The sequence below is a fragment of the Bifidobacterium xylocopae genome (assembly GCF_003315615.1).
Lineage (GTDB): Bacteria > Actinomycetota > Actinomycetes > Actinomycetales > Bifidobacteriaceae > Bombiscardovia > Bombiscardovia xylocopae.
Map to the genome: position 1 here is coordinate 1 of NZ_PDCH01000002.1, position 57,413 is coordinate 57,413.

At 64.9% G+C, this 57,413-nt stretch carries 50 protein-coding genes (1 of these 50 running past the window's edge); 31 read left to right on the forward strand and 19 right to left on the reverse strand.

What is annotated here, in order from left to right; all coding sequences use genetic code 11:
- Positions 1-343: 343 nt before the first annotated feature.
- A complete protein-coding gene (locus tag CRD59_RS01335) occupies positions 344-1,312 on the reverse strand; it encodes a polyprenyl synthetase family protein (protein WP_113852815.1) in 969 nt (322 codons plus the stop codon).
- 359 nt (positions 1,313-1,671) lie between these two features.
- Here CRD59_RS01335 and CRD59_RS01345 point away from each other — a divergent pair, with 359 nt between their 5' ends.
- The 4 genes from CRD59_RS01345 (at position 1,672) to CRD59_RS01360 (ending at position 6,839) form a co-directional block, all read left to right on the forward strand.
- Positions 1,672-3,309, forward strand: coding sequence for an MFS transporter (locus CRD59_RS01345; protein WP_113852817.1), 1,638 nt, complete (start codon positions 1,672-1,674; stop codon positions 3,307-3,309).
- Positions 3,310-3,333: 24 nt separating this feature from the next.
- Positions 3,334-4,656, forward strand: a complete 1,323-nt coding sequence (locus CRD59_RS01350) for a sensor histidine kinase (RefSeq protein WP_113852818.1) — start codon at positions 3,334-3,336, stop codon at positions 4,654-4,656.
- Positions 4,653-5,264 (forward strand): response regulator, encoded by a 612-nt coding sequence (locus CRD59_RS01355; protein WP_113852819.1) that lies wholly within the window; start codon positions 4,653-4,655, stop codon positions 5,262-5,264. Before CRD59_RS01350 ends, CRD59_RS01355 begins: the two co-directional genes overlap by 4 nt.
- A gap of 129 nt (positions 5,265-5,393) precedes the next feature.
- Positions 5,394-6,839 carry a metallophosphoesterase family protein gene (locus CRD59_RS01360; protein WP_113852820.1) on the forward strand — a complete coding sequence of 482 codons (1,446 nt, stop codon included), beginning with the start codon at positions 5,394-5,396 and terminating at the stop codon, positions 6,837-6,839.
- A 43-nt stretch (positions 6,840-6,882) separates the two neighbouring features.
- Here the strand turns inward: CRD59_RS01360 and CRD59_RS01365 are convergent, their stop codons facing one another.
- Positions 6,883-7,713 carry an IclR family transcriptional regulator gene (locus tag CRD59_RS01365; RefSeq protein ID WP_113852821.1) on the reverse strand — a complete coding sequence of 277 codons (831 nt, stop codon included), beginning with the start codon at positions 7,711-7,713 and terminating at the stop codon, positions 6,883-6,885.
- Between the two features lie 207 nt (positions 7,714-7,920).
- On the opposite strand from CRD59_RS01365, the gene CRD59_RS01370 reads away from it, so the two are divergent.
- The 6 genes from CRD59_RS01370 (at position 7,921) to CRD59_RS01395 (ending at position 15,404) form a co-directional block, all read left to right on the forward strand.
- Positions 7,921-9,006: a CPBP family intramembrane glutamic endopeptidase gene (locus CRD59_RS01370; RefSeq protein ID WP_161522246.1), complete on the forward strand. Its 1,086-nt coding sequence runs from the start codon at positions 7,921-7,923 to the stop codon at positions 9,004-9,006.
- A gap of 177 nt (positions 9,007-9,183) precedes the next feature.
- A complete protein-coding gene (locus tag CRD59_RS01375; protein ID WP_161522247.1) occupies positions 9,184-10,278 on the forward strand; it encodes a CPBP family intramembrane glutamic endopeptidase in 1,095 nt (364 codons plus the stop codon).
- A 147-nt stretch (positions 10,279-10,425) separates the two neighbouring features.
- Positions 10,426-11,757 (forward strand): UDP-N-acetylglucosamine 1-carboxyvinyltransferase, encoded by a 1,332-nt coding sequence (murA, locus tag CRD59_RS01380; RefSeq protein ID WP_113852824.1) that lies wholly within the window; start codon positions 10,426-10,428, stop codon positions 11,755-11,757.
- Positions 11,758-11,939: 182 nt separating this feature from the next.
- Positions 11,940-12,881, forward strand: coding sequence for a lysophospholipid acyltransferase family protein (locus tag CRD59_RS01385; RefSeq protein WP_113852825.1), 942 nt, complete (start codon positions 11,940-11,942; stop codon positions 12,879-12,881).
- Between the two features lie 132 nt (positions 12,882-13,013).
- The gene (locus CRD59_RS01390) at positions 13,014-14,012 is read left to right on the forward strand and encodes an NAD(P)H-dependent glycerol-3-phosphate dehydrogenase (RefSeq protein WP_113852826.1); all 999 of its coding nucleotides are present in this window, start codon (positions 13,014-13,016) and stop codon (positions 14,010-14,012) included.
- Between the two features lie 195 nt (positions 14,013-14,207).
- On the forward strand, positions 14,208-15,404 hold the full coding sequence (locus CRD59_RS01395; protein WP_113852827.1) for a D-alanine--D-alanine ligase family protein: 1,197 nt from the start codon (positions 14,208-14,210) through the stop codon (positions 15,402-15,404).
- A gap of 73 nt (positions 15,405-15,477) precedes the next feature.
- Here the strand turns inward: CRD59_RS01395 and CRD59_RS01400 are convergent, their stop codons facing one another.
- The 3 genes from CRD59_RS01400 to CRD59_RS01410 are packed head-to-tail and all read right to left on the reverse strand — an operon-like array spanning position 15,478 to position 19,057.
- On the reverse strand, positions 15,478-16,851 hold the full coding sequence (locus CRD59_RS01400) for an ABC transporter permease (RefSeq protein WP_113852828.1): 1,374 nt from the start codon (positions 16,849-16,851) through the stop codon (positions 15,478-15,480).
- A complete protein-coding gene (locus CRD59_RS01405) occupies positions 16,838-18,061 on the reverse strand; it encodes an ABC transporter permease (protein WP_113852829.1) in 1,224 nt (407 codons plus the stop codon). Before CRD59_RS01405 ends, CRD59_RS01400 begins: the two co-directional genes overlap by 14 nt.
- A 39-nt stretch (positions 18,062-18,100) precedes the next feature.
- A complete protein-coding gene (locus CRD59_RS01410) occupies positions 18,101-19,057 on the reverse strand; it encodes an ABC transporter ATP-binding protein (protein ID WP_113852830.1) in 957 nt (318 codons plus the stop codon).
- Positions 19,058-19,200: 143 nt separating this feature from the next.
- On the opposite strand from CRD59_RS01410, the gene CRD59_RS01415 reads away from it, so the two are divergent.
- The 5 genes from CRD59_RS01415 to CRD59_RS01435 all read left to right on the forward strand — a co-directional run bounded on the left by CRD59_RS01415 (position 19,201) and on the right by CRD59_RS01435 (position 24,014).
- On the forward strand, positions 19,201-20,643 hold the full coding sequence (locus CRD59_RS01415; RefSeq protein WP_236632655.1) for a sensor histidine kinase: 1,443 nt from the start codon (positions 19,201-19,203) through the stop codon (positions 20,641-20,643).
- The gene (locus CRD59_RS01420) at positions 20,640-21,407 is read left to right on the forward strand and encodes a response regulator transcription factor (protein ID WP_113852831.1); all 768 of its coding nucleotides are present in this window, start codon (positions 20,640-20,642) and stop codon (positions 21,405-21,407) included. Before CRD59_RS01415 ends, CRD59_RS01420 begins: the two co-directional genes overlap by 4 nt.
- A 258-nt stretch (positions 21,408-21,665) precedes the next feature.
- Entirely contained in the window at positions 21,666-21,887 is a 222-nt protein-coding gene (locus CRD59_RS01425) for a substrate-binding domain-containing protein (protein WP_236632656.1), read from the forward strand.
- A gap of 255 nt (positions 21,888-22,142) precedes the next feature.
- Positions 22,143-22,634, forward strand: coding sequence for a hypothetical protein (locus CRD59_RS01430; RefSeq protein WP_113852833.1), 492 nt, complete (start codon positions 22,143-22,145; stop codon positions 22,632-22,634).
- A gap of 126 nt (positions 22,635-22,760) precedes the next feature.
- Positions 22,761-24,014: a Fic family protein gene (locus CRD59_RS01435; protein WP_113852977.1), complete on the forward strand. Its 1,254-nt coding sequence runs from the start codon at positions 22,761-22,763 to the stop codon at positions 24,012-24,014.
- Between the two features lie 5 nt (positions 24,015-24,019).
- Here the strand turns inward: CRD59_RS01435 and CRD59_RS01440 are convergent, their stop codons facing one another.
- Positions 24,020-24,802 (reverse strand): mechanosensitive ion channel family protein, encoded by a 783-nt coding sequence (locus CRD59_RS01440; protein WP_113852978.1) that lies wholly within the window; start codon positions 24,800-24,802, stop codon positions 24,020-24,022.
- 117 nt (positions 24,803-24,919) lie between these two features.
- On the reverse strand, positions 24,920-25,393 hold the full coding sequence (locus CRD59_RS01445; protein WP_161522248.1) for a GNAT family N-acetyltransferase: 474 nt from the start codon (positions 25,391-25,393) through the stop codon (positions 24,920-24,922).
- A gap of 151 nt (positions 25,394-25,544) precedes the next feature.
- Here CRD59_RS01445 and CRD59_RS01450 point away from each other — a divergent pair, with 151 nt between their 5' ends.
- The 11 genes from CRD59_RS01450 (at position 25,545) to rsmD (ending at position 40,772) form a co-directional block, all read left to right on the forward strand.
- Positions 25,545-26,219, forward strand: a complete 675-nt coding sequence (locus tag CRD59_RS01450) for a sugar O-acetyltransferase (RefSeq protein WP_236632657.1) — start codon at positions 25,545-25,547, stop codon at positions 26,217-26,219.
- Between the two features lie 203 nt (positions 26,220-26,422).
- Positions 26,423-27,631 carry a helix-turn-helix transcriptional regulator gene (locus CRD59_RS08335; protein WP_236632658.1) on the forward strand — a complete coding sequence of 403 codons (1,209 nt, stop codon included), beginning with the start codon at positions 26,423-26,425 and terminating at the stop codon, positions 27,629-27,631.
- Positions 27,632-27,805: 174 nt separating this feature from the next.
- Positions 27,806-28,264, forward strand: a complete 459-nt coding sequence (locus CRD59_RS01460) for a MarR family winged helix-turn-helix transcriptional regulator (RefSeq protein ID WP_113852835.1) — start codon at positions 27,806-27,808, stop codon at positions 28,262-28,264.
- Positions 28,265-28,526: 262 nt separating this feature from the next.
- A complete protein-coding gene (locus CRD59_RS01465) occupies positions 28,527-30,296 on the forward strand; it encodes an ABC transporter ATP-binding protein (RefSeq protein WP_113852836.1) in 1,770 nt (589 codons plus the stop codon).
- 124 nt (positions 30,297-30,420) lie between these two features.
- Positions 30,421-32,238: an ABC transporter ATP-binding protein gene (locus CRD59_RS01470; RefSeq protein ID WP_113852980.1), complete on the forward strand. Its 1,818-nt coding sequence runs from the start codon at positions 30,421-30,423 to the stop codon at positions 32,236-32,238.
- A 131-nt stretch (positions 32,239-32,369) separates the two neighbouring features.
- A complete protein-coding gene (locus CRD59_RS01475; RefSeq protein WP_113852837.1) occupies positions 32,370-33,377 on the forward strand; it encodes a LacI family DNA-binding transcriptional regulator in 1,008 nt (335 codons plus the stop codon).
- Positions 33,378-33,549: 172 nt separating this feature from the next.
- Positions 33,550-35,700, forward strand: a complete 2,151-nt coding sequence (locus tag CRD59_RS01480) for a beta-galactosidase (RefSeq protein WP_113852838.1) — start codon at positions 33,550-33,552, stop codon at positions 35,698-35,700.
- On the forward strand, positions 35,697-37,007 hold the full coding sequence (locus CRD59_RS01485; protein WP_113852839.1) for an MFS transporter: 1,311 nt from the start codon (positions 35,697-35,699) through the stop codon (positions 37,005-37,007). The genes CRD59_RS01480 and CRD59_RS01485 overlap by 4 nt, the downstream gene beginning before the upstream one ends.
- A gap of 242 nt (positions 37,008-37,249) precedes the next feature.
- Positions 37,250-37,444, forward strand: coding sequence for a 50S ribosomal protein L28 (gene rpmB / locus CRD59_RS01490; protein WP_113852840.1), 195 nt, complete (start codon positions 37,250-37,252; stop codon positions 37,442-37,444).
- Between the two features lie 117 nt (positions 37,445-37,561).
- A complete protein-coding gene (locus CRD59_RS01495) occupies positions 37,562-40,090 on the forward strand; it encodes an ATP-dependent DNA helicase RecG (RefSeq protein WP_113852841.1) in 2,529 nt (842 codons plus the stop codon).
- A 73-nt stretch (positions 40,091-40,163) separates the two neighbouring features.
- Positions 40,164-40,772: a 16S rRNA (guanine(966)-N(2))-methyltransferase RsmD gene (gene rsmD / locus CRD59_RS01500; RefSeq protein ID WP_113852842.1), complete on the forward strand. Its 609-nt coding sequence runs from the start codon at positions 40,164-40,166 to the stop codon at positions 40,770-40,772.
- Positions 40,773-40,810: 38 nt separating this feature from the next.
- Here rsmD and trmD read toward each other — a convergent pair whose 3' ends face one another.
- On the reverse strand, positions 40,811-41,740 hold the full coding sequence (gene trmD, locus CRD59_RS01505) for a tRNA (guanosine(37)-N1)-methyltransferase TrmD (RefSeq protein WP_113852843.1): 930 nt from the start codon (positions 41,738-41,740) through the stop codon (positions 40,811-40,813).
- A 318-nt stretch (positions 41,741-42,058) separates the two neighbouring features.
- Between trmD and CRD59_RS01510 the strand changes: the two genes are divergently transcribed.
- From CRD59_RS01510 to CRD59_RS01520, 3 genes are read left to right on the forward strand one after another with little or no spacing between them, the layout of a single operon-like run.
- Entirely contained in the window at positions 42,059-42,838 is a 780-nt protein-coding gene (locus CRD59_RS01510; protein ID WP_113852844.1) for a (Fe-S)-binding protein, read from the forward strand.
- The gene (locus tag CRD59_RS01515; protein WP_201736514.1) at positions 42,835-44,595 is read left to right on the forward strand and encodes a LutB/LldF family L-lactate oxidation iron-sulfur protein; all 1,761 of its coding nucleotides are present in this window, start codon (positions 42,835-42,837) and stop codon (positions 44,593-44,595) included. Before CRD59_RS01510 ends, CRD59_RS01515 begins: the two co-directional genes overlap by 4 nt.
- Positions 44,588-45,325, forward strand: coding sequence for a LutC/YkgG family protein (locus CRD59_RS01520; RefSeq protein WP_113852845.1), 738 nt, complete (start codon positions 44,588-44,590; stop codon positions 45,323-45,325). The genes CRD59_RS01515 and CRD59_RS01520 overlap by 8 nt, the downstream gene beginning before the upstream one ends.
- A 98-nt stretch (positions 45,326-45,423) precedes the next feature.
- Here CRD59_RS01520 and rimM read toward each other — a convergent pair whose 3' ends face one another.
- From rimM to radA, 8 genes are all read right to left on the reverse strand, one after another.
- Positions 45,424-46,014 (reverse strand): ribosome maturation factor RimM, encoded by a 591-nt coding sequence (rimM, locus tag CRD59_RS01525; protein WP_113852982.1) that lies wholly within the window; start codon positions 46,012-46,014, stop codon positions 45,424-45,426.
- A 23-nt stretch (positions 46,015-46,037) separates the two neighbouring features.
- Complete coding sequence (locus CRD59_RS01530) at positions 46,038-46,271, reverse strand: RNA-binding protein (RefSeq protein ID WP_113852846.1); 234 nt, start codon at positions 46,269-46,271, stop codon at positions 46,038-46,040.
- A gap of 41 nt (positions 46,272-46,312) precedes the next feature.
- Entirely contained in the window at positions 46,313-46,810 is a 498-nt protein-coding gene (gene rpsP / locus CRD59_RS01535; protein ID WP_113852847.1) for a 30S ribosomal protein S16, read from the reverse strand.
- A 267-nt stretch (positions 46,811-47,077) separates the two neighbouring features.
- On the reverse strand, positions 47,078-48,145 hold the full coding sequence (locus CRD59_RS01540) for an endonuclease/exonuclease/phosphatase family protein (RefSeq protein ID WP_127920923.1): 1,068 nt from the start codon (positions 48,143-48,145) through the stop codon (positions 47,078-47,080).
- Between the two features lie 9 nt (positions 48,146-48,154).
- Positions 48,155-49,774 carry a signal recognition particle protein gene (gene ffh / locus CRD59_RS01545; RefSeq protein ID WP_113852849.1) on the reverse strand — a complete coding sequence of 540 codons (1,620 nt, stop codon included), beginning with the start codon at positions 49,772-49,774 and terminating at the stop codon, positions 48,155-48,157.
- 53 nt (positions 49,775-49,827) lie between these two features.
- A complete protein-coding gene (cysS, locus tag CRD59_RS01550; protein WP_113852850.1) occupies positions 49,828-51,423 on the reverse strand; it encodes a cysteine--tRNA ligase in 1,596 nt (531 codons plus the stop codon).
- Positions 51,424-51,608: 185 nt separating this feature from the next.
- Positions 51,609-52,088 carry a cupin domain-containing protein gene (locus tag CRD59_RS01555; protein WP_113852851.1) on the reverse strand — a complete coding sequence of 160 codons (480 nt, stop codon included), beginning with the start codon at positions 52,086-52,088 and terminating at the stop codon, positions 51,609-51,611.
- Between the two features lie 135 nt (positions 52,089-52,223).
- Positions 52,224-53,630, reverse strand: coding sequence for a DNA repair protein RadA (gene radA, locus CRD59_RS01560; protein ID WP_113852852.1), 1,407 nt, complete (start codon positions 53,628-53,630; stop codon positions 52,224-52,226).
- A 161-nt stretch (positions 53,631-53,791) separates the two neighbouring features.
- Here radA and CRD59_RS01565 point away from each other — a divergent pair, with 161 nt between their 5' ends.
- Together CRD59_RS01565 and CRD59_RS01570 are read left to right on the forward strand one after the other, a co-directional pair.
- Complete coding sequence (locus CRD59_RS01565) at positions 53,792-54,460, forward strand: hypothetical protein (protein ID WP_407923097.1); 669 nt, start codon at positions 53,792-53,794, stop codon at positions 54,458-54,460.
- A gap of 74 nt (positions 54,461-54,534) precedes the next feature.
- Positions 54,535-54,624, forward strand: coding sequence for a 30S ribosomal protein bS22 (locus CRD59_RS01570; protein ID WP_003817716.1), 90 nt, complete (start codon positions 54,535-54,537; stop codon positions 54,622-54,624).
- A 202-nt stretch (positions 54,625-54,826) separates the two neighbouring features.
- Here the strand turns inward: CRD59_RS01570 and rpiA are convergent, their stop codons facing one another.
- From rpiA to pgm, 3 genes are all read right to left on the reverse strand, one after another.
- The gene (gene rpiA, locus CRD59_RS01575; protein WP_113852853.1) at positions 54,827-55,525 is read right to left on the reverse strand and encodes a ribose-5-phosphate isomerase RpiA; all 699 of its coding nucleotides are present in this window, start codon (positions 55,523-55,525) and stop codon (positions 54,827-54,829) included.
- 65 nt (positions 55,526-55,590) lie between these two features.
- Positions 55,591-56,772, reverse strand: a complete 1,182-nt coding sequence (locus CRD59_RS01580) for a ribonuclease H family protein (protein WP_113852854.1) — start codon at positions 56,770-56,772, stop codon at positions 55,591-55,593.
- Positions 56,773-56,854: 82 nt separating this feature from the next.
- Positions 56,855-57,413, reverse strand: the final stretch of a protein-coding gene (gene pgm / locus CRD59_RS01585) for a phosphoglucomutase (alpha-D-glucose-1,6-bisphosphate-dependent) (RefSeq protein WP_113852855.1). The gene runs 1,118 nt beyond the window's last position; 559 of the gene's 1,677 nt are visible here — the last part of the coding sequence; its start codon lies beyond the right edge, outside the window; its stop codon occupies positions 56,855-56,857.

Genomic DNA, 57,413 nt, shown 5'->3' on the forward strand with positions numbered 1-57,413 from the left:
TTGGCGTGCGCCTGCCGGGCTGCCCCCCCCCCCCCGATGGTGGCGATGGCTAGGGTCATGGCCAGTGCGGTGGCGGTGGTGCGGCGTGTGCGGGTGTGGCGCATGGTGGTGTCGGCTCCTCGAAGATGCGAGAACGGGAGGCGGGCTCGCCCGGCCTGTGCCGTGGCGTGCGCTTCCGTTGTGGTTCCCCTGGTGCGCGCCGGCGGATCCGGTTCCCCAACCGTGGCCGTGGGCGCGATATGCTGCCAGTATAGCAGCGTGGCCGACCCGGGGCCGAAGGCGCCGGCCTGGACGGCCCGCGGGCCAGACGCCGGGGGGGTGTCGGTCGCCGGCGGCGGAAGGCTCAGACCTGGGCGCTGAGGCGGGCGGCCAGCCGGTCCAGGAGCCTGCTGACACCCGGGGCGATGGGGGCGCCATCCAGGGCCTGGCGGGCCTGGCTCAACTGGCTGCGTGCCCCGTCCTTGGCGCCGTCCACCAGGGACGGATGCGCCTGCAGGTAGGCCAGGACCTCCGCCGGGTCGTCTGATTCGAGGACCTGCGCGAAGGCCGGGTCGGACTCCAGGCCCAGGATGACGGGGAGGGTGTAGATGCGCTCCCGGATGTCCTCCAGCTTGGGTTTGCCGGACTCGTGGGCCACGTCGAAGTCGCCGATGTCGTCGATGATCTGGAAGGCCATGCCCAGGTGCTCGCCGAAGTCGTGGGCGGCGGCCAGAAGGTCGGGGGAGGGGTCGGACGTGCCCAGCTTGACGCCGGTCGTGGCCGCCAGGCGGAAGAGGGCGGCGGTCTTGCCGCGGATGGCGCGCTCGTAGTAGGCGCGGGTGACGGCCGTGTCGCCCCGGGCGGACTCCTGCAGGAGCTCGCCGCCCACGATCTCGCAGACCGTGCCGGCCTGCTCGCGGATGAAGGCCGTGTCCGGAGCGATGGAGGCCATGATCTCCATATAGCGCGAGAGGATCAGATCGCCCAGGTAGATGGCGGCCTTGTTGCCCCTGGTGGTGTGGACCGTGGGCCGGCCCCGGCGGGTGTCCGCGTCGTCGAGCACGTCGTCGTGGACCAGGGTGGCCAGGTGGAGCATCTCGATGGCCGCGGCCCCGGTGACCAGGGGGCTGTCGGGACCCAGCGGACCGGAGGCGGCCGGCGCCCCGGCCCGCCCGAACAGCAGCAGCAGGGCGGCGCGGATCATCTTGCCATGGTTGTCCAGCAGCCGCCGGTAGTCCTCCCGGTAGGGGGCCACCGAGGTCTCCTCGCGCCGCAGCCGGCCGACCACCTGCTCCATGTCCCCCCTGAGCAGGGCGCGCTGCCTGTCTGTCATGTGCGACTCAACCTCTCGAAAGTGCCGATGCTCCCAATATAGCAAGGGGAACGGGCCTTGGACCGCCAAATTCCCGTCCCTGGGGGTGGCGGTTGCCCCAAGTGTCTTCCGGTTCACAGTAGGGCGGGCCACGCGAGGTTCCGACCCTTCAGGGCCGCTGGGCTTCGTCCGGGTTCGCGTCGGCGACGGGGCGGTGTCGTCCGAATGGGGGACAGGGCTCGGGCGGGCCGGACGACAGGTCGGCGCGGGCCAAGCCCATAGGCTCGGAATCGTTGCAGGGCCTCACCGTCCCATGGACGGCCGCCCTGGATTCGAGGCGGTCATCGGCTACGGTGCCGCAGGAGGAAGGCGCGACGATTATGTCCATGCGGATAGGGACCACACAGACCGGCCCAGGGGAGGCCAGGATGGCCGGGGCCGGCGGCGGGACAGCCGGTGCCATGCCCGGCAGGAAGCTCGGCCTGATTCTGACCGGCCTCATCATCGCCGTGTCGATGACCAATATAGATTCCACGATCGTCTCCCTGTCCAGCCAGGCCGTGCAGACCGGGCTGGGGTTCACAGCCGGCGGCATCCAGTGGGTGGTCAACGCCTACATGCTGGCATCAGCGGCGGCCTTCCCCATCTGCGGCCACCTGTCCGACCGGGTGGGGTACAAGCGGATCATGCTCATGGGCACGTTCCTGTTCGGGCTGGGCTCCCTGGGATGCGGCATGGTGCCAGGCGGATCGTCCGCCCTCGCGCTCATGCTCGCTGCGCGCGCTCTGCAAGGCATCGGCCAGTCCATGATGTTCCCGGCCGCCATCGGAATCCTCTTCTCGTATTCAGCGCCCGTCAGCCGGGCGAAGAACATGGCGCTGTTCTTCGCGGTCACCGGTGCGATGACCTGCCTGGGGCCGATTCTGGGCTCCTGGCTGGTCACCTACTCCTGGCGTGCCATCTTTTTCATCAACCTGCCCCTGGCCCTCGCCGCCATCGCCATGATCGCCCTGATGATCCCCACCGACTTGCGTTCGGGCGGGGATGGGCATCGGATCGACTGGCTTGGCGGGCTGATCGCGGGCGCGGCCATGGTGGCCCTGATCGTGCCCCTGCAGCAGGGACGGTCGGTGGGCTGGTCCGACTGGCGGATCGTGACCGGGCTGACCGCCTCCATCCTGCTGTTCGCCTTCTTCATCATCTGGGAGCGGCGGCAGGAGCACCCGGTCATCAAGCTCAGGGTCTTTGCAAACGGCCCCTTCGACATCTCCCAGTTCGCCATGTTGGTCGCGGCCGTCATCTTCCAGCCGATCATGTACTTCCTGAGCGTCTACGGTCTTCTGGCCCTGGACCGCTCCACGTTGATGACCAGCCTGTTCATCCTCTACTTCTTCTTCGGCTACCTGGTCTCCGCCATGTTCGGCGCCCGCGTCTTCAGCCGGGGCGGGATGAAGCCCGTCCTGCTGATCGCCGGCCTGGTGGCGGCGGCGGGTTTCGGGTGGATGTCCGTCAGTGCCGGATCATTGGACAAGGGGTTGCCGGGCAACACGCTCTGGCTCTCACTGGCCATGGTGGTCGCCGGCGCCGGCATCGGCTTCATGTTCTCGCCGTCCTCGACCGACACCGTGGACCGGGCCATAGGCGCCTCATACGGCGAGGTGTCGGCCATCAACCAGATGTTCAAGAACTTCGGGGGTGCCCTGGGCATGGCCGTTCTGGGCCCCCTGTGCACGCACTATTTCGCCCGGGACATCCACAGGGGGTTGGGCAAGTACGGGGTGAGCATGGACCAGGCGCGGGCCATCGCCGATTCGGTGGGCTCGGGCTCCGGCTCTTCAGGCGCTGCGGGCTCCCGGCTGGCCGGCATGTCCGAAGTCATGCGTCGGAGCGTCATGGATGTGGTGCGTGCCTCGTATGCGACCGGTTCAGGCAAGGTCTTCGCCGCCATGGCCGTCCTCTCGTTGGGGTTCGTGCTATTGGCGCTGGCCTACCCCCGCAAGCGCACGGACCGAAGATAAGCTAAAGGCAGGGAGGAGGCGCCTATGTCGGATAGCACGGTTGGGGGGATTCCCCAGGCGGGCAGTGCCAGGACACTGACTCAGCGGCGGCGGGTATACACCACCTGGAATTGGTACTTTCTGATCGAGCTGGCCTGCGTGATTGCCGTCGATCTCGCCTTCTCGCGCGCACCGTTGGGGCAGCGGCTGATCTCCGCGCTGCTGCTGGCCCTGCCCTGCCTCTTCTTCGTCCGCTCAATTCTGGGTCGAATCTACGAGAGGGAACCGGCAGCCCAGCGCGAGCCGGTCAGCAAGACAGGTCTGCGCGGATGGATCTTCGCGCTGGCGGTGGTGGTCTGCACCCTGCTCGCCAGCTGGATGGACCGTACGGCGATCCTGGCGCAGATATACGTCATCCCCGCGCTGTTCATCGCCTTTTCCTATCTGCCGGCCCTGGGCATCGTCGCCGCCATGAACTGCGGGTTCGCCGTACAGGCGCTCGCTGGGCTGAGGGTCATAGGGTCCGATTTGGGCGACTCGCTCGTGATGTTCGCCATCACGGTGGTCTTTTCGGCCATGATCGGCGAATCATTCGATGTGCTGGCCCGGACCAACGCCCGCAACCAGCGGCTGCTGGACCAGCTGGAACGGCAGCAGGAGACCATCAGACGACTGAGCAGGCAGGAGGGGGCCCTGGCCGAACGGGAGCGGGTGGCCCGGGAGATGCACGATACGATCGCCCAGTCCCTGGCCTCGATCCTGGCCCTGAGCCGAGCGGTCAGGGCGGAGATGGACACCGACGGCGACCAGGCCGACCGGCACCTGGGCATGATCGGCGAACTGGCCAAGTCCAGCCTGGACGACACACGCCGCATGATCGCCGACTCGGAACCCGCCGATTTGGAGGGCAAGGACCTGGCCGCCGCCATCCGCCGGACTGCCGGGAAAGCGGCCGAACGCTCCGGCCTGAGCGTCGAATGCACGGTTCGTGAACCATTGCCCATCCTGGGGCGCAGGCGGGAAGTGGCCATCCTGCGGATAGCCCAGGAGGCCCTGGCCAATACAATCAAACACGCACAGGCCAGTCGGGTTCGCCTGGACCTGGGAGTGGAGACGGGGAAGACGGGCCGGCGGCTCACGCTGACCGTAAGCGATGACGGCTGCGGTTTCGACCCTGGCCAGGCCAGGCGGCAGGCGGCAGCCCGGCCCGGACACGGCTACGGGCTGGAGGATATGCGCCAGCGGGCGGCCGAATCCGGGGGCAGGCTCACGCTGGATTCACGGCCGGGCTGCGGGACCGAACTGGGCGTGGTCTTCGAGCTGACGCCCCGTCGTGAGGTGGAACATGCAGGGAAAGGGGTGTCATGATACGTATCGTCATGGCGGACGACCACCCGATGGTGCGCGAGGGCATCCGCTCCATGCTGGCCAGGCACGCCGAACTGGAAATAGTGGCGGAGGCAGGTGATGGCGGCGAGGCGCTCGCGGCCGTGGAGGAGCGGCGGCCCGACCTGCTCCTGCTCGATCTGCGGATGCCGGATATGGACGGTCCCGAAGTCACGCGGAAGGCCCTGTCCGTGGATCCGGAACTCAAGATACTGATCCTGACCACCTACGACTCGGATTCGGACATCCTCACCGCCATCGAGGCAGGCGCCCACGGCTATCTGCTCAAGGACGTGGAACCCGACGTACTGGCTCAGGCCATCCGGGACACCGTGGCTGGCCGCACCGTCCTGGACCCCCAGGCCGCAGGGGCGGTGGCCAGGGGTCTCAAGCCCGACCCCCGGCCCACCCTGTCCGAGCGGGAGCTGGCCGTGCTCCGCCTGGCCGCCGATGGTCTGACCAACAGGCAGATAGCCGCCCGCCTCTACCTGGGTGAGACGACTGTCAAGACCTACTTTTCCCGCATCTTCGCCAAGCTGGGTGTCAACGACCGGACCGCAGCCGTCGCCGAAGCCTACGACATGCTCTGAGCGAAGGCGCCTTCGTCCGGTGACTCCTTGAAGGGCCTGGCGGCTGCCGGGGGGCCGCTGCCCGCCAGGTCGTGCTTTTGGGGGAAGGCAGAGGCTGTATTCTCGGGTCTGGTGAAGTAGGGTAATGGTATGAGCGATGCACAGGATTTAATGGCCGCGAGGCGGGGCGGCGCCATTGAGGACGACCGCCCCCTGTCCGTCTCGGCGCGGCTGGGGCGGCTGCAGTTCCACCGCTCGGGCAAGTTCCGCGTCCTGCAGTTTGCGGACGCCCAGGAGGGACCCAAGGTCTCGGCTGACACCGTGCGTCTGATCGCGGCGGCCTGCGACGCGGCCCGGCCCGATCTGGTGGTCTTCTCCGGCAACCAGATCGCCGGCTACGACAGCGCCTATGAGAAGACCTTCCGTAAACGCCGCTGGTCCACCCGCCTGGACCCCGTCTACTCGGCGGGTCTCACCATGAGCCGATGGGTGGGCGACGCCATCCAGGGATTCATGAAGCCCGATCACAGCGAAGGCCAGGAGGACGCCCAGGGGGGCAAGGACGACGCCGCCGGTCGCAGGGAGCGGGAGCTGGGCGACAGTGAGGAGCTGGTCCGGCGGACCATATCCCAACTGGTCGCGCCTCTGGTGGAGCGGGGCATACCCTTCGCCGTGACATACGGCAACCACGACTTCCAATGCGGGCTGGACACCGACCGACTGGATGCCATCTACCGGGAATTCCCCGGCTGCCTGAACCCTGAATCGACCGCCTCGGCCGGTTACGGGCGGCCCCGGCCACTGCCGGCATCCGGTTTGGGCGACCAGCGCGGCTACGCCTGCGAGCCGGGCACGTTCGCACTGCCTGTCGCCGACGAGTACGGGCGGCAGTCCGTCCTGGGCCTGGTGCTGCTGGATTCGGGCGACTACGACCGCAGGGGTGGCTACGGGTCGCCCTCCAAGCGGGCGCTGGACTTCCTGGGACGGGTGCCGGGGCTCGTGGGCCAGCGGTCCATGGTCTTCCAGCACATGCCCCTGCCCCAGTTCTACCGCCTGCTCAAACCGGTCCCCGCCACGACCGCCAACGCCATCCAGGGCTATCGCTCCTTCGATTCGGCCTGCTACACGCTCGATGAGTCCAAGGCCCTGCCCGGTTCCTTCCTGGGCGAGGGGGTCTCCTGCCCGGACCACGACAGCGGGGAGTTCGCGATTCTGCGCAAGTCCGGGTATTTCGCGCTCTTCGCAGGGCATGACCACCGCAACGGATTCGTTGGCGATGTGGACGGGGTGACCTTGGGCGTGACCCCCACCTGCGGGTTCGGCTCCTACGGGCCGGCACCGGCCAAAAGGGCGGCACGGCTGTTCGAGTTCGACATCCGCCACCCCTACCGGCCGCGCACGCAACTGCTTGAATTCGGCCGTTTGGTAGGGCGGTCCAGCTCCCACAAGGCATACACCTTCGCACTCAGCCACATGCCGGTGTCCAAGGGCGACGCCTTCGACCTGCTGCGCAAGCCAGGCCTGCTGGCTGGCGGGCTGGCCACGCTGCTGGCCGGCTTCCTGGCCTCCCACGGTTCGTCCAAGCGCCGGCGCTGAACGCTTCCGGTGCCCAGCTGGGGCCAGGGGGGTACCGGAGGGGTCAGACGCCCAGGCGGCCGCCGACGCGCTGGAGGTTGTCGGTAAGGTATTTGCCGGCTGCCATGACCAGCGGGGCGTAATGGCGGCCGGGGGCCCGGCTCATGCGTTCCACCGGCCCGGAGATGGAGATGGCCGCCATGACCTGCCCGGCGGGGTTGCGGATGGGGGCCGAGATGGAGCAGACGCCCTGCTCGTGTTCGTTGATGGACTCGGCCCAGCCGCGCTTGCGCACGTCGGCCAGGCGGGCGGCGCTGAATGTGGCCCGCATGAGGATCTGGTGGATGCGCTCGGGTGCGTCCCAGGCCAGGAGGATCTGCGAGGCCGCGCCCGCCTGCATGGGCAGGACCGCGCCGACCGGGATTGAATCGCGCAGGCCCGAGGGCCGGTCCAGGGCGGCGATGCATACCCGGTGCTCGCCCTGCCGACGGAAGATCTGGGCGGATTCGCCGGTACGGCTGAGCAGGGTGCGCAGGATGGGGCCGGCTGCGGTCAGGAGCCGGTCCTCACCGGCGGCCGCGGCAAGTTCGGCGAAGCGCGAGCCCAGGGTGAACCGGCCATGCTCGTCCCGGCAGACGAAGCGGTGCCGCTCCAAGGCCGTGGCGAGTCGGTGGGCCGTGGGCCGGGCCAGGCCGGTGGCGGCGACCAGCTGTCCGAGCGTGCTGGGGCCTGCTTCCAGGGCGTCCAGGATTTTGACGGTTTTGTCGAGCACGCCCACGCCGGAGTGGGTGTCGCCCTCGTCATGGGAGGTCTCGTCGGTGCTGCCGAGCCGTGCTTGGTGTATGGCATCATCGAACCAGGTATGGTCTGCTGCTGTGTGTGAAGATTGTGCCATACCCTATAACGGTACATCTCAGTATGTGAACGCAAAGAGTCCGTATTGTTTCTGAAAGCTTACGCGGCCCCGGCCGTCGCCCTTTCGCCGGAAGGCCCGGGGCCGATGGGTTGTGACCCGGTTATCGGCCCCCATGGGGTGTATCTTAAGAGAGGGGTATGGCAGGCTGCGGGGCAGTTATGCCCGGGCTTCGGCATGAGGGGACGCATGAAGGGCAGACACGCGATCGGCGGCGGGGGCCATCCCCGCAGCGGTCCCCGTCATGCGCCGGTGCCGGTTGCGTCAGGGCCTTGGGGGCGGCGCCAGGCGCTGTCCCGGCAGGCGCTGTCCGGACTGCGGGAAGCGGTCGGCACCCAGTCGGTCTTCATTTTCCTCTACATGGTCGCCATGCAGCTGGTCGGATACTCGGTGGGGGTCATCCTCATCGCCGTGCAGGGGCTTCCGGCCGGCGGGGGCATCTCATTCGAACGCACCGTGGCCAACCTGGATGGCTGGCGCATGGCCGAGCTCTACCTGCTGTCCACGACCGTCGCGTTCGTCTTCATGATCCTCTACCGGCGCCGGCAGATCGCCGATCCCGGTCCAGGCGGCGTCTTCCGCCGTTCCAGCCGGCCTATGACCTTTCCTGTCCTGCTGACCGCCCTGCTGCTGGTTTTGGCCGCCCAATCGCTCTCCAAGCTCTATGACTTCGGGCTGATCCGCACCGTCGGCCGCCTGGGTGAGACCGTCGGCGAGGGCGGCGATATGAGCCTGCTCTGGCCGACCTCCGCGGCCCTGCCCATGCTCCTGTACAGCTGCCTGTGGGGGCCGGTCGTGGAGGAGACCGTCTTCCGAGGCGCGGTGCTGGGGGCGCTCAAGCGATACGGTCGCGGGTTCGCGATTGTGACGACATCCTTCCTGTTCGCCCTCCTGCACGGCAACCTATCCCAATCGGTCTTCGCCTTCGGTCTGGGACTGGTCCTGGGATTCGTGGGCTGCGAGTACAGCCTGATCTGGCCCATCGGCCTGCACGTAGCCTCCAACCTGGCCGCCTTCTACCTGCCCAACCTGGTCCGCCAGTCCCTTGCCGGTTACGGGCTCAGGGGGGCGGCCCTGCAGACCGGTGCCGTCTGCTTCTGGGCACTGATCGCCGTACTGGGTGCACTGGTCCTGGTCTGCTGGAGGCACCGTCTGGCGGCATTTCTCAGGGCCGACCGGTCCGCGCCCAACATCTACGCCTCCTGGGGAGGTTTCTGGTTCCTGCTCGTCAGCGGGGTTCAGGCGGTGTTGATCGTATGGCGGCTGGTCCACTGACGCCGGCAGCCGGATCTCGCCCGTCAGCCGGAGAAGCGCCCGCTGCCCGCCACCCACGGCATCAAGAAGGGGTGGCGCTAGACTGGTAGCCGATTGCATCCCGGTCGCGCCCGCGGGCCTGCGTATGTTCGTGTGGCTGGAGGGGCCGGGACGATGGAAGAAGGAAAGAGGGTGGCTATGAGACGGTCTCGGCGTGCGTCGGAGGGGCAGGGGCCCACGGAGGAGGCCGCGCTTGCGGCCCAGGGCACCAGGACGGCCGGCGGCCCTGCTCCGGCCCGTGCGTCTGCTGACCATGGCGACCGGCGGCATCCTCCGGTCAAGCAGGTAAGGATCGCTCTCAACGAGCAATCCGGCGCCTTGATCCTCTACCTGGTGGTCATGCAGCTCATCGGACCGGCTGTGGCCATAGCCTTCATCGTCATGATGGAGAGCGCGCGCCATCAGCCGGTTTCGGTTGATACGGCCCTGGCACAGATGGACACCCGTTTCGCCGGGGTGCTGAACCTGGTCTGCGTGGTCAGCGCCTTCGTCTTCTGGATCCTGACCCACAAGCGTCAGATCGCCGATCCCGGCAGCACCGGCGTCTTCCACCGACGTGAGCACCGCATGACCCCATTGGTCTTCCTGGGCGCGGTGGCCCTGCTCCTGACGGGACAGGCCGTCAGCAGCGTCTACGACCTGGGCTTCAACTGGGTCGTCGAGCATCTCCAACTCAAGGTATCCACCTCGTCCGAGGCCATTCAGGCGGCTTCCGGATCCGCCGTCATGTTCTTCTATGTCTCCTTCTTCGGGCCGGTCGTGGAGGAGATCGTCTTCCGTGGAGTGATTATGAACGCCCTCAAGCGCTACGGCAAGGTCTTCGCGATCATAACCTCCGCAGCCATGTTCGGGTTCTTCCACTCCGACCTGTCCCAGGGCCTCTTCGCCTTCCTCGTCGGGCTCGTCCTGGGCTATGTGGCCTGCGAGTATTCGATTTTCTGGTCCATGCTCCTGCACATCGTCAACAATCTGCTCATCTCGAACCTGGGTTCGCTGGTCATCTCCCGCCTGCCTTCGCAAGCGCAGGACCAGGCCAATCTGGGTCTGTTGGTCTTCGGAGCGCTGTTGGGTGTCCTGGTCCTCTACCTGGCCAGGGAGCGCATCCGTGGTTTCATCCTGGCCAACCGCGCGTTCAAGGGGATCTACGCCTCCTGGGCTGGTCTGTGGTTCCTGGTCTATCTGGTCCTGCAGGTCCTGTTGACCACCCAGGAATTCACACCGTTGCCGGCCTGACCCGGCCGGGCCCCGGTGGATTCGGCTCCGCGCGCATTTTCACGGGGCGCTTACAGTCCCTGTGGCACACTGATGCTTAAGTGGTGAGGTAAACGATCGAACGGCGCGCCGACCGATGTGGGCGAGGGTGCGCACAGAGGAGCTGGAATGGTGGGAGTGAACCCTGAGGAGGATGTCCTGCACGTGGTGGGCGGCAAGCCGCTGGCGGGCAGCATCCAGGTGCGCGGTGCCAAGAACTTCGTCTCCAAGGCCATGGTCGCGGCGTTGCTGGCGCCCGGTATCTCGGTGCTGAAGAACGTCCCCGAGATCCGCGACGTGCAAGTGGTCTCCGACCTGCTGCGCCTGCATGGGGTCAAGGTGGATGTGGAGCCCAGGGAGGGTGTGGTCACGATAGACGCCTCCCATGTGGAGCTTGCGGATGTGGCCGATGTGGACACGCTCTCCGGTTCCTCCCGCATACCCATCCTGTTCTCGGGCCCGCTCCTGCACCGGCTGGGCGAGGCGTTCATCCCCGCCCTGGGAGGCTGCAAGATCGGTTCGCGCCCCATCGACTTCCACCTGGAGACCTTGCGCAAGCTGGGCGCGAAGGTGGACAAGGAACACGAGGCGGGCATCCATATCACCGCCCCTGACGGCCTGCATGGCGCCAAGATCCACCTGCCCTACCCGTCCGTGGGCGCCACCGAGCAGACCCTGCTGGCAGCCGTTCTGGCCGATGGCAAGACCGAGCTGTCGGGGGCCGCCACCGAACCCGAGATCATGGACCTGGTCGCCGTTCTGCAGAAGATGGGCGCGCAGATCTCCGTGGATGTGGACCGCACCATACGTGTGGAGGGCGTCAAGGCGCTGAAAGGCTACCGGCACACGGCCCTGCCGGACCGGATCGAAGCCGCCTCCTGGGCCTCGGCCGCCCTGGCCACGCACGGCGACATCTTCGTGCGCGGCGCCCAGCAGCCGGACATGATGACCTTCCTGAATGTGTTTCGCAAGATCGGCGGCGAGTTCGACGTGCGCGACGACGGCATCCGCTTCTGGCATCCGGGTGGCGACCTGAAGCCCGTGGCGATCGAGACCGACGTGCACCCCGGTTTCATGACCGACTGGCAGCAGCCGCTGGTGGTGGCGCTGACCCAGGCCAAGGGCCTGTCGATCGTGCACGAGACCGTCTATGAGAACCGTTTCGGCTTCACCAAGCCCCTGGTGCAGATGGGCGCCACCATACAGCTGTACAAGGAGTGCCTGGGCTCCCTGCCCTGCCGTTTCCAGCAGCGCAATTTCGAGCACTCGGCGGTCATTTTCGGGCCCACCCCCCTGAGCGGGCAGGACATCGACGTGCCCGACCTGCGCGGTGGCTTCAGCCACCTGATCGCGGCCCTGACGGCCTCCGGCCCCTCAGAGGTGCACGGCATCTCCCTGATCGACCGCGGTTACGAGGACTTCCGCGACAAGCTGGTGGCGCTGGGCGCCGACATCGACTGACGACGGCGACCGTTCCGCCGTTGCATGCGGCAGGGCGAAAGGGCGACCCTCGTTCGGGTGGGGCGCCCCTGCCTTTTGGGGATGCCCGGGTCGCCGGTCGTCCCGCCTGCCGCAACCATGCGAAAAGTCCATGATCCGCCCGTAGGTGGCCGCCTGGGGCACCCATGAGGCACAATAGTGGCATGGTATCGAAAGGCAGACCTTCTCCACGTTCGGCGGTCAGCCCCCTGCCCAGCGGACAGGTGGCCAAACTGGCCCGGGCCCACAGGCTGGCGGACCCGACCCGCTACTATCCGACCGGGCCGCGCACGCCCAACCAGGCGGAGGTCGACGAGCAGAACCCGAAGGCCACGGCCCGCCTCCTGGCCGGCACCTCCCGGGTGATTCGCGCCTCCTGCAAAACATACGCCTGGGGACTGGAGCGGGTACCCGAATCCGGCACCTTCATAACCGCAGCCACCCATGTGACCCAGTTCGATGTGTTCATCCCCATGATGGCGCTCTTCCACATGGGCCGCCGGCCACGGTACATGGCCAAGGCGGAGATGGCCCGCTGGCCCCTGATCGGCCGCTGGTTCCGCTTGGTGGGCATGCAGCCGGTGCCGCGCCGCAGCGGGCAGGCCGAGCAGATCGAGCGTGAATCCATCGATATCGTGACCTCCGGGCGGCCGTTGACCATCTGGCCGGAAGGCACCGTCACACGCGACCCGCTCAAGTGGCCTATGTCCCTGAAGCCGGGCGTGGGTGTGATCGCCCTGAAATCATCGCGGATCCTGGGACGGCAGGTGCCGCTCTTCCCCTGTGTGACCTGGGGGGCGGCCTCCATCAACCACTGGTGGCCCTGGCCACGCAAGAACGTGGTGATGTGCTATGACCGGGCACTGGATTACGCCGACCTGCTGGAAGGCATGGAGGACTGGGGCGAGGAGCCGCCGCGCGAGGCCGTGGATGAGCTCTGCCGGCGGCTGCGGGAGCGGATGGAAGCCATCATGGCCGAGATCCGGGGCGAGGAGCCGCCGGCAGATGGGTACTTCGACTACAGGACGATGACCCGCAAACCCCGCAGGCCCGAGGCCAGGCCGCCGGCCGGTCGGGAGGTCCGGGAGGCGCCAGCAGCGGCCTGAAACGCAACAGCGGGACGACACGGCTTGAAGAGCACCGGCCGGAGTCCTAGGATGGTCATATTTGCAATGCCCGGAGCGGCAGGCCGTCGGCATGATGGCATCGGTGCCAGTCAAAGCCAGTCAAGGAGCAGCATGACGAAGATCGCAGTCCTCGGAGCGGGAGCGTGGGGCACCACCTTCGGACAGGTGCTTGCGGACGCGGGCAACCAGGTGGTCATGTGGGCCATCGAGCCGCAAGTGGTGGATGCCATCAACGGCGACCACCGCAACCCGAAACGCGCCCCTACGATCGAGAGGCTGCCGGATGCCATGACCGCCAGCCTGGACCGCCGCGAAGCCGTGGAGGGCGCTGCAATCGTCGTCGTCGCCATAGCGGCGCAGCATGCGCGCGAAGCCCTGGAACCGTTCCGCCAGCTGATCGATCCTGAATCCGTAGTGGTCTCGCTGATGAAGGGCATCGAGCGAGACAGCGGCAAACGCATGGACCAGGTGGTCACCGAGGCCCTGGGGCTGCCCCAAGAGCGGTTCGCTGCGGTCTCCGGGCCCAACCTGAGCAAAGAAGTGGGGGCGCGCGAGCCGTCGGCCGCCGTCGTGGCCTGCACTGATGGGGAGGTGGCGCGGAAGGTGGCCGATGCCTGCGAGGCCCCCTACTTCAAGCCATTCGTCTCCACGGATGTGATCGGCCTGGAGATGTGCGGGTCGCTCAAGAACGTGACCGCGCTCGCGGTCGGCATGTCGCGTGGAGCCGGATACGGGGAGAACACCGCCGCCATGATCCAGGCCCGGGGGCTGGCCGAGATGACCGCCCTGGGCGAGGCGGCCGGCGCCCAGGCGAGGACCTTCGCCGGACTTGCCGGGGTGGGCGACCTGATCGCCACCTGCGCCTCCTCCCTGAGCCGCAATTACACCTTCGGCTTTAATCTCGGCCGGGGGATGAGCATAGAGGCAGCCACCCAGGCCAGCCAAGGCGTGGCCGAGGGCGTGCCGACCACGGACGCGGTGGTCGGCCTGGGCCGGCGGCTGGGTGTCCCGACGCCCCTGGCCTGCGCCATGAGCCACGTATTGGATCAGGGCTTGGATTGCGCGGGGATGATCGACGAACTCTTCGGCGGGCCGATCGGCGCCGAATAGGGCCGGCCCCCGCAATCGCAGGGTTGCCCGTGCGGCCCCTGAATCGGCGGGCGAAACCGTGGGTGGGGCGCCAACCCGCCGGTGGGCCATGCCCGGGCCTATCCTATCTGGTAAGTGAATGCCCCTGGGTAAGTGGTAAGCGGTAAAGGCGCATGTGCGCCGCCTGGGGCCCTGGGACAAGGAGCGGCGATCATCATGGTGAAGCAGCGGGTTGCGGTACTGTACGGGGGCCGGGCGGACGAGCACCCCATCTCCTGCGTCTCCGCGGCCGGGGTCCTGAACGCCATGGACCGGGACCGCTTCGACCCGCTGCCCATCGGCATCACCCGCGAAGGTCTCTGGATCGTCGGCGGCGATGATCCGCGTGGCTGGGACCTGGGCGGGTCGGATCTGCCGGAAGTGACCGTGACCGAGGCCAGTCGTCCGGTCTTGCTTGACATCGCCGAAGGGGCCGATGGCTTCTACGCAGGCGACCATGCTGACCTGGACAAGGGCCAATCCGGGCCATCCCGTCCGCCGTTGGTGGGTTCGGCGGCCGGCCGGGGCCAGTCCCTGGAATCCTTGGGGCACATCGATGCCGTCTTCCCCGTCCTACATGGGCCCTTCGGCGAGGATGGCACTGTCCAGGGCCTCCTGGAGATGATGGGCGTGCCTTACATCGGTTGCGGGGTGTTCGCCTCGGCGGTCTGCATGGACAAGCATTTCACGAAGATCGTGCTGCAGGCGGCCGGTATTCCCGTGGCGCCCGGCATCACCGTGGACGCCCGCACCCTGGCAGGCGGCGAATCCATAGAGGCTTCGGGCGACGAGTTGGTAGGGCTGGTGCGTGAGGCCGGTTTGCGTTACCCGGTCTTCGTCAAACCCTCCAGGGCCGGCTCCTCCTTCGGCGTGACCAAGGTGGAGGCGGAGAACGCGAAGGACCTTGCCCGTGCGCTCTTCGAGGCCTCCCGGCATGACTGGCGTGTACTGATTGAAGAGGGCATCCAGGCGCGTGAAATTGAATGCGCGGTCTTCGACCCGGTGGAGGGGGAGGGGCCGCAGACAGCCTGGCCTGGCGAAATCGTCCTCGACAGGCCGGCCGACGATGCCTTCTACGACTTCGACAGCAAGTACATGGACGCGGCGGCCTCCCATGTAGAGGTGCCCGCCAAGCTTCCCGAGGCGACGCTTGAGACTGTGCGCCAGACCGCCGCCCGCGCCTTCCGGGCGGTTGACGGCCGGGGTCTGAGCCGGGTGGACTGCTTTGTGCTGCCCGATGGACGGGTCATGGTCAACGAAATCAACACCATGCCCGGATTCACTCCCATCTCCATGTATCCCAAGGCCTGGGAGGCCACCGGCCTGTCGTACTCCGACCTCATCACCCAGCTGATCACCGGCATCCTGCGATAGGGCGTCCGCTCGCGGATTCGGGCCTGCCGCCGCACGCCCCGAGCTTTGTAAACGGGCCTGTACTGCGGCTTCCCTACCCGACCATGGTGGGGTCGGAGCTGGTGGCGGACACCAGGCTGGAACGGGTGCGGGTCAGGCGGGAGACGGCCAGTCCGATGCAGACGTAGGCCAGGGCAAAGAGGACAAGCAAGACCAGGGACGGCAGCCAGGAGTTGACCCGGTCAGGCCTCGCCGGCAGGCTCTGGCCGGGTGAGGGCACCCCCATGATGGCCGTGACCGCGCTGTTGTACCACCAGCCGGGGGTGAGCTTGCCGATGATCCGCATGGCAGGGGGGAGGGCCCCGGCGCCCGAAGCGCCGGAAGTGAACATGATCACCAGGCCGAAGATGATGCCGATCGTGTTGATGACCGATGGGGTCGGGTTGAACTGGGCGAGCATGAAGCCGAAGGCCGCTGCCGTACAGGTAAAGAGCAGCATGGCGGCGAAGCCAAGGGATACGCGCCCCCAACCGAAGGAGGCCAGCGGGGCGCCGACCGACTGCATGCTGGCCGCTATGACGGCAACATAATAGGCCCAGGAGATGAGGGCGAGAATCAGTCCGGCCAGGAGCTCCTGCCTGTTCAGGCTGCTGGTGGGCAAGGGCGAGGTCAGGATGCGCCGGTGGCGGTCGGGTGAGTTGAAGGCCGCGAAAAGGACGGCCACACAGACCGTGAGCGCCATCGTGAGCGGGTATGAGGCCAGGCCGAGCGTTACGGCGAACCCGGAGCCCAGCTGCCTGTCCTTGCGCTTGGGGTTGGCGTGAACCTTGATGCCGGGCTGATTGCTGTCATAGTGGGAGACCGCATAGGCCGCAGCGCGTTTGAGGGTGGCCGGGCCGACGGTGGCTGCGGCTGTGTCGGGCGGCTGCCGGCTTGGCCCCCCGGCAGTGAGGCCGGTCAGGGAGGCGGTGCGGACGGCGTCGAAGTAGGCATCCACCTGGAGCTGGGCCAGGCTGCCCCGGCTGGAGTTGAAGGAGGCGGTGGTTTCCACCTTGGGCAAGGTGGCAGTCCTGGTATGTTGGATGGTTTCGTTGAGATTTCCTATAAATTGTTGCCCGTAGCCTGCGGGGATTATGATCAACAAATCACTTTTTCCGGAGATATTCGCGTCTTGCAGGGCTCGGGGGTTGTCGTCAACCGACACCAATGCAGATGACTTTTGCAAGTATTTTTCCAGGCCCTGGCCCAGCTCGCGCCCTGCCTGGCTGCCACGGTCCCGGTTGATGACCGCTATATTCGCTTGGGCGGGCTCGAAGCGGCCCACTGAGCTGGAAGACTCGGCCTGTACGGCGGACTGCATATTCGCTGAGCCGGCGATGATCATGATGGCGCTCATGCCGACCAGGTAGACCAGGAAGTAGAATTTGTGCGCCCAGATGATGCGCAAGGCTGTTTTACAAGTACTCATAGCGTTGTTTCCTTAGGAGCAGGGCGGCTACGGCCAGGAAAACGGCGGACATGAGAGCCACGATGCCGCAGGTTGAGGCGAAGGGGGCGAGGCTGTCGTAGTAGACGATGTCGTAGAAGAGGTTGGACACCTGCTTGACCGGATTGACCAGATGCAGGATCGGCGCGTGCTCCTGGATGGCGTTGTTGAGGTCCATCGTGGAGCTGCCATAGAGGCCGATGAGGGTGCTCAGAGTGCAATCGATGCCCACGACAAGGCCAACCTTGGTTTCGGTGGGGATTTTGGGGATTGCACCCATCATAGTGCCGAACGAGGTGGTCATGAAGGTGCCCGCTGCGATGGCGAGGAGGGCTAGCGGGTCGCGGCCGCCGGTTTCCACGCCGCAGACGGTGCGAATGAAGATATAGGCGACCAGGAGGCTGACGGCGGAGAAGAGCCAGGAGGCCATGAAAGCGCCTGCGGCCTGCCGCCACTTGGGACTGGGCGAGCTGGCCCGCCGGGCACCCAGCGCGGAAAGGTTGGGCTGGGTCATGGTGATCATCGATGCCGCGGTGCTGGCTCCGATGAGACAGGCCATGCCCAATAGCGCGAAGAAGTAAGGGGCGGTCATCGAAGGATGGATGTGGGTCAGACTGATCCGCCGGGTGTATGTCTGCCCTCCTGAGCGGACCAGGGTCTGGAAGCCGGAGGAGGTCAGCAGCCGAGGGTCCTGCCGTGCCAGTGCGGCCGCAGTGGAGGAGGTCTGGTTGAAACGGCCGATGCCGGCCGACAGGATGGAGACCGCGATGCCTTCGGAGGCTGTGTTGTCGGCTTGGATGGCGGCTGCATCACGGTCGGATAGGACCATGTTGACCAGGCCATCTGAATCGGCGTAGAGGTAGCCGATGGCCTGGTCGTCGTCCAGTCGTCGGGCGGCTTCGGCCGTGGATGTCACACGCTTCGGCTTGAGCAGCTGCGGCGCGTCGTCGTTGGTGCCGGAGCTCGGTGCCCTCGATAGGGCGCAGACCAACCGGCCGGCGGCGGGGTTGGCCTGCCAGTTGGCATCCTCGACTATGGCGAAAGGCTGCGGAACGGCTGCGCGAGTGTCATCCAAATTGCCCAGGAGGCCCAGCATCAGAGAGGATAGGATGACCGGGAAGGCCAGGACCCAGAAGACATTCGAAGGATTGCGGATCGAGCCTTTGACGTTGATGAAGAATGAGTTCCACATGTGTGCTCCTTGGTAGAGGCTGAGCCCAGGGGGCTGCGCTCAATCGCGCAGTTCCTTGCCGGTCAGTTCGAGGAACACGTCGTTGAGGGACGGCGGTCGACTGGTCAGGTGGCCGTAATTGCTTCCGGAGGCTTCCAGGGTGGCCAGTACGTCCTGGAGGTTGTGTTCGCCCTGCCGGCAGCGCACCACCAGGTTCAGGCCGTCGTAGTCGGCGGACTGGGCCTGGGGGAGGGCGCGGATGCGGGCCAGTGTGTCTTCGCCAAGGTCCAGGGTCTCCACCGAGATGCGCTCGCCGGCCTCGACCATGCCCTTGAGTTCGTCTGCCGAGCCCAGTGCGATTCTGCGGCCGTGGTCCATGATCATAATCTGTGTGCAGATCTGCTCGACCTCCTCCATGTAGTGGCTGGTGTAGACCACGGTCGCGCCTTGGGCGTTCAGTCGTTCGATGCCCTCCAGGATGGCATTGCGGCTCTGGGGGTCCACAGCGACCGTGGGCTCGTCGAAGAAGATCAGATCGGGTTGGTGGGCGATGCCGCAGGCGATGTTGAGCCGGCGCAGGAGGCCGCCCGAGAGCTTGCCGGGGCGGAACCTGCGGAAGTCGGCCAGTCCCACGAAGTCAATCGCCTGTTCGACCATGTCCTTGCGGTCGGCTTTCCTCGGTACGTAGAGGGAGCAGAAGTAGTCGATGTTCTCCTGCACGCTCAGTTCGTTGAACACGGCCACGTTCTGCGGCACCACCCCGATCCGCCGCTTCAGGTCGTAGGCCGTGGGGCCCATCTCCTTGCCGAAGATGCGCACCGTGCCCGAGTCGAAGCTCAACAGGGCCAGGATGCAGTTGATGGTGGTGGTCTTGCCCGAGCCGTTCGGCCCCAGCAGACCGAAGACCTCCCCACGTTTGACCTCCAGGTCGAAGTGGTCCAGGGCCAGCATGTCCCCATACCGCTTGACCAAGCCGGTTACCGTAAGCGCTGATTCGAGAGTCCGTGCATCGTTCATGCCTCCATCATCCCAACCCTTTTTCCGCCGACACGGTGACCCCAGTCACCACTAGCCTTCCGACCCGGCCCCGACCGTTACATTTGTCACTGGAAGGGGCGGACTTGCGTGATTGCGCCTGATATGGCGTACAAATGATACAGATGGTCCGAACGAATCCATGGGTCTGGAAGGAGGTGGGGATGGAGCGGGTTGTGGGGCGTATGGGGCTGACCGGTGTCGGGGTCCTGTGTGGCGTTTGGGCAATCGGTGGTTTGGATGAAACGCTGGTGGCCGGGTTGCTGGCGGCGCTGGCGGCCGGCGCGTTGTGCGTATGGCTGTTCCCCCGTTGGTGGGCGATTGCGGGCGATGCCGCCATGGCGGTGGTCACCTTGTTCCTGCCTGCCTGGATGGTGTTTCTGCCTGCGGTCGCCTTCGACGCCGGTCTGGCGGCCGTCGACTTTTGCCGGCTGTCTGTGCGCTGGAGCCCCCGACCTCGGGTTGCCGACTCCGCCCCGCGCCGGGCCTGGTCGGTCCCCGCTCAGGGGGCGCGCGGTCCTGAGGGGCACCTGCCTCCTGCTCTTGCCCTGGCTGCCGCCCCGTCATTGGCCTGGCTCCTGCCCGCTTGCGCCGACTTGGTTCGCTTCACTGGTCTCTGGCGACGCTACGCCCTACTTGCCCTGCTCGCCTCGGCGCTGGCCGCCTACTCTGGCCTGGTCTACCGGCGCCTGGACCGTGCCCGCTCCCAGCTGTTGCATTCCGTCGGCCCCCATCGTTACACCGTGCGACAGTTGCGCAGCCGAATCAGCGAATTGGACGAGGAGCAGGCCCGGTCCGTGCGCACAGCCCGGCTGAGTGAGCGTACCCGCATCGCCCGCGAGATACATGACAATGTCGGTCATCTCTTGACCCGGGCTATCATGCAGGCCCAGGCCTTCCAGGTGGTGGCCCAGGCCCAGGGGGAGGAACGCGCCGCCGGCGATTTCGCTGATTTGGGTGCCACCTTGGACGAGGCCATGACCACCATCCGCCGGTCGGTCCACGATTTGGAGGACGAAGGCACGGATTTCTCCGCCCAGATCGAGGCTGCGGCCACCGTCCCTTCCGGCATGGCCTCCGGGGACTTGCGTGTGTCCGTGACGAACGACATCACCGCCGCGCCCGCGCCCGTGGCTCGCTGCTTCGCCACCGTCATCCGCGAGGCTCTGAGCAACACCATCAGGCACAGCGATGCCTCGACGGCCTCGGTGGTTTTACGTGACCATCCGGCCTTCTGGCAGTTGGTGGTCCAGGATGACGGCTCTGCCATCACCGACCAGGCCGGCACCGCCCGCGTTGGGAACGCAGGAACAGACGAGCGGCGGGCGCATGGGTTCCGTGCATTCGCAGGGGTGGTGGCTATGCCCTCCGATCCCGCCGAACGCTGGCGGGGGATGGGCCTGGCTGACATCGAGGCGCGGGCCAAGGCCCTGGGTGGCAGTGCCTTGACCGGGCCCTACGGGCGAGGCTGGCGGGTCTTCGTCTCCCTGCCAAAGGGGCCCTGGCGGGATAAACTGGCGGGCGAGGGTGCAGCCGAAGGCGAATCCAGTAAGGAGGCCGGCCGATGAAGGTCGCCATTGCCGATGATGATCCGATCGTCCGCTCCTCCCTGTCCACCATTCTTACGGCCACCGGGGCCGCCAGCGTACTGTGGACCGCCGGCGATGGCCAGGAGGCTCTGGATTGCTACCGGGCGGCGGACGGCAGGCCCGATGTGCTGCTGATCGATGTGCAGATGCCCGGCATGGACGGTCTTGCCGCCGCTGAGCGCATCATCGCGGCCGACCGGGATGCCCGCATCCTCTTTCTGACCACCTTCGCCGATCGGGGCTACATCTCGCACGCACTGAAACTGGGGGCGAAGGGCTATCTGATCAAGCAGGACGTCGCTTCGGTGGCTCCCGCCCTCCAGGCTGTGATGGCCGGCCAGGTGGTTCTGGGCTCCGAGGCACTGGCCCGGCTCCCCCTTGGCGGGCCGGATGGCGGGGGAGCCGTCGGGCCCGCGTCCGTAGGCGCTGGTTTGGGAGCTACAGGGGCCGGGGATGGAGCGGCCCGGGAGCCTGGATCCGGGATGCAGGCGAATTCGCCCAGGGAAACGCCCGCAGGGAAGTCGGTGGATACGGCCAAACGTGTCCCAGCCCGTTTCGCCGGTCTGACCGTCCGCGACCGCCAGATCGCCGCGCTGGTGGCCGACGGTTTGGATAACCGGGCCATAGCCGCCGAACTCCACCTGAGCGAAGGCACCGTGCGCAACCGCGTCTCGGCCATCCTCTCCAAGACGAACCTGTCCAACCGCACCCAATTGGCCGTGGAGTGGTTGGCGATTCAGTGACCGTTCAGTAGGCGCCCTGGTTGGAGAAAGTATTTTCTTACTATTTTTTTCATAATTTTCCCACATTGTTCCCAGGCTCGTTTCCTATCCTGACACTGGTGGCGGAATCGGGGGAATTCGCCACCCTTTCCATATCCAGGCCCCTGCGCTTGTGTCTCTTTCGTGTATGATGCATGCGCTGCCTGATGCATGTCTTTTTCGTTGCCGGGACTCATGGCGTATAACCCTATAGGTGGAATGCGAGGGGGGGGGGCGAGCATGCCCAGAACCGACAGAAGCAAGGCTGCATCCATCAAGGATGTGTCTGTGGCTGGTTTCAACGACCATCCGATCGCCAAGGTCTGGAACCCTCCTTTGACCACCATCGAGCAGGATTTCGACTCCGCCGGCCAGGAGGCCTTCGCCCTTTTGCCGGCCAAGATCGACGACCTGGTGGAGGGCTGCGGTCGCACCCCCCCCCCCCAGGACAGTCATGGTTAGCGCTAGCGTAAGCGCACTGGCAGTACGGAAACTACGCATTATCCTTCCAAACGGGTGTATTCGGCGCCCCAAGGGTGGCCGGTCCGCGAATAAAATCCTCGAATGGCTTGCGATGGGGCGGTGGGCGGCGGATTCGGTTCCCCAACCGGTCCGGGCGCGCCAGGGCCCACTTCTGCTCACCAACTCCAGCACCCGCCCGGAGCCCAGGTCGGCACCGGGCCGGGGATGTCCGCCAAACCCGGCTAGGCTTGAGGCATGGCAGAGCGGGAGCAGATGGGCAGCGGCAGCCGGCGTAGGCGGCGGCGGTGGGCGGCTGGACTGGCATTGTTTGCTGTGCTGCTGCTGGTGGGGTGGAGCGTGGCTTACTTGCCGCCGCCGCTCAACACCTGGGGGATGCGAGAGGAGTTCTCCGCCTCGCGCAAGTTCACACCGGAGCAGTTGCAGGGGGCGCGCGACGCCATTGTCAAGCAGGTGGACCACTACACCGGCTGCAGGATTACCCGCATCGTGTATGACGAGCAGATGTCGAATACCATGATCGCCTCGGAGCTTGAGATGGGGCCGAACAACAATATCTTCTATGACTACCCCCAGGCCAAGCCCAGTCAGCTGCTGGTCGCCACCGTCTACACCTACTGCAACGACTTCTCCGACGGTTCCATGGTGGGCGATTACAGCATGGCCCACTACCTGGCCTGCACTGACCGCTGCACCACCTGGCACTGGGTCACCGCCGGCAACGGCTGAGGGGCCCGGCTGGAAGCTGGCTATATCAGCATTGCTATACATAGCTGGCATCACTGTGGCCTGTTTGGGTACTCTTATTGGTATATTATATAAAAAAGAGCGTCGATTGAGGGAAGGAGGGTGGTGGTGAGTGATGATTATTGGGACTTGGCGCGGGTGTTTCATGCCGATCGGTCCGGGGACGCGCGGGCGCGGCATGAAGGAGAGGCCCGGCGGCGGGTGGAGGCAGATTCGAGCTTTCGGACCGGGGTGGTTACGGCCCTGGGGGAGCTCTTTACTGCCACACCACGGGTATTGAGCCTGAAACTGGGTGATTTGGCGCGGGCCGAGCGGCGGATTGCCGTGCTCTGGGAGGTCCTGCCCCAGACGGCGCGGGAGGAGTATCTGGCGCAGGCCGTGTCCCAGGAGCTGCTGGTGACCAACGCCATGGAAGGGGTCAAGAGCACCCGCAAGGAGACCGACCGGGCCGTGGAGTCCGTGCGGAACGGAGCGCTTCCCGGGGGAGGTACTGCTGGCAGCGCGAAACCGGTGCGTTTTGGCGAGTTCGCCCGGCTCTACCTGGCGCTGACCGACGGCACGGCGGCCCTGCCTCAATCCCTGGAGGACATCCGGCGGATCTACGATGCCGTCGCTGGCGGGGAAGTGGCGGAGGCTGACCGGCCGGACGGCGAGCTCTTCCGGGCGCACGCGGTCAGCGTCGAAGGACCGCGGGGGCCGGAGCACCAAGGCATGAGCGGGGAGTTGCGGATCGGGCAGGCCCTGACCCAGATGATGGCCATGGTCGCCAACCCCGGCATCCCCGGCCTGCAGTCGGCCATCATGGCCCACTTCGTGTTTGAGTACGTGCACCCCTTCTACGACGGCAACGGGCGGACCGGGCGCTACCTGCTGGCCCTGTACCTTAAGGACGAACTGACCCTGCCTACGATCCTGTCGCTCTCCCGGGTGATTGCCGAGTGTAAGAACAAGTACTACAAGGCCTTCCGGCAGGCGGAAGGCAAGCTCAACTGCGGGGAGCTGACCAGCTTCGTGCTCACCCTCCTGGACTTCATCGGCCAGGCTCAGGCCGAACTGATCGACCGCTTCGAGGCCCAGGCCGGCCAAATGGACCGGGCGGTTGGGCTGGGCCGGCAACTGGGGGAGGAGCATGGTCTGGCCAGACAGGCAGTCTCACTCCTGGAATTCCTGATGGAGGATTATGTGGCCGGTGGCCGCCGGGGGTTGACCCTGGACGATGCCTCGGCTCGGCTGGGGCTGGGCAAGCAGAGCGCCCGGGCCTACCTGGGCCAACTGGCTGACTCGGGCCTGGCCGAATACGCCGCCCGCAGGCCCCTGAGGGTCAGCCTTTCGGCGGACCTGGCCGAACGCCTGGACGAGTAGCTGACTCAGGCGGCCTGGCTGCCGGCGGTCAGCGCCGGATCCTGGACCAGGTAGGGCTCGCCGGAGAGGGCTCGGGTGGCGGCGTCCTGCATGGTGGCTGCGACCACACCCTTCTTGGCGAACATGATCACCTGACCGGATATGCCATAGGGTGAGAAGCCCTGGAACTGCACGATGGGCGGGTTGCCGGCCATCATCATGTGCCCGGTTGCGGCCTGCACGGCCTTGGTGATGGCCTTGGCGCAGCGGTCAAGGTCCTCGCCGCCTTTGACGGTGAACGCCACTGTCGCTACGGCCTCGCCGGCCGCCGGGATTTTCTCCAGGGCCGTGGTGTTCAGGACCGAATTCGGGATCCACATGGCGTTGCCGGCCCGGTCCTGCACGATCGTATGCCTCCAGGTGATGTCGGTGACTGTGCCGGTGATGCCCTGGATGGAGATGATGTCGCCTGGCTGGATCACTTTGCTCAGCATCAGGCCGAATCCGCCCACGATGTTGGCGATCGTGTCCTTGAGACCCAGGGATAGGGCCAGGCCGGATACGCCAAGGGCCGTGGCCACCGTGGTCGGGTTGATGCCGAAGACCGGTTGCAGCACGCAGGCGGCCGCGAAGATCCAGATGACCGCCTTGACGATGTTGACGAAAATGGACGCCGACGGAATCACCGTGCGCTCCAAGGTCCGTCGCATGATGACCGACACGAAACGGGAGGCCACCGCCGCGCACAGGACCACCACAATCAGCAGGAAAATGCGCCCCGAATTGTGCCGCAACCAGATTTCCGCCATATCGCCGACTTCTTCGGCCTTGCGGCCTGGGTCCGAACCCGCCGCCAGCAACCAATCCATCGCCACTCCCATCCCTACGCACGCCAACAGTCTCACCGATACACCGACACCAAGGCCTTATCCGGCGGCCACGGCCGGCAGGTCCTTGCCCATCCACACATGTGGGCAACCTTCATCCAGGCCGCGCTCACCGCACACTTCGTAGCCCTGCTTGCGGTAAAAACCCTCGGCCTGCTCCTGGGCGTGCAGGATGGCCCTGTGCCCGCCCAAGCGGACTATGGCCTCCTCGGTCGCTCGCAGGACAGCGGCGCCGACATGATGCCCCCGCCAGGCGCGCTCCACAGCCACCCTGCCAATCGTGTAGGTGCCGGCGGGGCCCGTCCGACCCTGGGACAGAGGCTCGCCGACCGGCCCGGAGGGGAAGAAGCGGGAGGCCGCAATGGCCTCGTCGGTCCCGGCGAAGGCCAGCAGGTGCCAGCTGAGCTGGTCGATGTCGTCGAACTCGTCGTGGAAACCCTGCTCGTCCACAAAAACGCGCTCGCGTACCCGGCGGGTCTGGTCGGGCAGGTGGTCGTAGGTGGTGAACCGCATGCTGCCTTCTCTCCGGCCCTCATAGGGCGCTCGTTCGTCGGGCCAACTGCTGCCGCTTATTCTAATCGGACCCCGGTCCGGCGGGCAGTGGACCGGACGGGCCCCGAGGCTAGGCTGGTGGGGGAAGGCACCGACCGACGAAGGAGCGCACATGCAGACCGACGCACAACCCACTCAGACCGGCGACGAGGGCGTGGACCGGCGCAGCGAGCGCGAGCGGATGCTGGCCGGCGAACTCTACAACGCCGCCGATCCGGAGTTGGGCGCCATGCGTGGCAAGGCCCACGAGCTCTGCCGTCGCTACAACGCCCTGCCCGAGTCCGCGGCCGACGAGCGCGAAGCCATCATGCGCGAGCTGGTGCCACAGATAGGCCAGGACAGCGAGATCCTGGGTCCTGTCTTCTTCGACTACGGCGTCTTCACCAGCTTCGGCGACCGGGTCTTCGCCAACTTCAACTTCACCGTACTTGACGTGTGCCCGGTCACCATTGGGGATGACGTGATGATTGGCCCCAACGTCTCCCTGATGACGCCCCTGCACCCCCTGCGCTTCCAGGAGCGCAACATGCGCCGGGCCGCCGACGGTTCCCTCTTCGATTACGAGTACGGCGCCCCCATCACCATCGGTTCGGGCTGCTGGCTGGCCGCCGGCGTGACCGTGACCGGCGGCGTCACGATCGGTGAGGGCAGTGTGATCGGCGCCGGTTCGGTCGTGACCCACGACATCCCGGCCCACTCCCTGGCCTTCGGAACACCCTGTAAGGTCATCCGGCCCATCACCGAATCCGACGCCATGGACCTGCCTCACCGCGTGCCGGAGCGGTAAGAGCAGTGCGTTTGCCGGTTGGGCATACCCGGAAAACGGCTGAAGGCCGCGGATGCAACCCCCGGTTGCGTTGGCGTGCGGTTGCGTTTTGGCCTTGCAACCGAAAGCTGGTGGCGGGCGGGTTCGCGCCCGGCGCACAATGGGCACGTCCTCGGTGGACAGCCGGGGGCCGATGACCGTTTCCAGGAATGAAATGAGGAAGCATGAGCTTCAGAACGAATCTGCACTGCCTACGCTCGCAGCGGCACATGACCCAGGAGCAGCTGGCCATGCTCGTGGGCGTCTCCCGCCAGGCGGTCTCCAAGTGGGAGTCGGAGAAGGCCTACCCGGAAATGGACAAGCTCTTGGCCATCTGCGACCTGTTTGGCTGCACCTTGGACGATCTGGTCCTGGGTGATGTGCGGGTGCCGGGATCGGGTGCCAAGAGCCAGGCCCAGGCCTGCCCGTCTGTGAATGCGACGGCTAGCGAGAAGGATGCCCGGCCTTCTGCCGGCGGTCAACCTATGCCGCCTGCGCAGTCCAATCGTCAGGCGGCTTCTCCCGCGGCGGCAGTTGCAGGGGCAGCCGTTGGACCAGCTGCCGGGCCTGAACCCGCTTCGATTGGCGGTGCGGCGGCGAGTCCTGCTTTCGGTTCCGGCCCAACCGTGGATGCCGCAGTGGCAGGCCCTGCTTTCGGGCACGACGTCACCGGATACGACGAGCTGAGGCGTTCGTATTCCTGGCATATTGGCGCGGGGTGTGCCGCGATTCTTCTGGGCGTTGCTGCGAATGTGGCGCTGGCTGGCAATGCTGCCGTGCCGGGCAGAATGACTGCCGCAACGGCTTGGGGGCTGTGCTGCCTGATGGTCGGCATCACGGCAGGACTGGCGCTTATCATCCCTGCGAACCTGCGCCATGCGGATTTTCGCAGGCAGCATCCATTTATCGAGGACTTCTACAGCCCCCAGGATCGCTCGGCTGCTACCCGCCAATTGGGCATAGGTTTGGCCGTGGGTATTGGTCTTATATTGCTGGGCGTGGCGCTTGGGGTGACGGGTCAAGAAGTCTGGCGGTGGTCCGGCGCTACGACAGGAGCCGCCATCGTAGCTGCCGTTGCCTGCGGCGTGTTGTTCATCGTAACCTGCGGCCTGCGGGCGAGCATGATCAAAATCGACGCTTATAACAGGGGGGCCGAGTTCGATGACAATGACGGCAAGGAGCCCCTGCCGGGCAAGTGGAAGGAGCTGGACCACGCGATTACCGGCACCATCATGAGCTTGGCCACCATTATCGCCTTCCTTATGCTCTTTACGGGCAACGCCACGAACTTCTTCGGGTTGCCCATCCCCTTCTGGCTCTTCTGGGTCATCGGGGGAGTGATTAGCGCAATCGTGAATTCAGTGCTGCGCGCCTGCATAGCGGTCCATCGCTGAAGCTTCAAACGATTGATGTCCTGATAGGCGCGGTGAGCGCAAGATCCGTCTCGGATGTGAAGAGAACGTGAAAGAATATCTTCTACCCAAAATAGTTTTGGGTAGAAGATATTCTGCTTATACAGCAGTTTGCAAGTAAGTGGACGAAAGCAGGAACGAAGGGGAGGTGCGCCGATGGGGTATGCGGACGAGGCGTTCGAGGAGCTCTCCCGACTGGCGGTGGAGCGCAGGAAGGTCTTGCCCGATCAGGTGGACCGATCCACCAGGGGAGAGGCGGGCGTCCTGCGTTCCCTGGAGAAATTCGGCGACCTGACCCCTTCCCAGCTGGCGCGGATGGCCCGGCTGAGTTCGGGCCGGGTCTCCTCCCTCCTGCGATCCCTGGAGGAAAAGGGGTTCATCTCCCGCCAGGCCGATGAACACGACCGCCGCAACGTGCATGTCTCCATTACCCCCGCCGGCTCGGCGCACAACCGCAAGGCCCGGAAGATGATGAAAGAGGACGTGTGCTGGGTCTTCGAGCAGATGGGGGAGGAGCAGACGCGCGAATTCATCCGCCTGTGCTGCCTCTTCGGGCGTTACGTGGCCCTGCGCTGTGAGGAGAGGATGGGGACCGGCAGCACGGTTTCCCCATAGAATACGGGCTCGGTGCACAGCCGGAAGCCATATGCCATGTATCGCATGAATGGGTGGATGGCCGTCGCTCTTCCCGGTCAGTGACAATGCCCGGAACCACTGCCGACGGCCTATCGAACCGCTTCGAGGCGCCAGGGCATCCGGGTTCGCAAAAACAGACTTCCGGCGGTAGCCATGGCCCCAGGGCCGGGCCATGCAGTCGGTCGAGCAAGAACGGGCGGTCCGCCGCCCACCAGCAGATAGCACAGAAGGAAAAGACGAGATGATACGAATCTGTCGATACCTGTCCAAGACGGAGCTGGCCCAGCTGGTGCTGGTCGTCGCCTTCGTCGTCGCGCAGGTGTGGCTGGACCTCAAACTGCCGGACTATATGGCCGACATCACCCGCCAGGTGGAGACGCCGGGCAGCCAGATGGGCGAGATCTGGAAGGCCGGCGGCAAGATGCTCCTGGTATCCTTCCTCTCCCTGCTGTGCGCGGTGCTCACCTCCTACTTCGCGGTGCGCGTGGCCTCGTCATTCTCCCGGCATCTGCGCTCGCTGGAGTTCGCCAAGGTGGAATCCTTCTCCACCGCCGAGCTGGGCCGCTTCTCCACGGCCTCGCTGATCACGCGCTCCACCAACGACGTGACCCAGGTGCAGATGTTCATCGTGATGGGCCTGATGATGCTGATCAAGGCTCCGATCATGGCCGTCTGGGCTGTCTGCAAGATCGCGGGCAAGGGCTTCGACTGGACCCTGGCCACCGGCATCGCCGTCGCCATCCTGCTGGTCGTCGTCGGCCTGCTCATGCTCTACGTCATGCCCAAGTTCAAGCGCATGCAGACCTTGACCGACAACATCAACCAGGTGGCCCGTGAGAACCTGACCGGCCTGCGGGTCGTGCGCGCCTACAACGCCGAAGACTACCAGGAGGACAAGTTCACCGCCGCCAACGACGAGCTGACCGGCACCCAGCTGTCCACCACCCGCGCCATGGCCGTGATGATGCCGATGATGAACACGATCATGAACGGCCTGATGCTGGCCGTCTACTGGATCGGCGCCTACCTGATCTCGGCCGCCGGCTTCCGCGACCGCATCACCCTGTTCGGCAACATGGTGGTCTTCTCCTCGTACGCGGTGCAGGTCATCATGAGCTTCCTGCTGATGAGCATGGTCTTCGTCCTGTGGCCCCGCGCCGACGTCTCCGCCCACCGCATCATGGAGGTCCTGGACACCAAGCCCTCCGTCACCGACGGCAAGGAAAGCGCCGGCAAGCCGGGCGAGGTCGGCGAGGTCGCTTTCCGCGATGTCTCCTTCACCTACCCCGGCGCCGCGGCCCCCATCCTGGAGCACGTGGACTTCTCGGTTGGGCGCGGCCAGACCGTGGCCTTCATCGGCTCCACCGGCTCCGGCAAATCCACCCTGATCAACCTGGTGCCCCGATTCGCCGACGTGTCCGCCGGGCAGGTGCTGGTGGACGGCGTGGACGTGCGCGACTACCAGGTGAAGGCCCTGCGCGACAAGATCGGCTATGTGCCCCAGCGGTCCTTCATGTTCCGCGGCACGGTCGAGTCGAACGTGGCTTACGGCGACCTGGCCGAGGGCATGCCGGAGGAGGAGAAGCTGGAGCGGGTGGAGCAGGCCGCGACCGTGGCCCAGGCGGACGAGTTCGTCTCCGGTATGCCCGACACCTACCGGGCGGCCATCTCCCAGGGCGGCTCCAACGTGTCCGGCGGGCAGAAGCAGCGCCTCTCCATCGCCCGGGCCCTGTGGCGCAAGCCCGAGATCCTGATCTTCGACGACTCCTTCTCCGCGCTCGACTTCAAGACCGACCGCCAGGTGCGCGACGCCATCAAGCGGGAAATGAAGGGCACCACCACCATGATCGTGGCCCAGCGCATCGGCACCATCATGGACGCCGACCAGATCATCGTGCTCGACCAGGGCAAGGTGGTCGGCAAGGGCAGCCACCGGGAGCTGCTCAAGTCCTGCGAGGTCTACCAGCAGATCGCCAAGAGCCAGCTGACCGAAAAGGAGCTGGCCGCGTGAACCGGCCGCATGGTTCGCTGTGTGGGCAGTCAGTCTTAACGACGTTTACAAGGAGTTTGAAAGCACGATGAGTACAGCACAAGGTTCGACGGTCGCCAAGCCGTCCAGGGGCGGACACGGCCCCATGCGCGGGCCGGTCGAGAAGCCCGAGAGCTTCGGCCAGGCCATGAAGCAGCTGGGGCGCTTCTCCAAGCGTTACATCCCGGCTGTGATTGTGGCCTTCATCTTCGGCGCGGTGGGCGCGGCCTGCCAGATCATAGGGCCCGACTGGCTCAAGAAGGTCACCGACGCCATCGCCAAGGGCATGCCGGCCATCGTGCACGGCCGCCCGGTCCTGGGCTCCATCGACCTGGCTTACGTGGAGCGCATCTGCTTCGTCCTGGTCGGGCTCTACGTGGGATACGCCCTGTTGACATACGTGCAATCCTGGATCATGGCCACCATCACCCAGCGCACGGCCCAGGGCCTGCGCGAGGCGATCTCCACGAAGATCAACCGCCTGCCGCTCAAGTACTTCGACAAGGTCTCCTACGGCGACGTGCTCTCCCGCATCACCAACGATGTGGACGCCATCGGCCAGACCCTGGGGCAGAGCCTGGGCTCCCTGGTCATCTCCATCACCACCTTCGTGGGCTCGCTGATCATGATGTTCGCCAACGATGTGATCATGACCGTGGTGGCCATCGGCTCCGCGGTGATCGGCGCCATCCTGATGGTGGTCATCATGCGCTTCTCCCAGAAGTACTTCGTCCGCCAGCAGATCGCCCTGAGCGACGTGAACGGCCATGTGGAGGAGAAGTACTCGGGCCACGTGATCGTCAAGGCCTACTCGGGCGAGAAGGACTCGATCAAGGAGTTCGAGCGCTACAACGCCGACCTCTACGATTCGGGCTGGAAGTCCCAGTTCCTCTCCTCGCTGATGATGCCGCTGATGAACTTCGTGGGCAACTTCGGCTATGTGGCCGTGTGCGTGGTGGGAGCCTCCCTGGCCTTGAACGGCAAGATCTCCTTCGGCGTGATCGTGGCCTTCATGATGTACATCCGCCTGTTCACCCAGCCCCTGAGCCAGTTCGCCCAGGCCTTCCAGAACCTGCAGCGCACCGCGGCCGCCTCCGAGCGTGTCTTCGGCTTCCTGGACGAGGAGGAGATGTCCGACGAGTCCGGCAAGCAGGCCCTGCTGGGAGGGGACGGCCAGCCGGTCAAGGGCCGCGTGGACTTCGATCATGTCACCTTCTCTTACGACGGCAAGCACCCGGTGATCCACGACTTCACCGCCTACGCCAAGCCCGGGCAGAAGGTGGCCCTGGTGGGCCCGACCGGAGCCGGCAAGACCACCATGGTCAACCTGCTCATGCGCTTCTACGAGCTGGATTCCGGCGACATCCGCATCGACGGGGTCTCCACCAAGGACCTGCCCCGCTGGAACGTGCACGACCAGTTCGCCATGGTCCTGCAGGACACCTGGGTCTTCCGCGGCACGGTCAAGGAGAACATCATCTATGCCAAGGAAGGGGTCTCCGACGAGCAGGTGGTCGCCGCCTGCAAAGCCGTGGGGCTCGACCGCTTCATCCGAACCCTGCCCCAGGGCTATGACACGGTGCTGACCGATGACAACGCACTCTCCCAGGGGCAGAAGCAGCTGATGACCATCGCCCGTGCCATGGTCCAGGACGCCCCCATCCTGATCCTGGACGAAGCCACCTCGTCCGTGGACACCCGGACCGAGGAGCTGATCCAAAAGGCCATGGACGCCCTGACCGTGGGCCGCACCTCCTTCGTGATCGCCCACCGCCTCTCCACCATCCGCGACGCCGACCTGATCCTGGTCATGAACCACGGTCGGATCATCGAGCGCGGCACCCACGAGGAGCTGCTGGATCAGAACGGTTTCTACGCCGACCTGTACAACAGCCAGTTCGCTTCGGCAGAGCTCCTGGCCTGAGGCAACCTGCATTCGACTTCGATACCAAAGGGTCGGAGGTGCTGGTGGAAGGGGGCCGATGTAACCTTTCAAAAGGCTGAGATTTTTGGAGTCTACAGTTTCCGGAATAAGTTGGATAGGGTTGGGTAGGCATGCAGCGAAAGGGCAAGAGCCGTTCGGTGTCGATAGTTGATGTGGCGCGTATGGCAGGCGTTTCCCATCAGACGGTCTCTAGGGTGTTGAATAGGCCGGAGAGCGTACGTCCGGCGACCCTGGCAGCTGTGGAGCAAGCTATTGCGAGTACCGGCTACCATCGCAATGAAAATGCTCGGGCATTGAAGAGTGCGGCTTCAAATTGCATAGGCATTCTCACGCCTGATACGAATGAGTATGGCCCCAGCCGGATACTCTGGGAGGTGGAGAAAGCTGCATCTGAGCAGGGGTTCTTTGTGAAGACGGCTCTACTGCGCAACACGCATAGCTACGATGTGAGTAGATCGGTCGACAAGCTGCTTGGTTTCGATATCGCGGCCATTGTCATCATCGCCACCGAGACGTGGGTCGAATCCGCAGTGCAGGCTGTTGTGGATCTGCCTATTGTGAGCATCGGTTCTTCCCGTGTTAACACTCCGGGTATAGCCGTGGTCGATGTCGACCAGAAGTTGGGTGTGCGCATGGTATTGGACCATCTGGTCTGTCAGGGGGCGGGGCGGGTTGATCATATCGCTGGGCCCAAGGGTTGGTATTCTTCGGAGGAACGGCTGGAAGGATGGTTGGATGCTGAGGCACGGCACCATTTGACTGCTGGACGCCTGTATCGGGGGGATTGGAGCGAAGCATCAGGATATGCGGCGGGGTGTGAATTGGCGCTGGACCTGCCCGATGCGGTATTTGCTGCCAATGATCAGATGGCCATGGGGCTGGTAAGGGCCTTGTATGAGAAGGGGATCAGTGTTCCGTCCAAGGTCTTGGTGGCGGGCTTTGACGATGTCACCATGTGTTCATATACGATTCCGGCGTTGACTAGCCTGCGGCAGGATTTTTCGCTCATAGGTCGGCAGGCTGTTTCTTGTGTCATGTCCATGGTGGCCGGGTCTTCCGCCACTCGGTTCTTAAGCCGGCCGCAGCTGATTGTGCGTGAATCAACTAGGCATGGTTGATAAAGCCGGTTCAGGTTGTATGCTTGCCAGAATTGACAGTCAATGTGAACGTACATACTATGTTGTTGTCGGTTCAGCAACGGCGTGAGAACCTTTGCGGCAATCATCAAATTCAAAAAGCCGGCTCGATTGTATAGTACAAAGTGAACGTTCACTTAAAAGGAGCAGGTCGATGAAGACACGCGATCATATATTGTTCGGCGCGGCATATTACGACGAATACCAGCCTACAACCAATCTCGACGAGGATATGCGGCTCATGCGTGAGGCGAATATGAACCTAATCCGTGTGGGTGAGGGCAGCTGGTCGCACTGGGAGCCTGAGGACGGTAAGTTCAGTCTGGACTGGTTGCAGCCGGTCCTAGACAAAGCGCAGGAGAATGGTATTCAGGCAATTATCGGCATGCCCACCTTTGCCATTCCGCAGTGGGTGGTAAGGAAGTACCCGGAGATTGCGATTACTGACGGGACAGATAACGTCCTGCCTTTCGGCGGTCGCGAAGAGCACAGTTACAGTCACCCCGTCTTCCGTTTTCTGGCCTCACGGATGATGAGGAAGATCGTAGAGCGCTATTCCAATCACCCTGCTGTCATTGGCTGGCAGCTGCATAATGAGCCCGGACTGCACCTGAACTACTCGCGTGACGCGTTCGAAGGCTTCAAGGACTACCTGCGTCACCGGTATGGTTCAGTAGAGCGACTGAATAAGGAGTGGGGGCTGGCTTACTGGTCCCATGAGCTTTCGACATGGGATGATCTCTGGCAACCGCAGGGCAATGCCCAGCCGCAGTACGATATCGAATGGAGACGCTATCAGGCACAGCTGACCGATGAGATGCTGACATGGCAGAGGGAACTCATTCAGGCGCATTGTCGTCCGGATCAGTTCATTACGGTCAATTTTGCGCTCGGACGTGAGGCCGTGGACGAGGGAACGGCCTCTAGGCAACTGGACATTGCGGGTTCCGACCCCTATTACCGCATGCAGGATGGGCTCAAATACCCTGATTTTGACCCTGCAGCCGGCGCTTGGTATGCAAGTGGCCCCTGGTCCTTAGCACTGATGGCGGACCGTACCTACTCGTTGAAGCAGGAACCCTTCTTCGTGCTCGAAACAGATGGGGGGCCGGTAGGAGGATCCGCCGACAACCGGCCGGGTTATCACGGCCAATGGCGGCAAGCTGCTTGGCAGTTCATCTCACGCGGCGCCGACCTGATTGAATACTGGCACTGGCAGCAACTCCACTATGGGACTGAGACCTACTGGGGCGGCATCCTGCCGCATGACCGGAACCCAGGCCGTGTATATGAAGAAATAGCGCAGCTGGGTGCTGAACTCAGCCGGTCGGGCAGCAGGGTCACGGATTTGACACCAGACGCTGATGTGGCGATTCTGTATTCGGTAAATTCGCGTTGGGGATTGTCCTATGAGCCATACATGTCCGCCGATGGAACCGCTGACCCCCATATGGTGCGTAACCCGAAGGCATATGATCATTTGCTTGAGGCATTTTACCAAGGGGCTTATGCGGCGAGACGTCAGGTGCGGATGGTCCAAGATATCCAATTGGTGGATGCAGGCACCGGAGAAACGGTCGTGGATCCTGAGAGCTTCGCCGCAAAGAACCCTGTATTTGTCGTAGCTGGCATGTACATATCCACAGAGGCGATGTTGACCTGGCTGAAGCATTACGTTTTGGCGGGCGGCCATCTGATTCTGGGGCCTCGCTCTACTTACGCCGACTGGCTTGCCAGACCCAGGTTGGATATCAAGCCCTCTCAAATCAGTGATATGGCTAAGGTGTCCTACCAGGAGTTTTCGAACATCAGTGCACCGTTGTCCGTCGCATCGGTTGACAGTGACTTCGAGCTCCGTAATGGGGCTGCGGCTACTGAGTGGGTGGACTGTCTGCGCAGCGAAGGAGCGCGGATTCTTGCCAGGAACAGTCATCCTCACTTTGCTCAATTCCCGCTGATAACTACGGAGAACGTTGACAAAGGCCGGTTGACGGTCGTGGGCACGGTTCCTAATACAGAACTTGCCGCGTCGATTTTTGACTACGCGCTTCCGAGCAATCCATGGGCTTACCTGCCCGAAAGTGTGACACATTCTTCTGCCGTCAATAGTAGTGGGTATAGGATTCATTTCCTCTTCAACTGGGATTGGCAGGAACAAGAAGTTCGTCTGCCTGTCAAGTGCGCCGAGCTGAATGGTGCCACCAATGTCGGCACTGTTGAGCTTGGTGCTTGGGACGTGGCTGTCTTGCAGGAATTGGGTGAACCTCATGACATGCGGGCAAACAATAATGAGGTGGCAGCATGACGCATCGTAATCCCCAAGCCAACGCATTCAGTTATAATAGCGATTCAGTGGGTCTGGCAGAACACCCGAGCTGGGTCACCCCTACTGATGATCAACAACTCAAGATTCCAGTGAGGACAGGCGTGGCGCTTGCTATCGGTGTCCTGCTGTGGTTAGGTCCTTATTTGGGTTTGGTTGGCGTTTTGGTGCCCCAGCAAGTTGCCCGGATTGATCCCGCTCACAAGACCGCGGACATTGCGCTCATGTCTACGGTTGCCATGATTGTCTCAACAATTGCGAACGTCATCGAGGGAGGTCTGTCGGACCGTACGCGTTCGCGCTGGGGTCGGCGCACACCATGGATTGTCGCCGGCTCTGTCGGCACATTCGTTTGCATGCTCTTCTGGGCTCAATGCACCCAGGTGTGGCAAGTGGTGCTTTCGGACTCGGTCTATATGATTTTCCTCAATATGATTGTTGCACCCCTGATTGCAGTCATTGCGGACAGAACTTCGCCCAAATACCGTGGGACAATCTCGTCTGTGTATGCGCTAGGGAACTCTGCGGGGCAATATGGTGGACAGATGCTGGCCTCCTTCTTCCTGCCCATACCAAAGACGGGGTTCGTCGTAATGGCGGTCATGTCACTCCTTTCAGGACCTGTTGCCGCGCTGATCCTGCGTGAACAGTCCACGAAGGGGATGTCAGTGCCAAAGGTCACTCTGCGCACTTTCTCCGACAACTTTGTCTTTCCGACCAAGCATGTCCGTGACTATTACCTGGCGCTCTTTGGCAAGCTGTGTATGCAGACTGCCTCATTTGCGATTTCGGGCTACCAGTTATATATCCTGACAGACTACATCCTGCTTAAGGGTAAGACCTTGCAGGGTTACGTTTCTGCAATCTCAATGATTATGATGGTTACGGCCATAGTATTGTGCATAGTGGCTGGTCCTGTTTCTGACAAGTTGAAGATGCGTAAGATGCCAGTTATCGTTTCGGGTATTCTGATTGCACTCGGCTCGTATGTCCCCTACCTGACGCATGAGCCCTATATCATGCTGGTTTACGCACTGATCGTCGGCATCGGCATGGGCATGTTCAACTCCGTGGACCAGGCGCTGAACATCGAGGTGCTCCCGGACCCGCGCACTGCCGCGAAGGATTTGGGCATACTCAACATCGCAAATAATGGTGGGCAGGTGTTCGGGCCAATCTTCTCCGCCGCCGTCATTCAATATTTCGGCTATCGTGGAATCTTTCCGTTGGCCGCAGGCTTGGCCCTCATGGGCGTAATCCTGGTCTTCTTTATCCGCAAGGTCAGATAGGAGCCATGGCTGGTATGGCGGTGAGTTAGCACTGCCTTTATTCGAGAATGGGCGTGAATGCATTTCGGCCGCATTGAGATATATGCATTTACGCCTCCCGGAGGGCGACACCGCGGCGGTGCCGGCTTGCCCGGGGCCGGCAGATGTGGTATTTTGAGAAAGTTGTGTGTTTGAGCCGTGGCTTCGAGCTGCTCGCCCAACGCACGGTAGGACTTGGAAGAACGACGTCAAAGGGAGTCATCATGGCAGCTCGTTGCGCAGTGTGCGGCAAAGGCCCGCGCTCTGGTTACAGTGTTTCGCATTCGCATATCCGCAATAAGCGCGTCTTCCGCCCGAACCTGCAGTCCGTGCACACCGTGGTCGACGGCGAGAACGTTCGTGTCCGCGTATGCGTCAAGTGCATCAAGGCCGGTAAGGTGCAGCGCGTGGCCGCCTGATTGCCGGGCGGTTTTCCAGCGATACTTCGGACCCTTCAGGGCTTAGGCCCTGGGGGTCTTTTCGTATACGGCCCGGGCTCCGGGGGCTCGGATATAGTCGGGGGCACAGGAGGAGACATGCCGACGAGCGCAGCGATCAGTGCGGACAGCGCGATCTCGAACCTGCTGAGCAACAAGAGGCGGGTCAGCGCGCTTAAATCCCTGGGGCTCGAGACCGTGGGCGATGCCCTGACCTACTATCCCTTCCGTGTGACCGACCCGGTGCCGGTATGCCCCATAGGTTCGGTGGAACTGGGCGCCCCTGCGGCTTTCGCGGCCAGGGTGGAGCAGGCCCGGGTGGTGCCCATGGGGGGCAGGAGGGGCTTTCGTCTGGATGCGACCGTTTCCGATGACGACTTCGCCCAGGCCCGGGGTGCGGCCGGATCCAAGGCCCGTCTGGTCTTCTTCTCCCACCGCAAGTCCTATATGGACTGGATGATCATGCGCCTCAAGCCAGGCGCCCAGGTGGTCCTGGCGGGCGATCCCTCGGTGTTCAACGACCAGCTGCAATTCACCCATCCGGAGGTGCTGCTGGTCTCGGCCGGCGATGGGGAGGCGGGCGACCCGGTTCCTGCCTCGATCCGGCCGGACGCCGATTCGGTGGACCGGGCCCTGGCCAAGGTCTCCCGCCCCCGGCCCGTCTACCACGCCTCTTCCCGCATCTCCTCCGAACACATCCATGACACCATACTCGGCTTCATCCGCCTGCTGGCGGCCAGGGGTCAGGAGGATGCCGGTGGCGGGGGCGCATCCGGCGGCATCCAATCCGGATCGGGCACCTCCTCGCCGGTTCCGGATGGGCAGATCCAGGAACCACCGATCGACGCTGGGGCCTTCGCGCGCGCCGTGCCGGACGTTCTGCCCGAACCCGTACGCATGGAAAACGGCTTGGAGCACCGCGCGCAGGCCTTTCTGGGCATGCACGACCCGGATACGGTCGACGACTTCCGCCGGGCCTTGCGCACCTTGCGTTTCGAGGAGGCCTTCGTCTCCCAGACCGCCCTGCTGCGCAGTAGGGAGGATGCACGCGCGGTATCCACATACTCATGCCCGCCGCCGGGGCCCGACTCCCTGGTCAGGCGGTTCGTGGACTCCCTTCCTTTCGAGCTGACGGGCGGCCAGCGGGCCGTGATCGGCCGCATCCAGGAGGACATGGCCCAGGAATATCCCATGCAGCGCCTCCTTCAGGGCGAGGTGGGGTCCGGCAAAACCGTGGTGGCGCTGGCCGCCATGCTCCAGGCCGTCGATGCCGGATACCAGGCCGTGTTGGTGGCGCCTACGCAGGTGCTGGCCGAGCAGCATTACGAATCCATCGGGCGGATGCTGGACGCCTTGGCTTCCGGGGGTTCCCCGGCAGGTGAGGACGCCGAGCGCCCCGACGATGATGGACGAACCCATGTGAATGCTTCGGCGCCGGTGCCTCTCGTCCTGCTGACAGGAGGCATGAGGCTGGCCGAGCGGCGGCGGGCCCTGGCCGTCCCGGCCTCCGGGGAGCCCTGCATCGTGATCGCCACCCATGCCGCCTTCTCCAAGACATTCCAGGCTCCCCACCTGGCCCTGGCTGTCATCGACGAACAGCACCGTTTCGGCGTGGAACAGCGCGAGACCCTGCGGCGTAAGTCCGACAAGGCTCCCCACCTGCTGGTCATGACAGCGACGCCCATCCCGCGCACAGCCGCCATGACCTGGTTCGGCGACCTGGACATATCCCTGCTGACCGAACTGCCCGGTGGACGCAAGCCTGTCCGAACATTCGTGGTCCCGGAGGCGGACGCAAGGACCATGGCGGCCATGTTCCTGCACATCCGTAAGCGGATCGAAGCGGGGGAGCGTGCCTATGTCGTCTGCCCGCGGATCGAGGAGGACGGGGACGACGCCGCCCTGGACACGGCCTCAAAGGGCAAAGGGAAGGGACGGACGGCTGGCGATAAGGAGGAAGGCGACTTCCTGATCGATCCCTACGGAGAAGAGGAGGAGGGCGGTGAACCCCAACCGCCCCTGCATTCGGTTGAAGAGATGAGCCGGCGCCTGTCCTCCCTGCCCCAGTTCGCCGGTATCGGCATGGCCAGCTTGACCGGCCGCGATGACGATGAGGCCAAGACCCGGGTGATGGCCGACTTCTCCTCCGGCAAGACGCCTGTCCTGGTGGCCACCACTGTGATTGAGGTGGGGGTGGATGTGCCCGAGGCCTCGGTCATTGTGATCTTCGATGCGGACCGGTTTGGTCTCAGCCAGCTTCACCAGCTGCGTGGCCGGGTCGGCCGTGGCGGCACGGACTCCTGGGCCTTCCTGATTTCGCGGGCCGAGCCTGGATCACCTGCAGCCCGACGCTTGGAAGTCATCCGCACCTCCACCGACGGTGCTGAAATCGCCGAGGCCGACATCGAGATCCGCGGCGCGGGCGACGTGCTGGGGGACGCCCAGTCCGGCGGCCGCTCCTCCCTGAAACTCCTGCGGGTGGTCAAGGATGCCAAGGTCATCGCCCGGGCGCGCGAGCAGGCCCAGGCCCTGCTGGCAAAGGATCCGAAGCTCACGGGGGAGGTGGAGCTGGCAGGCGCCGCCCTGGACTTCATGCGGGGCAACGAGGCTTTCCTGACCTCCACCTGAGCGCCGGTTCCGGCGATATCAGGACGCCGGCTATCAGTGGATATCGTCATGTGATTGAAGTGGGAGGATGAGGATGCGAATCATAGCAGGCAGGTTCAAGGGGCTGCCCATACCGTCGGCCCTCAAGGGAACCCGTCCCACGACGGACCGCACCAAGGAGGCTATGTTCTCCCGCCTGGACGCTTGGGGGGCACTTGACGGCGCCCGCGTGCTCGACCTGTACGCCGGCACCGGAGCCCTGGGTTTCGAGGCCCTGTCGCGTGGGGCCAAGACGTTGGTGGCCGTGGAGGCCTCCCGTAAGGCCGCCTCCCTGATCGGAGACAGCCTGTCCAGGCTCAAGGCCTCCCCGGCCTGGGAGCCGGACGACAGGGCCCAGGTGCTGCCGCTCAAAGCCGAGCGGTACGCGCTCAGTGGACAGCGGGGCGCCGGCGGCGCACAGGTTTTCGACCTGGTCTTCATGGACCCGCCCTATGGGTTGGGGGCCCCACAGTGCGACGCGATTGTGGACGCCCTCGTGGACGGGTGCATGGTCGGTGCCGGCAGCGTCATCATCCTGGAACGCTCCAGCCGTTCGCAGCCGCCACGGCCGCCCCGGGGTTGGACCCTGACCGAGTCCAGGGCCTACGGGGAGACGGTCGTCCACTATATCGAGCATGCCAGGACCGGTGAAGCCGCCGGATAGCCGGTCCTGACGCCGGCAGGGCTGGGTTCTTCTTGGTGTCAGTCCGCCTGGCGCGCCGGCCGGGCAGGTGTCTTGGATTCGGGTCCTCCGACCTTGCCGGCCGCCGCCTGCCGGGGGTGGCGACCCTCGGTCTGCCATCCCAGTTCCTCCAGTTTGGCTTTGTCCTTCTTGTCCAGGCGCCGGCAGTCCAGGCGCTCGACCAGGTCCGGTCGGATGCGGGAGGTGCGCTCCAACGATTCGTCGCGCCGGAAACGGTCCACCCTGCCGTGGTCGCCGGAGGTCAGTATCTCGGGTACCACCATCCCGCGCCAGCTGGTGGGCCGGGTGTACTGGCGGTATTCCAGGAGGGGCTCGTCTCCGGTGTAGGACTCCTCCACAATCGACTCCGGGTTGCCCATGAATCCGGGCAGTAGGCGGGTGATGGCCTCCATCATGACCGAGACCGCCACCTCACCACCGTTGAGCACGTAGTCGCCGATGGAGTATTCGCGTACGTCGAAGCCTTGCGACCGGTAGTAGTCAGGAATGCGGGCATCGTAGCCTTCGTAGCGGCCGCATCCGAAGACCAGACGGTCCACCTGCGCCAGCTCCGTGGCGTCGGACTGGGTGAACAGGGGCGCGGACGGGTTCGGGAAGATGAGCACAGGCTTGCCGTCGGCGGTCGCGGGTCTTCCCTTGGCCTCATCCGACCCATGGGCCGATACGGTATCCGCGTGCCGCGCTTGTACGTCGCATGCGTCCACCCCGAGCAATTCGTCCAGACATTCGGCCCAGACCTGCGGTTTCATGACCATGCCTGCCCCGCCACCCACCGGCGTATCGTCGACCGAATGGTGCACATCGTGGGTCCAGTCGCGCAGGTTGTGCGTCTGCACGTCTAGCAGGCCCTTATCCTGGGCCTTGCCCAGCAGGCTCAGACGCATCACGTCGAAGTATTCGGGAAACACGGAAACGATGTCGATCTTCATGCCCTCACTCTAGCGGCCTCCCCGGTCCCGGTCGCCGCTGAACGGGTCGGTCTGGGCTGTCGGGGGACGCCCACCAGGGCTTGAGAGTGGCATAGGTCACACCACGAATTATGAAGATTGTCCTGAAACCGGGTGTCAAGGGCCTTAAGCGGTGAGATGATTGTTGGGTGTGCTCTTGACTGTGGCCCATCAACGCCGTATGGGCCCGGTCGTTTTCGGATGTACGCGCTGGAACGGGCCCAGTGCCCCTATCGATGCGCGGGCTGCCGTGGAGCGGTACGTGGATACATGGATATATGCGACACCAAAGGGGTAGGCATGAAAGTCGTCATCTTCTCCACCTGCGTGGTGGATCTGATGTTCCCGAACGTAGGCAAGGCCATGGTCGAGGTGCTGGAGCGTTTCGGCTGTGAGACCTTCATGCCCATGCGGCAGATCTGCTGCGGGCAGCCCACCTTCAACTCCGGCTATATCGCGGAGACCAAGCACGTGATGCACAACGAGGTCGACGCTTTGCTGAGTGTGGACGCCGACTACATCGTGGGGCCTGCCGGCTCGTGCGTGAACATGCTCAAGGAGCTGCCCTTCCATCTCAAGGGCGAACCCGCATACCAGGCCAAGGCCCAGGCGGTGGCCGACAAGACCTATGAATTCTCCCAGTTCCTCTACCGGGTGCTCGGTGTCGAAAACGCAGGCGCCGAACTGGACGCTGTGGCCACATACCACCGCTCCTGCCACATGACGCGGCTGCTGGGGGAGCGCACCAGCCCATTCGTGCTGCTTGACCATGTCAAGGATCTGAAGATGATCCCTCTGCCGCATATCGAGAATTGCTGCGGTTTCGGCGGTATGTTCTCGATGAAGGAGCCGGAGATCTCCAGGCAGATGGTGGATGAGAAAGTCAACGATGTGATCTCAACGAACGCATCCGTCCTGATATCCTGCGACCCGGGCTGCCTGATGAACATCGGCGGCCGCTTCAACCGCCGGGGCGAGAAAATCACGATCATGCACCTGGCCGAGGTACTCAACCACAACGTGGACCTGAGTCGTGTGACCTATGTGGACACCCGGGAGAAGGAGGGGGTGCTGGCATGAAGACAGCAACGATGATTCGCAACAGCGACCACGATTTCCTGACCAGGCTCAAGGAGTCCGAGGAGGACACCTTCGCCCAGAAGGCCGTGGCCAAGGCCCAGGATGCGCAGTGGATCAAGCGCGAGGCGGCGCGCCAGGAGCTGGGCAACTGGGAGGACTGGCGCAGCCTGGGCGAGCAGATTCGCCAGCACACCGTGCGCTACCTGCCCGACTACCTGGAGGAGTTCTCCGACAACGTCGAGAAGAACGGCGGCCGCGTCTTCTTCGCGCAGACGGATGTCGAGGCGCGTGACTTCATTGTGAACCTGGCCAGGGAAAAACAGGTCAGGAACGTCGTCAAGTCCAAGTCCATGGTCACCTCCGAGATTGGTGTCGACAAGGCGCTGCTCGAAATCGAGGGGATGAACCTCCTGGAGACCGACCTGGCCGAGTTCATCCTGCAACAGGACGACTGGGACGAGCCCACCCACCTGGTGTTCCCCGCCATCCACAAGGACCGTGACCAGGTGCGTGAGGTCTTCATGAAGAAACTGGGCTACGAGGGGGACAACGACCCCCAGCACCTGGCCCGTTTCGCCCGCAAGGTCATGCGCGAGCGCTTCCTCAGGAACGAGATGTCGATCACCGGTTGCAATTTCGCCGTGGCCGACAACGGCATGATCAACCTGGACACCAACGAAGGCAACGCGGACCTGTGCATGGCCATCCCGAAGATCCAGGTGGTGTGCATGGGTATGGAGCGCATCGTACCCGGCATGCGCGAGGCCGAGACCATCGACAACATGCTCGCCCGATCCGCAGTGGGCCAGAAGATCACCACTTACTGCACTTTCACCTCCCGGCAGGTGGACGGCGAGGCCGACGGCCCCGAGGAGTTCTACGTCGTCATCATCGACAACGGCCGTTCCAACGCCCTGGGCACCGACTTCGAGCCCATACTGCAGTGCATCCGCTGTGCCTCCTGCCTGAACGTCTGCCCGGTCTACCGCCACATCGGCGGTCACGGCTACGGTTCCATCTACCCGGGTCCGGTCGGTTCCGTCCTCTCACCCGTCCTGCAAGGCAACTACGACGACTTTCCCGACCTGCCCTATGCCTGTTCCCTGTGCGCGGCATGCACAGCCACCTGCCCGGTCAAGATCCCGCTGCACAAGCTGCTGATCAAGCACCGCCAGATCGAGATGGACGACCTGCATCAGAGCAAGTTGGTCGACGATGCGGTAATGCGCGTGGTGGGCCTGGGAACGGGGCACTCCTCGCTCTTCCGCACAGCGCTGGGCATGGACCATGCCATGCTGACGCCCTTGCAGAAAAAGCGGCCGGAGACCGCGGAGAACCTGTACTCCAACGGCAGGCACCTGGAGTGGATGCCCTTCGTTTTCGGCGGTTGGACCAAGGTGCGCGACCTGCCCGATCCGCCGGCCCACTCCAAGAACTTCCGGACCTGGTTCCGTGAGCACAAGAGAGAGCAGGCCATGCAGGGGGGCATGAAAGCCACCGTGCCCCAGGCGCCGAGGGATCCCCGCGCCTCCGGATCCGTGGGGGAGCCCGTCCTGAAGGCCGATGGCTACTATCAGGACGGTCGCCCGATCACCGAAGTGCAGGCGCACGCCCAAGGGCAGGACAAGGTGTCCGAACGGGTAGGGGCCAGGGCCGCTTCGCTGTCCCAGGAACATGTGCCCGAAGGCAGCCACATAGACGGCAACGACATCGCCGACGCTGCCTCGCGGCAGGAAGGAACCCAGCAGCATGACTGATCGCGAGACCTTTCTGAACCATCTTGCGGAACGAAGCGGACGCCCCCGTCACCTGTTGGGGGACAACCCCCTTGTGCCGGTGAATGACCTGCCCGAGACGACCCTGTCCGGCAAGAGCCAGGATGAGTTGCTCCGGATCGCCCGGAAGAACAGCGAGGCGGTCAACGCCCACTTCCAGACCACGACCAAGGCCAAGCTGCCAGGCGTGCTGGACACGTTCATCAAGGACAAGATCACGGACAACGCGGATGAGCCATACCAGGCGAACGGGCATGACCGCCTGCTCCTGCCCACCTCGGACCTCTTTGCCGACTTCGGACTGGAGTCATGGCGGGATGGGCTTGAGGACCCGACGCCTACCTTCTGGCGGCCGGGCGCGGGCCGACAGGCCAACATCGACGCCGCCGAGCATGCAGGCGCGGCCATTGCCTTCGCCGATTACATGCTGGCCGAATCCGGCTCCATCACCACGGCCACCACTCCGGGCCAGGGCAGGGCCTTCCACTTCCTGCCGGTCCACTACCTGGCCATCGTACGCAAATCCTGCATCCTGCCGCGCTCCCGGCAGGCCATGGACCGCTACGACAAGGCCATGAAGGCCGGCGAGCTCAAGACCTCGAACATCAACATCATCACCGGCCCCTCCAACACCGGCGACATCGAAATGGTGCTGGTCGTGGGGGTCCACGGTCCACTCGACATGACCTACCTGGTTGTGGAGGACATGTAGGGCGAGCCTTTGCAGGCGCGTGAAAGGGCCCCGCTGAGACATCGGTACTCAGCGGGGCCCTGTGGTTCCCTTCGGGGTCGTGCCGGCCGGTCTGGCGCTCAGTCCAAGCCCGGCAGGAGGCCCTTGGGCGGATCGATACCGATATAGCCGGCCTCGGGGTCCACCTCTGGGACCAGCTGCTCCACGAAGGGGACCAGGCCGGTCGAAGGATGGCCGTCGACGTCGGCGGGTGTTATGGAGCTTTCCATGGATACCTCGAGGAGCTGCTGGGCGCTGGAGTCGATCACCGACCCGACGCGGCCGACCAGCTCGTCAGCGGGCCGTCCAAGCCCGTTTCCGGGGGCCATCCGGACCTCCAGGCCCACCAGGTCCTCCAGATACCAGGCGTCGTCGTCGGCTGCCTCCTCCTCGGGGTCGGGCTGCACGTAGAGCTCGATAGCGGACAGCGCCTCGGCGGCGGTGCGGTCGTCGATGCCTTGGAAGTGTACGATCCAGCGGTTTCTGAAGCGGCGGGAGGAGACGACGGTGAAGGGGCGCGAGCCATCGGCCACTGTCAGGACGGAACCGGGGGAGAAGCGTCGTTCCGGCTCGTCGGTGAAGGCGAACACGTTCACCTCGCCCTTCAGGCCCTGGGCGCGGCCGATACGACAGACCCTCAGCAATCTGGGTTGCTGAGGGTCTGCGTTCATGCGTTCGGCTGTGTCGGTCGCGCTCACCGGCGGACATCCATGATGTCGACACGAATCTTGTGGTCGCAGATGGCCTGGGCCACGGTGCGGATGGCGTTGGCCGTCCGTCCGCTCCTCCCGATCACGCGCCCGATGTCCTCAGGGTTGACCCGCACCCGCAGGAGTTCCCCACGGGCGTTCTCATGGGAGCGCACCGAGACATCGTCGGGGAAATCGACGATGTTCTTGATCAGATGTTCGACTGCCTGTGCGAGCACTTGAATCACTCCTCCAAACGCTGATGGGACCCAGGGCCGAATCACTCGGCTGCGGGGTTCTCCTCTTGGCCGGACTGGGCGGCTGCCTCGACGGAAGCCGTTGCATCGGCGGTCTCGGCCTCGTCGGCCTTGGGGGCTTTGGCTTCGGCCTCTGCCTTGGCCTTCGCCTCGGCCTCGGACTTCTTGGCCTTCAGCTTCTGGGCTTCGGCCTCTGCCTGTTCGATGCGCGCCTGGGCGTCCATCTCGGCCTTGGGCATCTTCAAAGTGCCCTCCTGGCCGGGCAGGCCCTTGTACTTCTGCCAGTCGCCCGTGATCTTGAGCAGGTTGAGCACCGGCTCACTGGGTTGTGCACCCACGCCGAGCCAGTACTGAGCGCGCTCGGACTTGATCTTGATCGTAGAAGGCTGGGTGTTCGGATCGTAGGTGCCGATCTCCTCGATCACCTTGCCGTCGCGCTTCTTGCGCGAATCAACGATGACCACGCGGTAGAAGGCGTAGAACTTCTTGCCCATTCTCTTCAGGCGAATCTTGGTTGCCAAAACGGCTCTCCTTGTAGCTAGAAATGCGGTGTCCGAATCCTATGTGGGGCATGGAATCCATCCACCACGTGTTCCTCATGCAAACGGTATGAGAGGGCCCGTCCACACGAATAACAGCAAAATTATACCGCACCGCCCGGATAAGCCTGTGCCACAGGTGTGTGGATATCGCCGGACCAGGGAAGGCCCCGGGAGGGCGGCCGGATGTGGATCCAATCGCCGATCGGCGGGGGGGGGGGCTTCCGGATGCCTTGAGGCTGGCTGGTCTCAGGAAGCGACGATCTTTGCCAGGAGGGCTTGGTGGTCGGTGGAGGGGATGTGGAAAGCGTGCAGGGATTGGATGGACAGGCCTGGGGTGAGCAGGACGTGGTCGATCTCGATCATGGGAGGCACGATCGGGTATGAGGCCGGGAAGGTGGGGTAGAGGCCCCGGTGAAGGGCCACCGCGCCGTCCAGCAGGCGGCCGTCGGCCAGGAGCCTGCGGAAGGAGGGGTGGAAGAGCGAGGAGTTCAGGTCGCCCATGATGATGGCCTCATCGGCCTGTCCGGCGAGACGGCGGGCCGAGGCCCTGGCAGGGGTCGAGGGGGCCGCTGGGCTCAGACCGGCCAAGGCCTGGATCGAGCTGCCCCAATTGGCGCCGCCGCGCTGGGGTGATTTGGGGTGGGCCGAGGCGGCGACAATGGAGCCTCCCAGGGCGGGCAGGGTCATCGTCGGCACCGCCGAGGCGGGCAGGGGGACCGACTGGGGGCTGCTCTCCCGGGGGTCGATCGCACAGAAGAGGGCGTTGAAGCCACCGTTGTCGTCGCGGGTGGCGGGGCCGGAGACCCCATAGGGCAGTAGGGCGTCCAGGCCGTTGGCGTGGAGTCGTTCGAGCAGCCCGGTGCTGACCTCCTGCAGGGCGAGTAGGTCCACCCCCCGCTGCCTGACCGCGGAGACGATGGCCTTGGCGTCCGCGTGGCCGTATTTGCAGTTCAGGGTCATCAGGGTCAGGGATGCGGCGGGGTCGTCCGGGTCAGCCGTGCCGGCCGGTGCGCTTGGCCCGGGCTGGGCCGAGGCAGGCAGGGCGGAGAGCGCCAGCAGCGGCTTGGGCAGATGCAGCAGGAAGGGGAGGGCCCAGACGGCCTCCAGGGTCAGTAAAAGGGTGGCGGCGACGGCCTGGGGCCAGGCGGCCACGACCAGGGCCCAGGCCAACACAATCATGATTGGGGCGCTCAGGAACGGCACCAGGGCGATAAGTTCGGGCAGGGGCCGGTGCCAGTCCCAACCCGCAGGCAGGTAGCGTAAGGCCATCCATAGGGCGCACAGGCCCAGCAGGGGCCATAGTAAGGAAGACACGGAAGCGGCTCAGGCTCCGAACAGGCCGCCCAGGCCACCACCCAGGTTGGGTGGGATCTCGGGCATACCGGCAGGCATCTGCGGGGTCTGCGGTTTGGCGAAGGCTGAACCGCCCGAGGTGGACTGCGAGCCCTTGCCGCCGGACAGGCGCTCGCGCAGGGCCTTCTCCTCGGCCTCCCGCTTCATCGGGTTGCCGGAACGGGACTTGCCTTTCTTCTTGCCCTTCTTGCCCTTCTTGCCTTTCTTGCCGCCGCCGTAACCAGGCATGCCGGGCATCTGTCGGGCTCCATTGGTCATCCGTTTCATCAGTTTGGAAGCCTGCTCGAAGCGCTGCAGAAGACCGTTGACGGCCGAGACCGTCACGCCGGCGCCGTAGGCGATACGGGCGCGGCGGGAACCGTCGATGATGCCGGGCTCACGCCGTTCCCTGGGGGTCATCGAGTTGATGATGGCCTCGGTGCGGTCGATCTCCTTCTCGTCGAACTGTTCCAGCTCCTTGCGGTGCTGCGCCATGCCGGGGATCATCCCCAGGATGGACTTGAGGGAACCCAGCTTGCGCACCTGCTGCAGCTGGTTCATGAAGTCGTCCAGACCGTAGGACCCTTCGGCCATCTTCTCCGCGGCCTTGCGGGACTCCTCCTCGTCGAACTCGCGCTGGGCCTGCTCGATCAGGGTCAGGATGTCGCCCATGTCCAAGATGCGGGAGGCCATGCGGTCGGGGTGGAAGACCTCGAAGTCCTTCAAACCTTCGCCGTTGGAGGCGAAGAGGATGGGCTTGCCGGTCACCGACGCCACCGACAGTGCCGCACCGCCGCGGGCGTCGCCGTCGAGCTTGGAGAGTACCACGCCGGTGAAGTCCACGCCTTCGTCGAAGGCCTTGGCGGTCTGCACCGCGTCCTGGCCAATCATGGCGTCGATCACGAAGAGGATCTCGTCGGGTTGGACCGCGTCGCGAATGTCGCGCGCCTGTTGCATGAGCTCCTGGTCCACGCCCAGGCGGCCGGCGGTATCGATGATGACCGTGTCGTAGAGTTTAGACTTGGCCAGGGCTATCGAATCGCGCGCCACCTGCACCGGGTCACCGGTGGCCTGGCCGGGGGAGACCACGTCCGAGCTCTCGGTCTGCACGCCGGGTTCGGGGGCGTATACCGGCACGCCGGCGCGCTCGCCCACCACCTGCAGCTGGGTGACGGCGTTGGGCCGTTGCAGGTCGGCCGCCACTAGCAGGGGGGTATGGCCCGCATCTTTGAGCCAGTATCCGAGCTTGCCGGCCAGGGTGGTCTTACCGGCGCCCTGAAGGCCGGCCAGCATGATGACCGTGGGTGGGTTCTTGGCGAAATTGAGCGGCCGATCCACGCCGGCACCCAGGATGGCGGTCAGCTCGTCATTGACGATCGAGACGACCTGCTGGGCCGGATTCAGGGCCTCGGACACCTCGGCACCCAGGGCCCGTTCGCGCACCTTCGCGGTGAAGGAGCGGACCACATCGAGCGACACATCGGCGTCAAGCAGGGCGCGGCGAATCTCGCGGATGGTGCCGTCGATGTCGGCCTCGGACAGCTTGCCCTTGGAGCGCAAGTGCGTAAAGGCGTTCGACAGCCTATCGGTCAAAGAAGAAAAAGCAGCCATAATGCACCAATTCTACCGGCCGCCCGGGAGAACGGGTCCGGGGACCCGGTGAATCAGCCCTCCAGCTGCCAGGAGGGGCCTTCCGGGGTGTCCTCTATGGCGATGCCGGCGGCGGCCAAGGTGTCGCGGATGGCATCGGCACGGGCGAAGTCCTTGGCGGTGCGGGCGGCCTGGCGGTCGGTCAGGTTCCGGGAGACCAGGGCATCCAGTGCGGCATGCTCGGCGGTGGCGGTCTCCCCCCGGTCCGGTCGGGTCCAGTGGGGGTCGAGCGGGTCCAGGCCGAATATGTCCAGCATGGCGCGCACATCCAGCAGGTCACGCAGGAGTCCGTCCTGCTCGGCGTGTGAATCGCCGCCGGCCATGCCGGCGTTGGCCCTGCGGATCGTGGCGAACAGGACGGCGAGCGCCTCGGGCACCTTCACGTCGTCGTTCATGGCATTGACGAAGTCGGCGGGCAGCTGGTCGGCCGAGCGGGCGGCGACCTCCTCGCGCGAGGGTTGCCAACCCAGGGCCTTGCCCGCGCGATTCACGAAACCGGTGATGCGTTCGTAGGCGGCCTGCGCCTCGGCCAGGGTCTGATCACCCCACTCCAGCATGGAGCGGTAGTGGGCCGAGACCAGGGCGTAGCGCACCACCCAGGCCGGGTAGGCGGCCAGGACCGCATCCACGGCCAGGCCGTTGCCCAGGGATTTGGACATCTTCTCGCCCTTTTGCGTGACCCATGCGGTGTGCATCCAGCGGTGGGCGAAGCCCCAGCCGGCCGCACGCGACTGGGCCATCTCGTTCTCGTGGTGGGGGAAACGCAGGTCCAGACCGCCGCCGTGGATGTCGAAATCCTCGCCCAGGTAGCGACGGCTCATGGCCGAGCACTCCAGGTGCCAACCAGGCCGGCCGGTGCCGAAAGGCGTGGTCCAGCGGGCGGTCGGCGGGTCGCTCGGTTTCGAGGCCTTCCACAGGGCGAAGTCGCGTGGGCCACGCTTGCCGGAGGCCAGGTCTGCCTCGTCGGTGGGATTGTACTTGTCGTCGCCGTGCGCATCGACCGATGGACCCATCCTGTCGGCCACCGCGGCCTGCTCATCGGCGGCCTGGGTGCCTGTCTCCTGGTGGGTCAGTGCCCCGTACTCGGGCCAGGACTCTACGTCGAAGTAGACATTGCCTGAGGGGCCGCCCTCTTCGTCGGGCACGATGTAGGCATGGCCCCGGTCGATCAGACGCTGGACCAAATCAATCATCTGTGGGATGTGGCCGGTGGCCCGGGGCTCGTATGTGGGCGGCAGGGCGCCCAGTGCGTCGTAGGCGGCAGTGAACTCGCGCTCGTAGATGAAGGCGCGCTCCCACCACTCCTGGCCGGCCGCTGCGGCCTTGTCGAGGATTTTGTCATCGATATCGGTCACGTTGCGGATGAGCGTCACCTTGAAGCCCAGCTTGGTCATCCAGCGACGGATCACATCGAAGGCCAACGTGGTGCGCAGGTGGCCGACATGCGGCGAGCTCTGCACAGTCGCCCCGCACACATAGATCCCCACCCTGCCCGGTTCGATGGGCGTGAAAGCGCTCACCGTCCTGGAGGCGGTGTCATACAGCCGCAACCCCGCGGCCGCCCGGCTCAGAGAATCGTTGAATTCATGCGCTTTCGAGCTCATATCCATAGGACAGACACTACCGGCCGACTCTGACATGACCGCTACCCGCACCGCCGCATGCGTCCCACTGCCGGCCCGCCGTTGACGGGCAGGCAGCCCGGTGGCGCCGCTGAACAGGTGGCCGTCTGCATCCGGCACCGGGGCCGGAGTCTTCTGCCGGGCCAGATGCGCGTCGGCGGAAGGACGGAGGGTCAGCCCTCCAGGGTGAAGCCGTCGAAGGTGAAGCCGGGGGAGACCACGCAGGAGACCAGGGCGTCGCCGGAGCCGGGCAGGGTGCGCTGCCAGCAGCCTTCGGGCACGACGTAGTGGCCCACCGGGATGGCGGTTTCGTCCATCACGCCGCCGTCGGCGATCTGGGAGCCCAGAGTGATCAGGCTGCGCTCGGCCGGGTCGGAAGCCGGGGCATCGCCATAGCCGCCGATTTCCAGCCGGACCTGGGCGGGGCCGTGCCAGAGCCAGACCTCGTCGGCATCCACCTTGTGCCAGGCCGAAGCGTCGCCCTGGGCCAGGAGAAAGTAGATAAGCGAGGAGAGGGGACGTGCCGAAGGTGCGTCCTCGCGCGGGCTCAGCCAATCGGCCACATACCAGCCGCCTTCCGGGTGGGGCTCCAGGCCCAGGCGCTTGACCAGGGATTGGGCATAAGGGCTCATGGCCTCCAGCTCGACGCTCATTCTTGTCCTTTCCGACTCGACTGTGTCATCAGGGCCGCAGACCCGGTAAGGGTCGTGGGCTCCGGATTCATCGTGTATCCGCTGCCTATCCGCATGATACCGGCCGGCCTGCCTTGCGGTCCGGAACGTCACGGATCAGCGGATGCCTAGGGCCTCCAGGGCGTCCGCCAGGGTGGAGACCTCGATGACCTCCAGACCCTTGGGAGGGCTGGCCGGGCGGCCGCCCCGGCGGACCGGTACGACGGCGCGGGTGAAGCCCAGGCGGGCCGCCTCGGACAGGCGGTGCGTCAGCTGGGGGACCGGGCGCACCTGGCCGGTCAGGGAGATCTCACCCATGGCGCAGGTGGTCTTGCCGATGGGCTTGGAGGAATTGGCCGAGGCCAGGGCGGCCGCCACGGCCAGGTCGCAGCCGGGCTCCTTGGCCAGGCCGCCGGCGATCGTGGACACATACAGATCACGGGTCAGCAGGTTCACCTTGCCATGCCGGTAGAGCACGGCCGCAAGCATGGCCAGCCGGTTGGCGTCGATGCCGTTGGCGTTGCGCCGGGGGGTGGGCAGCACGGACGCTGTGACCAGTGCCTGGATCTCAATGGGCAGGCTCCGATGGCCGTCAAGGGTGAAAGTGACGCAGGTGCCCTCTACGGGGGCCTCGGCCGTGGACAGGAAAAGCCCGGCAGGGTCTTTGACCTCCTCGATGCCCTGGCCGCTCATGTCGAAACAGCCCACCTCGTCGGTGGGGCCAAAGCGGTTCTTGGCTGCGTGGAGCATGCGCAGGGCCGTCTGCGCGTCGCCCTCGAACTGGCAGACCACGTCCACCAGGTGCTCCAGGGTGCGCGGGCCGGCTATGGCGCCGTCCTTGGTCACATGTCCCACCAGCATGACCGGTATGTCGTAGGTCTTGGCCAGGTCAATCAATGCGGAGGCCACCTCGCGCACCTGGGTGGAGCCGCCGGAGATGCCGTCTACGTCCTGGGATGTGATGGTCTGGGCTGAATCCACAATCGCCAGCGAGGGTTTGTTCTGTTCAATCAGGCCCAGGACCGTGCCCAGGTCGGTGGTGGAGGCCAGCAGGAGGGAATCCTCGACCGCGCCCACGCGTGAGGCCCGCATGCGCACCTGGGCCTGGGACTCCTCGCCTGATATGTAGAGGACGGTGCCGGCAGCCGTGCGCGCCACGTTGCCGGCGGTCTCCAGCAGGAGGGTGGACTTGCCGATGCCGGGTTCGCCGGCCAACAGGATGACCGAGCCGGGCACGATGCCTCCGCCGAGCACCCGGTCGAACTCCTCGAAACCCGTGGGCAGGCGCTGCACGGAGTCCGAGCCCACCTTGGTGATCGGCTGTGCCTGCGCTTCGGCCGAAAGTACAGCCGCCTGGGTGCGCCTGGCCGCGCCGCCTCCGCCGGTCGTGCGTGTCTTGCCTGGCCGGGCCTCGTGGAACTCCTCGATCGTGCCCCACTGACCGCACTCGGGGCAACGGCCGAACCACTTGCCCCCGGTCCAGCCGCACTCGGTGCATACGTACTGCGTCGCGCTCTTCGCCATACCTAGGACGCTAACCGTTTTGAGGGACAAGGCCGGGCCTGTGTTCATCCCGGGCGCAAGGGTCCGCTTGGCGTGTCGGGGGGAGGTCTCAAGCGTGCAACTTTCGCACCTTTCGCCAAGCCTCCACGAGCCGTGCAGGACCGCTGTGAGAGAATCGGAGCATGCCTGACAACAAACCCCTGATGACGCCACACAACCAGCCCCCATCCCTGTCCGCCGATCCCGGTCCGGCCGTTCGCAAGCGGCGGCTGAGTCTGGTGATCGGTGCGGCGGTCCTGGTGGTCCTGGTTCTCTTCTCCGCTTTTGTATGGCCCCACTGGGCGCCCAGGTCCGCGGCACCCGCAGCGAACGGCACCACATCCGCCGGGTCGAAACCCTCTTCCGTCCAGCCAAAGCCGACCATCAAGGCCGAGCCCCTGCCCCAGGACGCCTCCGACCTGCTCAAGGCCATGCCGGACACGGTCGGCGCCTACGCCCGGACCAAGGCCCAGGCCGCCGGCGATTGGTCGTCCGCCTCGCCCTTGGAGGAGTATCAGCTGACCTATTCCACCGGCGACCCGGCCAAGGATGTGACCCTGACCCTGGCCCAATGGGGTGAGGAGGGCGACGCCGCCAAACAGTATGCGGCCCTGGGCCAGACCATGACCGGCAAGGAACTGGCTTCGGGAAAGGTCAAGGTGTCCGGAAAGGTCACCGGTTCGTACACGGAGCACCAGGATGCTGACAACGCCAAGCGTGTCCTGGTCCTGTGGCGCAACGCAACTGTCGTCTTCCGGGCGCAGGGCCCCAAAGCGGCGGTTGACGCCTTCTATAAGGCCTTCCCCCTGTGAAGGTCGCCGAATCGGTGTATTATAAGGCGGGTTGAACACTTACCCTCGGTATGTCTAAGGAACGGAGGCTTGGGATGGGTTCTGTCATCAAGAAGCGCCGCAAGCGTATGAGCAAGAAGAAGCACCGCAAAATGCTGCGTAAGACCCGCCACCAGCGCAAGTAGTGAGCGCAGGTCTGTAGGCTGCATAGCCGAGAGCCCCTCCCGCCCCCGTGGAATCCCCGATTCCATGGCAGCAGGAGGGGTTCTCTTTTTATGTCGGGGACGGCCCCTGGCAAGTATGGCTGGTGGAATATGTCTGGATATGCGACTGCCCCGCGCTGTGGTGACAGCGGCGGGGCAGGGGTCTGCGTGCGGGTGTAAGCCCTTACTTGTTCGAGTTGGTCATGACCCGGGGGCCGTGGGGGTCGCCGACGATGACCGTGTCCACCATGTTCAGGAAGAGGCCGTGTTCGACGACCCCAACCGTGCGGATCAGATCTTCGGCCAGGTCCTGCGGATGGTCGATACGCTCCAGGTGGAGGTCCACCACGTAATTGCTCTCGTCGGTCCGCACTTCCCTGCCATCGGCGTCCTTGCGTAGGACCGGCTTATAGCCGCGGTCCTCGAAGCGCTTGATCACATGGCCGGCGCCGAAGGGGATGACTTCGACCGGCAGCGGGAAGGCGCCGATGGTGTCCACCACCTTGGACTCGTCCACGATCCAGACAATCCGGTTGGAGTTGGTGGCCACGATCTTCTCCCATAGGAGGGCCGCGCCGCCGCCCTTGATGCCGTTGAAGTCCTTGTCCACCTCGTCGGCCCCGTCGATCGTCACGTCGATATGGTCCACATCGTCCACGTCCACGATCCGGATGCCGTAGCCCTCGGCCTGCTCCTGGGTGCGGCGGGAGGTGGTCACACCGGTGAAGTGCAGCCCCTCCTCCTGGACCCGGCGGCCCAGTTCGTCCACCAGGAAGCGGACCGTGGAACCCGTTCCCAGGCCGGCGATCATGCCATCCTCGACCAGCTTGGCGGCCTCGATGCCGGCCGCCTTCTTCAGTGCATCCTGTTGTGCCTTATCCATGTCATCTCCTTCGCGCTCGCCCGCTGGGGGCGCGTTCGGTTGTTTCCGTATATCCTACGTGGGGGTCAGTCCCGCGCGTTCGATTGTTGGTCTGTGTCCCTGTCCTGGCGCTCGGCGATCGAGTGCAGGCGGAAGGGGGTGTCGGCTATGTGCACGCGCCCCTTCTGATCGATGTCCGCCTCGAAGGTGATCGAACCGGAGATGTGGAGCTCCTTGCCGGCGAAGTAGGGGGAGCGCGAGGGCGGGGGTGTGATGGTCAGGTCGCCGGAGGCGGTCAGGCCGCGCCCGTTCTGGTCGCTGGTGTCGTCGTTCTCGGTGGTCTCGTCGGCCCCGTTTTCATCGGTTTCGGTTTCGTTCTCGGCGGTATCTGTGCCGTCCTCGTTGCTGTCGGTCTCGTTGCTGCCGCTGTCCGAAACGCCGCCGGCCAGCTGCTCCTGTTCGCTGTGGTTCCGTGACTGGTCATCGTTCCACAGCTCGTCCATATGCAGGGCTTCGGTGGGGGCTTCGGCGCTGCCGCTGTCCTGTGGCACCTCGTCGTCGATGATTTCGGTCTCGTCGGGCAGGTCGGTTCGTGTGGTCGGCAGGGGGCGGGTGCGTGCGGCCTGCCGGTGCTCCGGCCTGTCCGTCCCACCCTCGGGCAGGGTCTTGTCCCTGCCGGCTCCGGCGTCGGCGCTGGCATCCAGGGCAGACGCCCGGCCCGTGAGTTGCAGGCGGACCTCCTCGGAGATCTTGAGTCCCTTGGCGTAGGGGGAATTGATCAGGGAGCGCCAGCCCTCCAGGGGCAAGTAGGAGCGTTTGCCCCCGGCGCGCACATCCTCGGCGTAGCCCCGGGCCAGGTCGTCCACCATCTCGTTGAAGCGGTCGCCGGCGTGGCCCTTGACCCAGAAGAACTTGACCGGGCCCTTACGATCGCGGATCTCCTGGTCGATGGCCTCGATCAGCTCCCTGTTTTTGACCGGTTTGCCCGCCGCATTCCGCCAGCCCTTCTTCTTCCAGCCGCGCACCCATTTGGTCGAGCAGTTGATCGCGTACTGGGAGTCGGTCTGGATGGTCAGCGGCTCGGAGCCCTGGTGGGCGCGCAGGGCCTGGAGGACCGCGCACAGCTCCCCGATCTGGTTGGTGCCGTTGGTGGCCCCGCCGGCATCGGACCGTCCGTCCTTGTGGTTGGCCCAACCCCAGCCCATGGGCCCGTTGGGATTGCCCAGCGCCGACCCGTCGGTGGAAACAACAATCTGGCTATCGCTCATACCATCACCCTAAACGCTCCTCCTGAAAAGACGGCGGCCGTCCCCATAGCCGGGGACGGCCGCCGGCGGATCGGGTGCATGGCTAATCGGAAAGGGCCTTGCCGACCACGTCGTCGGCTTCCGCCAGCACCTTGGCCAGGGATTCGGGGGAGACGAAGGACTCGGCGTAGACCTTGTAGATGTTCTCGGTGCCGGAAGGACGGGCCGCGAACCAATTGTCCTTGGTGGTGACCTTGATGCCGCCGATCTTGGCGCCGTTGCCCGGCGCTTCGGTCAGCTTGGACTCGATGGGCTGGCCGGCGAGTCTGGTTTCGGTCACGTCCGCCGGGCTCAGGGATGCGAACCTGGCTTTTTGCTCCAGGCTGGTGGGTGTGTCGACCCGCTGGTACCAACTTTCGCCGAAACGCTCGACCTGCTCCTGGTGGAGTCGGGCGGGGTTCTTGCCGGTTGTGGCCGTGATTTCGGCGGCTAACAGGTCGGGGATCAGTCCGTCCTTGTCGGTCGTCCACACGCGTCCGTCGAAGCGCAGGAAGCTCATGCCGGAGCTTTCCTCGCCGCCGAACGCCACCTGCCCCTTGAAGAGGGGCTCCACGAACCATTTGAAGCCTACGGGCACCTCCACCAATCTCGCGCCGATCGAA

Bases quoted from the DNA above. Each gene is read 5' to 3' on its own strand.
- CRD59_RS01335 (WP_113852815.1), bottom strand. From the start codon at position 1,312: ATGACAGACAGGCAGCGCGCCCTGCTCAGGGGGGACATGGAGCAGGTG.
- CRD59_RS01345 (WP_113852817.1), top strand. From the start codon at position 1,672: ATGTCCATGCGGATAGGGACCACACAGACCGGCCCAGGGGAGGCCAGG.
- CRD59_RS01350 (WP_113852818.1), top strand. From the start codon at position 3,334: ATGTCGGATAGCACGGTTGGGGGGATTCCCCAGGCGGGCAGTGCCAGG.
- CRD59_RS01355 (WP_113852819.1), top strand. From the start codon at position 4,653: ATGATACGTATCGTCATGGCGGACGACCACCCGATGGTGCGCGAGGGC.
- CRD59_RS01360 (WP_113852820.1), top strand. From the start codon at position 5,394: ATGAGCGATGCACAGGATTTAATGGCCGCGAGGCGGGGCGGCGCCATT.
- CRD59_RS01365 (WP_113852821.1), bottom strand. From the start codon at position 7,713: ATGGCACAATCTTCACACACAGCAGCAGACCATACCTGGTTCGATGAT.
- CRD59_RS01370 (WP_161522246.1), top strand. From the start codon at position 7,921: ATGAAGGGCAGACACGCGATCGGCGGCGGGGGCCATCCCCGCAGCGGT.
- CRD59_RS01375 (WP_161522247.1), top strand. From the start codon at position 9,184: ATGAGACGGTCTCGGCGTGCGTCGGAGGGGCAGGGGCCCACGGAGGAG.
- murA (WP_113852824.1), top strand. From the start codon at position 10,426: ATGGTGGGAGTGAACCCTGAGGAGGATGTCCTGCACGTGGTGGGCGGC.
- CRD59_RS01385 (WP_113852825.1), top strand. From the start codon at position 11,940: ATGGTATCGAAAGGCAGACCTTCTCCACGTTCGGCGGTCAGCCCCCTG.
- CRD59_RS01390 (WP_113852826.1), top strand. From the start codon at position 13,014: ATGACGAAGATCGCAGTCCTCGGAGCGGGAGCGTGGGGCACCACCTTC.
- CRD59_RS01395 (WP_113852827.1), top strand. From the start codon at position 14,208: ATGGTGAAGCAGCGGGTTGCGGTACTGTACGGGGGCCGGGCGGACGAG.
- CRD59_RS01400 (WP_113852828.1), bottom strand. From the start codon at position 16,851: ATGAGTACTTGTAAAACAGCCTTGCGCATCATCTGGGCGCACAAATTC.
- CRD59_RS01405 (WP_113852829.1), bottom strand. From the start codon at position 18,061: ATGTGGAACTCATTCTTCATCAACGTCAAAGGCTCGATCCGCAATCCT.
- CRD59_RS01410 (WP_113852830.1), bottom strand. From the start codon at position 19,057: ATGAACGATGCACGGACTCTCGAATCAGCGCTTACGGTAACCGGCTTG.
- CRD59_RS01415 (WP_236632655.1), top strand. From the start codon at position 19,201: ATGGTCCGAACGAATCCATGGGTCTGGAAGGAGGTGGGGATGGAGCGG.
- CRD59_RS01420 (WP_113852831.1), top strand. From the start codon at position 20,640: ATGAAGGTCGCCATTGCCGATGATGATCCGATCGTCCGCTCCTCCCTG.
- CRD59_RS01425 (WP_236632656.1), top strand. From the start codon at position 21,666: ATGCCCAGAACCGACAGAAGCAAGGCTGCATCCATCAAGGATGTGTCT.
- CRD59_RS01430 (WP_113852833.1), top strand. From the start codon at position 22,143: ATGGCAGAGCGGGAGCAGATGGGCAGCGGCAGCCGGCGTAGGCGGCGG.
- CRD59_RS01440 (WP_113852978.1), bottom strand. From the start codon at position 24,802: ATGGCGGAAATCTGGTTGCGGCACAATTCGGGGCGCATTTTCCTGCTG.
- CRD59_RS01445 (WP_161522248.1), bottom strand. From the start codon at position 25,393: ATGCGGTTCACCACCTACGACCACCTGCCCGACCAGACCCGCCGGGTA.
- CRD59_RS01450 (WP_236632657.1), top strand. From the start codon at position 25,545: ATGCAGACCGACGCACAACCCACTCAGACCGGCGACGAGGGCGTGGAC.
- CRD59_RS08335 (WP_236632658.1), top strand. From the start codon at position 26,423: ATGAGCTTCAGAACGAATCTGCACTGCCTACGCTCGCAGCGGCACATG.
- CRD59_RS01460 (WP_113852835.1), top strand. From the start codon at position 27,806: ATGGGGTATGCGGACGAGGCGTTCGAGGAGCTCTCCCGACTGGCGGTG.
- CRD59_RS01465 (WP_113852836.1), top strand. From the start codon at position 28,527: ATGATACGAATCTGTCGATACCTGTCCAAGACGGAGCTGGCCCAGCTG.
- CRD59_RS01470 (WP_113852980.1), top strand. From the start codon at position 30,421: ATGCGCGGGCCGGTCGAGAAGCCCGAGAGCTTCGGCCAGGCCATGAAG.
- CRD59_RS01475 (WP_113852837.1), top strand. From the start codon at position 32,370: ATGCAGCGAAAGGGCAAGAGCCGTTCGGTGTCGATAGTTGATGTGGCG.
- CRD59_RS01480 (WP_113852838.1), top strand. From the start codon at position 33,550: ATGAAGACACGCGATCATATATTGTTCGGCGCGGCATATTACGACGAA.
- CRD59_RS01485 (WP_113852839.1), top strand. From the start codon at position 35,697: ATGACGCATCGTAATCCCCAAGCCAACGCATTCAGTTATAATAGCGAT.
- rpmB (WP_113852840.1), top strand. From the start codon at position 37,250: ATGGCAGCTCGTTGCGCAGTGTGCGGCAAAGGCCCGCGCTCTGGTTAC.
- CRD59_RS01495 (WP_113852841.1), top strand. From the start codon at position 37,562: ATGCCGACGAGCGCAGCGATCAGTGCGGACAGCGCGATCTCGAACCTG.
- rsmD (WP_113852842.1), top strand. From the start codon at position 40,164: ATGCGAATCATAGCAGGCAGGTTCAAGGGGCTGCCCATACCGTCGGCC.
- trmD (WP_113852843.1), bottom strand. From the start codon at position 41,740: ATGAAGATCGACATCGTTTCCGTGTTTCCCGAATACTTCGACGTGATG.
- CRD59_RS01510 (WP_113852844.1), top strand. From the start codon at position 42,059: ATGAAAGTCGTCATCTTCTCCACCTGCGTGGTGGATCTGATGTTCCCG.
- CRD59_RS01515 (WP_201736514.1), top strand. From the start codon at position 42,835: ATGAAGACAGCAACGATGATTCGCAACAGCGACCACGATTTCCTGACC.
- CRD59_RS01520 (WP_113852845.1), top strand. From the start codon at position 44,588: ATGACTGATCGCGAGACCTTTCTGAACCATCTTGCGGAACGAAGCGGA.
- rimM (WP_113852982.1), bottom strand. From the start codon at position 46,014: ATGAACGCAGACCCTCAGCAACCCAGATTGCTGAGGGTCTGTCGTATC.
- ffh (WP_113852849.1), bottom strand. From the start codon at position 49,774: ATGGCTGCTTTTTCTTCTTTGACCGATAGGCTGTCGAACGCCTTTACG.
- cysS (WP_113852850.1), bottom strand. From the start codon at position 51,423: ATGGATATGAGCTCGAAAGCGCATGAATTCAACGATTCTCTGAGCCGG.
- CRD59_RS01555 (WP_113852851.1), bottom strand. From the start codon at position 52,088: ATGAGCGTCGAGCTGGAGGCCATGAGCCCTTATGCCCAATCCCTGGTC.
- radA (WP_113852852.1), bottom strand. From the start codon at position 53,630: ATGGCGAAGAGCGCGACGCAGTACGTATGCACCGAGTGCGGCTGGACC.
- CRD59_RS01565 (WP_407923097.1), top strand. From the start codon at position 53,792: ATGCCTGACAACAAACCCCTGATGACGCCACACAACCAGCCCCCATCC.
- CRD59_RS01570 (WP_003817716.1), top strand. From the start codon at position 54,535: ATGGGTTCTGTCATCAAGAAGCGCCGCAAGCGTATGAGCAAGAAGAAG.
- rpiA (WP_113852853.1), bottom strand. From the start codon at position 55,525: ATGGATAAGGCACAACAGGATGCACTGAAGAAGGCGGCCGGCATCGAG.
- CRD59_RS01580 (WP_113852854.1), bottom strand. From the start codon at position 56,772: ATGAGCGATAGCCAGATTGTTGTTTCCACCGACGGGTCGGCGCTGGGC.